This window comes from Providencia rustigianii DSM 4541 (genome assembly GCF_000156395.1).
Lineage (GTDB): Bacteria > Pseudomonadota > Gammaproteobacteria > Enterobacterales > Enterobacteriaceae > Providencia > Providencia rustigianii.
The window spans coordinates 406,560-464,230 of the sequence record NZ_GG703819.1 but is presented as its reverse complement, the minus strand read 5'-3'; the positions used below and the strand labels follow the sequence as shown (position 1 = coordinate 464,230).

The following is a 57,671-nucleotide window of genomic DNA, read 5'->3' as shown; positions in this document are numbered from 1 at the left end:
AATGCACTAAGGTATCTTGCAATAGCGGCAAACCTTGATCTGGAAGTTGCAGTAATAATTCTATCTGTGCCGCGGTGCCTTCTAGCTCAATAATCGGCTTTTGCTGTGATTGAACATTACGAATTAATTGATAATCAATACCGTAGTGACCGCGTAATCCTAACCCTTGAGCCTGTGTTGCCTGCATGACTAACGCTACTTGCCAAGATGGCAAGTGGTCAAATTGATCTGAGGATTGGCGAATTTCTTGGCAATACTGTAAAAACAGAGAATATTCACCGTCTGTCAGCCGTTGGCGTATTGGTGAAATCGGTGTAGTGGGCGCTGGAAACGAGGTTTGGGTATCCGTGATATCAGCCTCAACGATTAAACCATCTGCGTGATTAAGCTTATCCAATAAAATGGTGGAGAGAGGGAACATGGTTTCAGTTCCCATATGGATGCTACCCACAATGTGCAGTTTTAGTTGATTGGAAAGGCGGACATCAATTGCAGGGTAGGGATAAACAGGGGCAGTGCCAGTATACAGCCAGTTTTTGAGGTTTTTGAAAAACGTTCCCATATTCTAGTCATCCCTAGATTACGAATTAGAATAATAGGTTAAACAATCTTGCGGGGATTTGCGAATGGCTAGACAAAATAAAACACTTTTTACATAAACTATAAAAAACGCGCTGTACTGATAGCCAGTAAAGCGCGTTGTGAATCTCAATCTTAGGGATTATTCAGCTTTGCGTTTGAACAAGCTTAATAAAGAGAATAAACCGAAGGCACTAAAAATCATTTCAATACCGATTAAGGTTGTTAGAAGTGCAATTGAGGTAATAGGACCATTGCCAATTAATAAGTAAGCAATGAAGAAATCTAAGATACCAATAATCAATTGAACCCAACCAGCGGCAGATTTAATTTGTTGAAAACCTGAATATAGGCGAAGGATACCCCCGAAGATAAACAGGGCAGCAATGATAATCGCCATCGCAATTAAGCCTTGTAAAGGCTCTTTAATGAAAGCATAACCGACGATGCAGTAAATAATACCGATCACAAAACCAAATAAACGCGACCAGCCTGTATAGATGGCTGAGCTTAAAATACTAACAATAGCGCCCACGCCACTTAAAATTAATAATACGCCGACGATAGCACTGACGACAATTCCCGATGCCATTGGGTTGAGTAGGCAGACTATGCCTCCCAGTAGTAGCAGTACCGCTAGGACGATCAGCGTATTACGCTGTTTTTTCATATCGCCACTGGCTAAGCTCAATAGTTTTTCGCGATTAATATTTAACATGGAACCCTCAAACAGTAAAAATAATTAAATTCACTTAATTATAGACTACTTATATTAAATTAACTGAGGTATTCGAGCGATTAATTGAGATGAATCAAAGAGAAAAAAGTCACCCTGATGAACTCAAGGTGACTTGGCGGGATTATTTTTCAGGTTTAAAGCGCAGTAAGCGGTTGGCATTACTGACTACGGTAATTGAGGAGAGTGCCATTGCTGCCCCGGCAACGACCGGATTAAGTAATGTTCCGGTGAGTGGATATAAAATCCCTGCGGCAATCGGGATCCCCAATGAATTGTAGACAAAGGCGCCAAATAGGTTCTGTTTCATATTGCGCAATGTACCTTTTGAAATCGACACTGCATCGGCAACACCGTGTAAACTTTGACGCATTAAAGTAATGGATGCAGTTTCAATTGCGATATCACTACCGCCACCCATCGCAATCCCCACATCAGCACGAGCTAGGGCAGGCGCATCGTTGATCCCATCACCGACCATTGCTACTCGATGACCTTTTGCTTGCAGCGCTTCGATTGCGGCGGATTTGCCGTCTGGCATGACGCCTGCAATCACTTCGTCAATTCCGGCTTCCTTAGCGATGGCATTCGCAGTAACTGGGTTGTCGCCAGTTAACATGACCAAGCGGAAACCTTGCTTATGCAAACGGGTTAGGGCGCTAATACTGTCTTCACGTAGTGGATCACGGATCGATAACAGTGCCGCAATTTTTCCATCTACAGCCAGTAATACAGGAGTTACCCCCAAAGACGCTTGCTGATGCAAGATCTCTTCAATAGGGCGGGTATCAATCTGGCTCTGTGTTAACAGTTTTTGGTTACCCAGTAGCACCGTTTTCCCATCAACGAGGGCGGTGACGCCTAACCCCGCTAACGTTCTAAATTGCGCATTGGCTGGGATATCCAACGCTTTTGCACGGCTGAGGATGGCACGAGCTAATGGGTGATTTGAACCGCTTTCTAACGATGCCGCTAGCTGTAAAGCTTCTTGCTCACTGAATTCGTTGAATAGATGAATATCGGTGACTTGAGGCATACCTTCGGTCAGGGTACCGGTTTTATCGAACACAATGGTATCGAGGTTGCTAGCTTGTTGTAACGCATCGGCATCACGCACCAACACGCCAAACTCAGCGGCTCGACCTACACCAGAGATAATTGACATCGGAGTCGCAAGGCCAAGAGCACAAGGACAAGCGATGATTAACACGGTTGTCGTGATAACCAGTGCATAGGTGATTTGCGGTGCAGGACCAACAAAATACCAGATAGCCCCTGAAATCACTGCAATAGCCACAACAACGGGAACAAATACAGCTGAAATTCGGTCAGCCAATTGTCCAATTTGTGGTTTACTACTTTGTGCCTGACGAACCAGATAAATAATTCGAGCTAAGGTTGTTTGGCTACCCACCGCCGCCGCACGAAACAGAACTGTACCATCTTGTACGACAGTTCCTGCATGGACTTGATCACCTTTACTTTTTTGTTGAGGGATCGGTTCACCAGTCAGCATAGCTTCATCTAACCAGACTTCGCCTTCAATAATTTCACCATCCACGGGGACACGGTCGCCTGTTGCTAAGCGCAGGATCATGCCTTTTTTCACTTGCTCTAGAGGCATGTCTACTTCGCCTTGATCGGTGACAACTCTGGCGGTTGGCGGTGTTAAGTCTAATAATCGTTCAAGGGCTTTGGATGAGCGCTGACGTGCCCGTTGCTCTAAAGCGTGACCTAAGTTAATTAGACCGATGATCATGGCGCTTGCCTCATAATAGAGGTGACGCGCTTGGTCTGGGAACATATCTGGCCACAGGTTAACCACGATGGAATAGAGCCAAGCAGCGCCCGTACCCAAGGCAACTAAGGTATCCATCGTGGCACTACCATTTTTCAGGCTTTGCCATGCGTTCTTGTAGAAATGCCCACCAGCAAATACCATGACTAACAGGGTTAACACCCCGATAGTGAGCCAAATGTTGTTGTTTTCGGCAGTGAGCATCATGTTATCGCCGATCATGCCCCAAATCATCACAGGGACACCAAGGGCGAGAGCTAGAGCAGATTGCCAACGGAAGCGACGCATATTAGCTTGAGCCACTTCTTGCTGGCGCTCACGACGCTTAGCTTCATCTTGGATCATTTCTGCGCCGTAGCCAGCTTTGACCACCGCAGCAATCAAGTCATCAGGATTGGCTGTTCCTGTAATCAATGCGCTACGTTCTGCGAGGTTTACCCGAGCGTTTTCGACGCCGGGAACGCTACTTAATGCTTTTTGAACTTTATTTACACAGCTTGCACAGGTCATGCCATCTAATAACAATTGAATGCTATCATCAGCAGGATTGATTTCAGGTTGTTCACCTAAATCAGATTCTTGAGCCGGAATATCACAAATTGCCGCTGAATCCGTTTCCGGTTGTTCAACTGATGTCATCAGCGGCTCAGTTTTTGGGGAATTACCCTCTTCTTGGGCAAGTGTTGCGTGATAGCCCGCAGCCTCAACAGCAGCAATTAAATCTGCGGCTGGCGCAGAACCATACACTTTAGCCACTTTGGTATCGACATCAGCAACAGCAACACCGTCAACCGCTTCTAACGCTTGCTGAGTTTTTCCTGCGCATTTCATGCAGCTTAATCCTGATAGCTGAAGTTCAACATCAGGCGTCGTCGCAATAACGGCTTCATAGCCAGCATCGGTAATTGTGGCAATTAAATCTTCTGCTTTAGCATCACTTTCGATGACTGCGTATTCGATGGTTACTTTCAGATTAGTGACATCACCACGGGCCTCGAGTGCTTTTGTCACGGAGCCAACACAGTGCATGCAGCTTAAGCCTTGCAGGGCTAGTATAGTTTTCATTTTTGATTCTCCGAGCCCTTAAATAAAACGGGGCTATAATTTGTACATAAAATCAGTCTATAATCCGCTATGTTGTTAAGGTTAAACCCTCCCACAAGGGTAAGGTCAAGGGGAATTATGAATATCAGTGAAATTGCCAAAAAAACGGGTCTGACAGCAAAAGCGATTCGTTTTTATGAAGATAAAAGTTTGATTACGCCCCCTGAGCGTGGCGACAACGGGTATCGATATTATAAAGATAGGCATCTTGATGAGCTGATGCTATTAAAACAAGCTAAAGATGTTGGATTCACGCTGGAAGAGTGTGGTGAATTGCTTGGATTATTTCGTAACCCTAGCCGTCATAGTTCTGATGTGAAAAGTGCCACCATGGCTAAAATCGATGAGATTCAACAGACGATTACCAAGTTACTGTCGATTCGCAATACGTTGCAGGAGTTAGTGGATGCCTGCCCCGGTGATGATGGGGCAGACTGTCCGATTATTGACCACTTGGCGCGTGGCTGCTGTCATCAGAGTAAGGCTTAACTTTTAACGTAATTCCATCCACCGCAATCACTTCGACTTCAGTGTCTGCTTTCAGGGGAATTTCGCTATAAATACGCCAGCTACCATCGGCTAAACGTACTCGGCTAAATCCCTCTTCGGTATCCGTTAATAAGCGGGCTTTAATACCAATCAGCTGGTGGCTTATTTGGTTGACATCATCAGCTTTACTCTCTTTACGGTGACTTAGCCATTTCCGCCACAAGACCGCAGAAACCACGGTAAATACCGCAAACAAGATGCCTTGCCATTCCCAACCGAGGAATGGCATTGCCCATGCGATGATCCCAACGGCTACAGCTGCAATACCTGACCACAGCAAGTAGCCTCCAGTACCCAGAAGTTCACCAATCAGCAGTAAACCACCTAGACACAGCCAAAACCATGCGGGTTGAGTGCTGATAAGTTCTATCATGCTTTTTCCTGTTTCTTAATATCGCTGGCTTTTTTGCTTTCGCCAATAAGCTCAGTGATCCCGCCGATAGCGCCCATCAGATTGCTGGCTTCTAATGGCATCATGATAACCTTGCTGTTTGATGCAGAGCCAATGCTAGTGAGTGCATCAGTATATTTTTGTGCAACAAAGTAGTTAATTGCTTGCATATTACCTGCGGCAATAGCATCAGAAACCATTTGAGTTGCTTTGGCTTCAGCTTCCGCGGCTCTTTCACGGGCTTCAGCTTGTAAGAATGCAGACTGGCGTTCACCTTCAGCTTTTAAAATTTGTGATTGTTTTTCACCTTCGGCTTTTAAGATTGCCGCCTGGCGAATACCTTCAGCTTCTAGAATGTCAGCGCGTTTGGTTCGTTCTGCTTTCATCTGAGCATTCATCGCACTAACTAATTCTTTTGGTGGTCTAACATCACGAATTTCAATACGGGTAATTTTTACGCCCCATGGATTGGTTGCTTCATCCACAACGTGCAATAAACGACCATTGATGGAATCACGTTGAGATAACATTTCATCGAGTTCCATGGCACCAAGAACGGTACGAATGTTCGTCATGATCAGGTTTAGAATAGATAATTCTAAATTACTAACTTCATATGCAGCGCGTACGGGATCAATAACCTGAATAAAACACACCGCATCAATGGTGACGTTGGCGTTATCGCGTGAGATAACTTCTTGCGATGGAATATCAAGGACTTGTTCCATCATATTGATACGACGACCAATTCTGTCCATAAAAGGCACTAAAAGATGCAGCCCCGGCTGTAACGTACGGGTATAGCGGCCAAAACGTTCAACAGTCCATTGAAAGCCTTGAGGTACGGTTTTTACACAAGTAAAAACAATAACCAAGGCGACGAAGATAATAATCGGTATAGCACCAAACGCGAACAAATCCATAGGTAATCCTTAACTAGTAAAGTAATGAATAAACGTGGCGACGGTACTTGCTGGCAAGTGCATCCCCCGTTCCCATTGCTGACATGATATCCATCATGGTTTTTCTGACTGCACCTTCTCCGGCGTTAAGGTCTTTACGTAAAAAGGCCAGTAACATTTCTAAGGCTTCTTCATTGCGGTTAACTTCATGAAGTTTTAATGCCAGTTGAACGGCCAAAGTGGTGTTTTCAGGATTTTGGTTAAATTCTTGCTGCAATTGCTGAATTTCAGGAGTGTCTGCCGCTTTTTTCATGAGTTCGATTTGTGCAACCAAACCTTGGTAACGGCTATCTTTATCTTGCATTGGTACGGTGGCTAGCAGTGTTTCTGCATCATCCACTAAATTAAGTGCAATTTGTGTTTCGGCTAATAAAAAGGTGATATCGCTATTTTTAGGAGCCAGCTGGTTTGCTTCTTTAAGTAATGGCAGGGCTTCTTGAAGTTTGCCTTCTGCAATAAACTCAGCTGCTTGCGCCGCTTTTAACTCTTCAGGGCTTGGCAGTACACGAGATAGAATTTGCAATACGGCATCTTCGGGTTGTGGACCTTCAAATCCATCAACAGGGCGGCCGTCTTTCAGGACATACACTGTGGGGACACCTTTAAGACCAAACTGGCTCGCAACCATCTGTTCTTCATCACAGTTAACTTTAGCGAGGATAAACAACCCAGCATAATCATTGGCAATACGCTCGAGCATCCCAGTAAATTCTAAGCTTTGTGGGCTACGAGGTGACCAAAAATAGAACATCACTGGGATGTTCATGGACTGTTCGATGATTTGATGTAGATTGGTTTCGTTAATATCAATAATTTGTGCGTTATCAAACATAAAATATCTCTTTTAAATTCGTTATTAATGTCGTTTAAATGGGGGCTTTTTCTGGTTTTTCAATCTTTTTTGCCCGGATTTGCCAGTATTTTATCCATTAATTTGTCTGGCAATATGCGTTTTAGTATACGCACAAAAACGGTTAATAATGTGACGGAGTAACGGACACGAGGGCGTGGGCTTTCTAATGCTAGAATCAGCTTTTCAACCACATGCTCTGGATTTAACGTAAACCGCGCTGCAATTCCCGGATTTTTTATTGGCTTATCTTGTTGTGTTTGTGCCACATTCTGGGTAAATGCACTGTGAATAGGGCCGGGTTCAATCAAACTAACATGGATTCCAGAGCCCTTTAATTCTAAACGCAATGCGTCGGACCAAGCTTCTAACGCATATTTGCTGGCAGCGTAAGCACCGCGACCTGGTGTAGAAATAATTCCCATTACTGAACTGGTTTGCACTATCCTGCCTTCATGGTGGGGTAGCATGGCGGGGAGGAGTAAGAAGGTCAATTGGTGGACTCCGAAAAAATTCGTAGAGAATTGAGATTCTAACTGCTGACGGCTAACGGTATTTAGTGGCCCATAGACCCCAAATCCCGCATTGTTAAATAATCCGAAAAGTCGTCCTTGGCAAAGTGCTAAAATTTGCTGGGCCGCAGTTTCAACACTGTCTGAGTCATCTAAATCAAGCGCGACAGTATCAAATCCAAGCTCTTGTAAACGTTGGATATCCGTCTGTTTTCGGCAGGTGGTGATGACGTGATAACCTCGTTGACGTAGTGTTTGCGCTGCACATAAGCCTATTCCGCTGGAAGCCCCCGTCACTAATACTGTTTTTTGCATAACTTTACCTACTGTAGGCTTAATTTTCGCTATCATACTGGTTGAGCAATAAAGTCTCTCGATCTATTGGACTTTTATTGGTTAACCGGACTTTTATTTATTAAGTAAGTACGGTGTGAGCTGTTTTTCCATGAAATCAGCAATAGATGGCTGAGCCTCTGCGGTTGGATGAATGCCATCAGGTTGGATCCATTCTGGTTTGGTAATGACGCTCTCCATAAAAAAGGGTAGCAAAGGAATTTGATTTTTTTCAGCTAATGTTGGGTAAACTTTTTCAAAGCTGGAAGTATAGCGCCTGCCATAGTTGGGAGGGATACGAATTTGCATTAAGAGCGGTTTAGCACCATTTTGCTCTATTTGGTCGATAATCTGTTGTAATGTAATCTCTAATTGCTCTACAGATAATCCTTGTAAACCATCATTAGCACCTAATTCAATTAATACCCAATTAGGTTTGTGTTGTGCCAGTAAGGCGGGTAGGCGTTCTAAGCCTTGAGTAGCGGTATTCCCGCTAATGCTGCCATTAACTACAAGAATTGGCGGAGAATGTTTCTGCCAGCGTTCGGCAAGCAAAGTGGCCCAAGCCTGCTCTGCCGGTAAACGATAGCCTGCACTTAAGCTATCCCCCAGAATTAATAGTTTTGTGGCTGCTAGAGTTTGTCCGCTGGCGGTCAATAACAGGAGAAAAACCAATATATGTCGGCGCAAAATATTCTTGAAGTTCATCATCTCATTAAACGTGTTGGTCAAGGTGAACATGAACTGACTATATTGCAAGGAGTGGAGCTAATTGTCGAGTCCGGTCAGACAATTGCCCTAATTGGCGAGTCGGGTTCTGGAAAATCAACGTTACTGGGTATTATTGCCGGGTTAGATGATGGTTCGAGCGGCAGCGTGCATTTGTTAGGGCAAGACCTCACTAATATGGATGAAGAGCAACGTGCGCGCTTACGTGCGGAGAGTGTGGGATTTGTTTTTCAATCTTTTATGTTAATTCCAACCTTGAATGCCCTTGAAAATGTTCAACTTCCCTCCTTATTAAGAGGGGAATCAGAGGCTAAAAGTCATCAACAAGCCGTTAATTTACTGACGGATTTAGGGTTAGGTAATCGATTGAAGCATATGCCAGCACAACTTTCCGGTGGTGAACAGCAGCGTGTGGCATTGGCGAGAGCATTCAATGGTCAGCCAAAAATCTTATTTGCCGATGAGCCGACAGGAAACCTCGATCGTCAAACTGGGGATAAAATTGCTGATTTACTGTTTGCCATGAATAAAGAGCACGGAACGACGCTGATTCTGGTAACTCATGATAATGAACTAGCCTCACGTTGCCAACGCCGGTTGCGCTTGGTGGACGGGTTATTGAGGGAAGAGTCATGATTTGGCGCTGGTTTTGGCGTGAATGGAAAACGCCATCATTATTAATTGTTTGGTTAGCATTAACCTTGGCGGTGGCGTGTGTGCTCGCATTGGGGCGTATTAGCGATCGCATCGAAAATAGTATGAGTTACCAGAGCCAAGAACTCCTCGCAGGGGATTTAGTGCTGCGCTCCTCTCATCCCTCTGACCCTCAATGGTTAAATACGGCTCAACAAGCAGGTTTAAATCACAGCCAGCAAATTTCCTTTTCCACAATGGCGTATTCGACAGAGGATGAAAATGGTCGACCTCAATTGGTGTTAGTGAAAGCTGCGGATGCTAGCTACCCTTTATACGGTGGGTTAGTGACTGAGCCCGCAGGCTTAAAACCGACCAAAGGACAAATTTTAGTTGCGCCACGCCTATTGGAATTACTGAATTTAAAAATTGGCGAGCAAATTGACATTGGAGATGCCACATTAACGGTTTCTGGTGCATTAATTCAGGAACCTGATAGCGGGTTTAATCCATTCCAAATTGCCCCTCGTGCATTGATTTCTATTGAAGATGCCGCTCAAACGGGGGCTATCCAACTTGGTAGCCGTTTAACGTATCGGGATATGTTCGCTGGAGATCGACAAATAATCGATACTTTTAAGCAGCAATACGATTCACAGTTAAGAAGCGACCAACGATGGTATACCTTAGATGATGATAGTGGTGCAGTCGGTAAGACGTTTAAGCGTGCACAACAATTTTTATTACTTTCTGTATTACTAACCTTGCTACTGGCGATCGCTGCGGTGGTGGTATCGATGAACCATTATTGTCGTAGCCGCCATCAACTTATTGCAGTGATGAAAACGTTGGGAGCAGGGCGGAGCGCGCTACGTAAATGGATCATTGGTCAATGGCTGGTGATCTTAGTCGCCGCGGCATTATTGGGATCATTGCTAGGACTCGCATTTGAAGGGATCTTGATGCAGATATTGAGTGCGATGCTACCTAAAGCATTACCCAGTGCGAGTTTATGGCCGTGGGTTTGGTCTGTGGCAACGTTGTTTATTATCGCCATTATCGTCGGGATCCGACCTTACTATCAGATGATGGGAACGCAACCATCTCGGGTATTACGTGAAGATGCTCAGTCACCGATTTGGCCGCTGTATTATTATCTCCCGATAGTTACGTTAATTGTGGTGGGGGGATTATTCCTGTTTGCTGGAGTAAATCCGCTGCTGTGGTCAATTTTGCTAGGGATTGTCGTTGTGGCAGTTTTGCTCGCCCTGATTGGCTGGATAGGCTTATGGCTATTACGCAAAATACGTTTTCGCCAGCTCAGCTTACGTTTATCGGTGAGCCGATTACTACGTCAGCCTTTGCAAACAATCACTCAAATGAGCGCTTTTTCACTTTCATTTATGCTATTGGCGTTGTTGATTTTGGTTCGTGGTGATTTATTGGATCGCTGGCAGCAGCAGTTACCTGCGGATAGTCCCAACTATTTTCTGATCAATATGACTGAGTCGCAGCTAGTGCCTGTGACGCAGTTATTGAAGCAGTATCAGGTGACGCCGACAGAATTTAATCCAGTCGTTTTAGCGCGTTTATCGGAGATCAATGATCAATCCGCAATAGAATGGGCCGACGCACGGGATCCTAATAATAATACGGTAAGACGCGAACTGAGCTTAACGTGGCAATCGGTGCTTCCTCCAGCCAATGAATTGGAGCAAGGAAGCTGGCCACCAAAAGCGGGGGAGGTTTCCATTGAGCAAACCGTGGTGAAAGAGTTAGGGTTAAAAATTGGCGATAAGCTGACATTTAATGCAGGATCGCAACTATTTACAGCAAAGGTGAGCAGCATTCGTAAGGTCGATTGGGAGAGTTTACGACCTAATTTTTACTTTATCTTTGCTGAAGAAACGTTATCTCCAATGCCTGCAACGTGGTTGAGTAGCTTCCATTATGAAGGAGATGGTCAACTGTTAACCCAATTGAGCCATCAATATCCAACGATTAATGTTTTGGATACAGGAGCGATAATTACCCAAATTCAACAGATTTTACAGCAGGTTAGTCAAGCTTTAGAGGTCATGGTGGTGTTAGTGATTTTCTGTGGTTTGTTACTGTTACTGGCGCAAATTCAAGTGGGTATGAGTCAACGTGAGCGTGAATTAGTTGTTTACCGAACGTTGGGGGCGAGCAAAAAATTGATGCGCCGCACACTATGGAGTGAGTTTGCACTTCTCGGTTTGATGGCAGGATTAGCAGCAGCATTTGGCGCAGAGGTCGCATTGTGGTTATTACAAACTCAAGTGTTTGATTTCCCATGGCAACCGGAATGGCGTATTTGGGTATTATTGCCATTATGTGCTGCGCTATTACTTTCTATTTGCGGTAGTTGGTTGGGGCTAAGGTTACTTGGCACCGGAAACCAACATCGTAGATTGCCAAATAGTTAAAAATATGATGGACCTTGATAGCTATTATGATGGCTATCAAGGTCAAAAATGAAAATCGGAAGCTTGGGCTTCACTGTATAAATTTTTCAAATTGATGTATCCGGCATCAAACTCAGAAACAGCAAAGTAAAAAACACGCCCATCAGACTGAGCTATCTGTATTTTATAGACGCCGACCTCTTGATTAAAATCAAACTCATAACCCACATTAACTTTCATTTCTTTATAATTTAAATTGACTTCATCACTATCTGAAATATATTTCCAGTTAATTATTTTAGTTCTTGTTTCATTAATAAGCTGTTCAACAAAATGAGTGATTGCAGCAGGTAACATAATTATTCCTCAATTTTTCTATAGGTATATTTGGATTCAATAAGTTGCTTTGCATATAATAACGACTCTAAAATATCCTGAAACTACAAGTTACCCAGAGGAGATTTCGATGTTATGTTTCTTGTAGAATTGATCTTTTTTTCTAATTCATTGAGATTTTCAATTTCATTATCAAAGGTTTTTTTATCTATAAGTGTCATGAAATTATTGGCAATATTTAAATGTAATTTAAATGCGATAGTGAAATTTGTTACTAATAGTGCGTAATTTTTACTCGATAGATTATCTAATGATTGATTGTAATAGAAAATACACTCATGAGATAGGCTTAATCCTGTCGAGCCTTTAAATTTATTCAATGAAAAAAGTGATTTTTCTTTTATGCTCTTAGATATGTTGATGTTATGAATGATTTCCATAATGGTAATAAGTAAGGCAATAATGGTAGCAATGGATGCATAATATGAAAATAGTATGAAATTATCATTACTTCTAATTATCATATCTATATTAATAATTGATATCCATATTAATAAAAAGCTTACTATCATATAAATTAATCGTAATTTATTTTCTAAAGCTAATTTCAGAAACATTTATTTTACTCAATTTTTATGGGGTGGAAATTTTATCATGATATTTCTCCATGCTTATATTTAGGACTATTTTTCGGAGTGAATTTATCGTTAAATTAAAAAATTAATTGCAATCATCAATTTATTTCATCTTCATTAAACGAACAGATCTTCAATCTTTCATAAAATTGTCATTTGCCATGGTTATTATTCAGCTATCAATTATTGATAGCCCTAAATAGGAATATAACAATGGCTTACCTCAATACTACACACTTTAAGCTTAGCTCATTCTCTTTAGTGATTGGTTTGCTTTCATTTAGCTCCAGCGGATTTGCTCAACAAGCTGTGCCTGCGACATTAGCTGGGCATTCAATATTATCTGTTGATGCAACAGTCTCTACACCTTCAGATGCGCCTACGGATATGCAGCATAGTGGTAAATATACAACCGGAAGTCGTGTTGATTCGCTAGGTAAAATCGAAGGAAAATCAGACGGTCGTCCAACGGGTAAATATGTACCAATTAAAGGTCAACCACGGCAGGGGCATTCAGGTATTAAACGGATGACAGATGGAACCTATTGGGTACTTACCGATAATGGTTTCGGTAATAAAATGAACTCTCCAGACTCGATGCTCTATTTGACCCAGTATGATATTGATTTTAAAAGTGGCAATACGACGCCATTGAAAACAGTCTTCTTCCATGACCCAGACAAAATTATCCCCTTCCATATTATTAATGAAAGTAGCCAGCAACGTTATCTAACGGGGAGTGATTTTGACCCTGAAAGTTTTCAATTTGCCGATGGGGCTTTATGGGTTGGTGATGAATTTGGACCTTACCTGATAAAAATGGATTTAAACGGCAAGGTACTTGCACTATTTGAAACCCAAGTGAATGGCAAAAAGGTGGTGTCACCAGACCATTACACACTCACTACACCGGGTAAACCCGCGGATAAAGTGAATTTCCAAGTTAATCGCTCGAAAGGTTTTGAAGGCATGGCATCATCGCCAGATGGTTCAAAACTTTATCCAATGCTTGAGGGTGCTTTGTGGCTAGAAGATAAGCAAGATTATGAGAATGTAAACGGCAAAAAAGCGGCGCGTATTCTTGAGTTTGATGTGAAGAAACAGGATTGGACAGGGCGTAGTTGGCTATATGTATTTGAAGATAACCAGAATGCCATTGGTGATTTTAACCTGATTGATGATTCCCATGGTTTGATTATCGAACGTGATAATGGGGAAGGTACGGTGGATAAAGCCTGTGTTGAAGGGGCGACAAACAAAGAAAACTGCTTCAGCAATTTGGCGAAGTTTAAACGTGTTTATCGGATTGCATTCTCTGATAATAACGAGGGTGGTGCCGTGGATAAACAAGCCTATGTTGATCTGATGAATATCCAAGATCCTGACAATTTAGCGAAAAAACCGTTGAATAATGGCGTGTTTACCTTTCCGTTTTTTACAATTGAAAACGTGGATGTGGTGGATAGCGAGCACATTATTGTTGGCAATGATAATAACTATCCATTCTCCTCCAGCCGCGACCCGAACAAAGCGGATGATAATGAATTTATTTTACTGAAAGTACCTGAATTACTGAAGCCGTAAATCGATAAAGTAATAGACGTACGATGATAGCTGGATCCTTGTTTTTCCCTTGGTTTGATAATTTGCTCGGGTATTTTCCCGAGCTTTTTTATTGGTGTTGGATTAGCGTTTTTTAACCGCGAGAACAGGCGGTTTCATCATCAAGGTAAAAAATAAGATGACCACAACCGGTGCGGCGATAGTCAAAAGTGCGGGAGTAAAACTTCCCGTAAGATCTTTGATGGCTCCAGCAATAAATGGTGCTAAGCATGCAATGGTAGAAATCAGATTTACCACAGAGAATAGTTCTAAATAAGGGCCGCGACCAAAATAGTTAGACAATAAAACACTGGATGCTAAGAAGGTCATTCCATAGCCGACCCCCACACAAATCACGAACATAATTAGCCAGAACCAAGAAGTTGAAATACTTAACGCAACAACCCCGAGAACCATAATAATCAGGCTACCAATCAGTAATCGCTTCGGTTCGAGCCATTCCCCTGCGGCACCGCCCAAGAAGCGAGAGAAAGCATTCACAAAGGCCATGGTGCTGAGTAAAGAAACCGCGACAGTCATGCCAAAACCACGTTCTTCAATATGCGCGACTGCAAAGCTGTTTACGGTAATGCCGCACCATAGGAATGAGGTATAGGTTGCCGAAATTAAATAGAATTGCCATGTTCTGAGCGCGCCTCTAACAGTCCAAACTTCAGCAGTACGGTAAATGGGTTTGTTGGGATCACTAACGTACTTTTGGGTCACGCTCTTAGCGTGGGACTGCTCTTTTTTACCTTCACGTAGTGCCAGAATAGTGATTAGCGTAACAATACTCAGGTAAACCGCACAGAGTACCCAGTGCATACGCCAAGAACCGAGCTGGTTAGAGGCGTAGAAATAGATCCAAGGACCTGCAACCCCGCCTAATCCTCCTATGGTGAAGTAAACCCCAAAGGCGATAGACTGTTTCTCAAATAAACGTGAAATGACATAGGTGCCCGGTACGGTAGCCAGTAAGGTAAAGCCGACTCCAATTAATGCAGTACCTAGGAAATAGGTGCTAATCGTTTGTGTCGCATATAGGTTATAAAACCCTGAAACAAAGACCAGCATTCCCAGTAATAAGGTTAAACGAACACCAATTTTACGAATTAATACGGAGGGGAGAAAACTTGCTAGACCACAAGTTAATCCGAGTAAGGTAAAGCCGAAACCTGCTTCAGTCCAATTCCATTTTAGTTCATTGATCATACCCGGTAATACCACACCTAAAGAGGTAAAGGTGGTTGCCGTTGCAAGAAAATAGACCATTCCCAGAAGAATAAGAATTGACCATTGATACAATGGGCTAAAGGATGGGGATTGTGTTTCTGGCATGTTGACTCCAGTAAATCCCTGCATTTTCAATGATAAAATTGGGGAGTAAATTGCAGGGTAAAAATAGCACAATGCCCGAAAAATGACTTTCGGGCACGAATGGCGCTATTTTCCCTATTTATTGGCGAGAGTACCAGTCTAATTTTGTTTTTGCCCACTCAATGCCACTTTTATACTCATTTGGCAGCATTGGGATCAGGCTATCAAGGCTATCTTTCAATTTTAGGCAATCAGTATGGGTAAGATTTAAGTGACCCACTTTACGGACAGGGCGGACTTCTTTGTCATACCAATGGAGATGCACTAACGGTAAATTTAGCCAGTCATTATTAACCTCGGTACCAATCAAATTGACCATCACTGCGGGGCTAAAGACTTCAGGAGCTGGCATTGGTAAATTCAAAATGGCACGTAAGTGCAATTCAAATTGGCTGATTGAGGCACCGTTTTGCGTCCAGTGACCACTATTATGCACGCGAGGAGCGATTTCGTTGATCAGCAGCTTGTCACCGACTACGAAACACTCCATTGCCATCACGCCGACATAACCTAATTCATTCATCACTGCGCTTAGCATGGATTGGGCTTGTTGCTGTTGAACAGGGTTAGCATCAGGGAAAGCTACACTGGTTCGTAGAATACCATCTTGATGTAGGTTATGAGTGATCGGGTAGAAAACGGATTCACCGGATTGGCTTCTGGCGCCAATCACTGAGACTTCTGAGTCAAAGGGAATACCTTGTTCAACAATACATTCGCCATAAATCTCAGTGGGTAAGTCTTTTTCGTCACCGGGACGCACACGCCATTGACCGCGCCCATCGTAACCGCCAGTTCTACGTTTAACGATTAGAAAATCCCCAAGCGTAGCGAACAGTTCGGGCCATTGGTCAGGGGAGTCTAATAATGCCCATGGGGCGGTTGATAAATTTAACGAATCAAATAGGCTTTTTTGTGGAAATCTATCGGCTAATCGAGGAAAAATATCTCGGTTAATAAATGCATTGTGACGTGCTAACTCTTTAGTTAACGGAGTTTCCGGCCAGCGTTCTATTTCTGCGGTGATCACACTTTGTTGATAGGGAACGGCTTCTGGTTCTGCATCTAAACCGACGGGGAAAACAGAAATACCGAGAGGCTCACCAGCTTGGCGGAGCATTCGACCTAATTGACCATTACCGAGGACACAAACCGGTTTCATTACGCTTCCCTCGGATCTGGATTACTTAATACGTCATTAGTTTGCGCTTCACGCCATGCCGATAGGCGATTAAACAGTTCAGCATCATGAGTTGCTAAAATTTGAGCCGCGAGTAATGCGGCGTTTGCGGAACCTGCTTTACCAATTGCTAGCGTACCCACAGGGATTCCTTTTGGCATTTGTACGATGGAATACAGGCTATCTACGCCACTTAATGCAGCACTTTGAACTGGAACGCCCAGTACAGGAACTAACGTTTTAGCCGCTAACATACCCGGTAAATGTGCCGCGCCGCCAGCGCCAGCAATGATCACTTCAATCCCATTTGATTTTGCATTTTCAGCAAACGAAAATAGTTTGTCCGGAGTGCGGTGCGCAGAAACAATTTCTACATGAAAAGGCAGTTGAAGTTCAGTCAACACATCAGCAGCATGCTGCATCGTTGTCCAATCACTTTTAGAACCCATAACAATGGCGATTTTTGCCGCAGATTGAGAAGGAACTTGGGCAGTCATTTGGTGTGATCCCTGTATTGATATAATGTCACCCGAAGGCGGGAAGATGAATTGCCCTGATCATATCATGGTACTAGGGTAAGGAAAACGTTTGCGTGTTTATAAAATAGGCAAACGAGAGGGTTTTAATCTTGATAATTCACAATTGATTCATTAAAAAGGAAAGAAAATTAATTCAATTCCTTGTTCACTGATGACAAATGCAGAGCCTTCATGGTGCCATGCACCTAAAACGCCACGAAAATGCAGCTGACCAGCGATGTTGATTTCATGAATAGCCGGTCGGTGAGTATGCCCGTGGATCATCCACTGAGCTTGGTGCCTTTTCAACGCATTAATCACGGCATCGGGATTGACGTCCATAATCGATTCCGATTTCATGCTGCTGGCATATTGACTATTACGACGCATTTTTTGTGCGATACGGCGGCGAATAAACAGCGGTAAAGCCAGAAATAGACGCTGTATCCAAGGGGTATGAACTTTTTTACGGTAATTTTGATAGGCCGCATCGTCGCTACATAATGTATCACCATGCATAATCAAAATACGTTTGCCATAAAGTTCAAGTAGAGTTTCTTGGGGTAAGATGGTCATTCCACACTGTTTGGCATAGCGTTTACCAATTAAGAAATCACGGTTTCCATGAATAAAATAGCAGGGAATACCGCGTTCGCTAAGTTGTTTCAGTGCGTTGGCAACTTGCTGGTGCAGCGGGTTATTGTCATCATCCCCGATCCAGTAGTTAAAAAAATCGCCAAGAATATACAGGCTGTCCGCATGGATAGCTTGTTGTTCAATAAAATGTAGAAAACCGGCAGTAATTGCCGGTTCATCTTCACTTAAATGCAAATCTGCAATGATATAAGTGGACATAAATCAGGGATTACTCGCTGACTGTCACTTTTTCAATCACAACATCTTCGCGAGGTACGTCTTGGTGGTGTCCACTGCGACCAGTAGAAACGCCTTTGATTTTGTCAACGACGTCCATGCCTTCAACCACTTCAGCAAATACGCAGTAACCCCAACCATCTGGGCGCTCTGAACGGAAGTTTAAGAAGTCATTATCAGCGACGTTGATGAAGAATTGTGCTGTTGCTGAGTGTGGATCGTTAGTACGAGCCATTGCTAATGTACCGCGGCTATTTTTCAGACCGTTATTAGCTTCGTTTTTGATAGTCGCTTTAGTGTCTTTTTGGACCATGCCAGGCTCAAAACCGCCGCCTTGGATCATGAAGCCATTAATAACACGATGGAAAATGGTATTATTGTAGAAACCTTCACGGCAGTAGGTTAAAAAGTTTTCGACAGTAATTGGTGCTTTATCAGCGAAAGTTTTAATAACGATGTCACCGTGATTGGTATGAAATGTAACCATAATAGCTATCCTGAATAATTGTTTTTTATGCGCTCACTTGCGAAAGCGTTGAGATCAGCAAGTTTATATCATAGATAAAACTCAACTTGAAGTAACAGCGCATTTTGTAAATATTTATAGCATAACAGAGATATAACAAACTGAATGCCAAAGTGGGGAGTTTACCTTGCTTTCTAGTGCAGTTCGCGATTCAATATTAGGCTATTTTCGTCAGTTTTTTCTGGATATTATATCCGCAATCATACGATAATCTGATGTATGATAGGTATACACGTACTAATAAAATGGAAATAAATAGATGCTACAAATTTTCAATACACTGACTCGCCAAAAAGAAGAATTTAAACCCATCCATGCTGGAAAAATTGGGATGTACGTGTGTGGCATCACCATTTACGATTTGTGTCATATTGGTCACGGTCGTACCTTTGTGGCTTTCGACGCCATTAGCCGTTACTTACGTTATTTGGGATATGATCTTAATTATGTGCGTAACGTGACCGACATTGATGACAAAATCATCAAACGTGCGGCTGAAAACAATGAAAGCGTGGAAGAATTAACGACGCGTATGCTGGCTGAAATGCACAAAGATTTTGATGCGTTAAATATTTTACGCCCAGACAGTGAGCCTCGCGCGACTCGCCATATTCATGAAATTATTGAACTAACTGAAAGCTTAATTGAACGTGGGCATGCGTATGTTGCAGATAATGGCGACGTCATGTTTGAGGTTAAAACTGACCCTAATTACGGTTTACTGTCTCGTCAAGATTTAGACCAACTGCAAGCGGGAGCTCGCGTTGAAGTCGCGGATGTTAAACGTAACCCAATGGATTTTGTGTTATGGAAAATGTCAAAAGAAGGTGAACCAAGTTGGGAATCTCCATGGGGCTTAGGCCGTCCCGGCTGGCATATTGAATGTTCGGCGATGAATAGTAAAACGCTGGGAAGCCATTTTGATATTCACGGTGGGGGTTCCGATTTGATGTTCCCACATCATGAAAACGAAATTGCGCAATCAACTTGTGCTCATGAAGGACCTTACGTTAACTATTGGATGCACTCGGGGATGGTCATGGTTGATAGAGAGAAAATGTCTAAATCTCTCAATAACTTCTTCACTATCCGTGATGTTTTGCAATATTACGATGCAGAAACCGTACGCTACTTCCTGTTGTCAGGTCACTATCGTAGCCAACTGAACTATACCGAAGAAAATTTAAAGCAGGCACGTACTGCATTAGAGCGTCTGTATACATCATTACGTGGCACTGATAAATCAGTGGCGCCAGCGGGTGGCGAAGCTTTCAAAGCCCGTTTCTGTGAAGCCATGAATGATGATTTTAATACGCCAGAAGCTTATTCCGTACTGTTTGATATTGCGCGTGAAATTAACCGTCTGAAAACAGAAGATATGGCGGCGGCAAATGGTATGGCTGCACAGCTGCGTGAACTGGCAAAAGTTCTGGGACTGTTAGAACAAGAGCCAGAAGCTTTCCTGCAAGGTGGAGCACAAGGCGAAGATGATGCCGAAGTGGCGAAAATTGAAGCGCTGATTAAACAACGTAATGATGCGCGTCAAAGTAAAGATTGGGCATTGGCGGATCAGGCGCGTGATGCATTGACGGCGATGGGGGTTGTGTTGGAGGACTCTTCTGCTGGCACGACGTGGCGTCGCAAGTAATATTCGTTATATTTCGCGCTGTGGCGTTGTTGGCGTCGCTCGGCTACTCGGGTCACATACTTATGTATGCTCCCCGAGATATCCTTGCTAGCCGCCTAGCCACCGCACAAACTATTTAGAATATTGCTCTTTGTCATATTTCGCGCTGTGGCGTTGTTGGCGTTACTCGGCTACTCGGGTCACGTACTTATTTCTCTCCATTCTTCGAACTGTAGCTGTGTTGCCTACACTCGCTAACCCTAGTCACATACTTGTGTATGCTTCTAGGGATTAGCTCCTTTGGCACCTTGCTACAATTCGAATAATTTAGAGAATTTAAGCGGATATAAACGCGTAAATAAAATCTACTAGAAATGTTCTATTTTTAGTGATTGATATTTAAGTTTATGTAAACTAACAAATAATAAGACCCACTAAAAAATAACTATTTTTGGTGGGCTTTTTTATTGGTTTTTTGGCTAAAAATGCAAGCGAGGTTATGACGGAAATGAATACTGTTAAGTGAATCGAGTTTTAATTCACTGACTAACATAAATAAGGATGAATATGTTTCCAATAAATCTAACTCGCCCATCTGTATCTCAAGCAATTGTCACTCCCGCAGTAGCTAGCTCGGAGCACTCTAATTTATCTGAGAGTCTCCAATGCATCAAAAACATATCTCAAACGGAAAATGTGTCTGCAAAAGTAAAACCAACATTGAAAAAAAGGTTGGGGCTAAAACTTAATTTTGCTGTACTTGCACAGCAATCCGCATTTGATAAATTACAGGTACAAACGACAAAAATTATCAATGAAAAAGGCATTGAATATGATACTCAAAAACGAGGGCAACTCTATCCTGAGATCGGTGCTGCGAAACAGACGCAAGTCTCTATTCTGAATAAAAATTGGGAAAGGGTCTTATTGTCAGCGAATCGATTAGCAGTTAATGATATGGGGCTTGCTATTCGCTGCCAGTATCCAAGGAATAATACGCAAGCGATTGAAAATCATTTAACTATGTTGGTTGATAATCGAGTGCCATTGCTGGTGGTATTATCATCAAATAATGAAATTAAGCCTTTTTTTGGTAGAGAAAAAAGTTTGCCTAGCTATTTTATTAGCTCAAAAAAATATGGTGAGATTAAAGTTAAATCCTTAAGAATAAGAGCAGATTATCAGGTTGATAGAAATCATCATTCAAAAAGTCAGCCTCCGTTAAAATTTAATCAATATAATTTAGAGATAAATGACCGGGGAAGAAAGCATCATTTGCCAGTGATTCACATTACTAATTGGGGGGATGGAAATACGATATCTACAGGGGAATTAAAAAAATTAAGTCGTATGGTGAATGTGTTGACCCATGGGAGTCTGATTAAACTAAAAAAATATCATAATGTGGAAATTGATGGAAAAAATAAACCGTTACCAGTTATCCATTGTAAAGCGGGCATAGGACGAACGGGAGTTTTAGCTGCGGCAATGCAATTAACTAAGAAAGATAATACACTCACAGTGGATGATGTTGTGACGGCGTTACGTACATCAGGGAATGCAAATATGGTACAGACGGAGGCTCAATACAATACATTGCTCGAGTTACAGCAATTTATTCAAGCCGCGCGGAAAATGTCTTCTTAAAAATAAAGCAGGTAAGCTGATACTCCTCAGCTTACCTCGATTGACTATTCTTGAACCTGAATTTGCTCGCTTCCCATAGAAACGACTTTTCCAGCTACAATCTTGCAGCGTTTGCGGGTCTCTACAACACCATCGACTTGCACAAGTCCATCAGCAATCATTGCTTTTGCCATCGCACCACTTTCAGCCCAACCTTCAGTTTTTAGTAGGTCGCATAGCTCAATATGAGGATGTCCATCAAGACGAAAAATTTCCATTGTTACTCCAAATTACATTAAATATCGTGGTACTCTTCGCACGCTTGTAGCGTATTTTGAATAAGAGTAGCCACTGTCATTGGTCCAACACCACCGGGCACTGGTGTGATCCAAGAGGCACGTTTTGACGCTTCATCAAAATCGACATCGCCAGTTACTTTGCCATTTTCTAAACGGTTAATACCGACATCAATAACAATAGCGCCTGGTTTAATCCATTCGCCCGGAATAAAATTCGGTTTACCAACCGCGACAACTAATAAATCAGCGCTGCGAACATGTTGTTCGAGATCTTTGGTAAAGCGATGAGTGACGGTCGTTGTGCAGCCTGCTAATAATAATTCAAGGCTCATTGGACGACCAACAATATTTGATGCGCCAATGATCACAGCATTTAAGCCGTAAGTATTAATATCATAACGTTCTAGTAGGGTAACAATCCCTCTAGGAGTACATGGGCGTAAGCGAGGAGCACGTTGGCATAAGCGACCCACGTTGTAAGGATGGAAACCATCAACGTCTTTATCTGGATGAATTCTTTCAATCACTTTGACATTATCAATGCCAGCTGGTAACGGCAATTGAACTAAAATGCCATCAATTTCTGGATCTTGATTGAGGTCATCGATAAGTTTCAGAAGCTCAGCTTCTGTTGTCGTGTCTGGCAAATCATAAGAACGAGATAAGAAACCGACTTCTTCACATGCGCGGCGTTTGCTGCCCACATAGATTTGAGAGGCTGGGTTTGCACCCACTAAAATCACGGCGAGTCCAGGAGCACGTTTGCCGTTGGCAACGCGAGTTTGTACTTTTTGAGCAACTTCCTGTCTAATTGCTTGCGCAATCGTTTTCCCATCAATAATTTTTGCTAACATCTGTAACTTAATCCATATATGAGACACGGGGGATGCCCCTATTTTGTCAGAACTTGCACCCCTTGTCAGTTCAAACTGTTATATAAAATGACCACATAGCTATTTTAGTAGCGAAAAGCCATTGACTCAGCGCTCAGCAACCGTATAATTCAACGCCATCAGCCAGATAGGCTGCCCGCATGTACAATGCGCCCTTAGCTCAGTTGGATAGAGCAACGGCCTTCTAAGCCGTAGGTCACAGGTTCGAATCCTGTAGGGCGTACCATTCTCAAGTATTCCAAAGTCTACAATAGTCTATAAAATCCTTATAAAACCAGCACTCACAAGAATCTATAGCATTTCAAGGTCTAGCCACGTCTATTGAAACCTACATATATGTGGGGGCATAATTGGGGGCATTATCCCGTTCAATGAGAATTGATGCCCCCTCAAATAAAGCTAACAGCCAGACAAGTAGGGCTTCCAAGCCAAAAGATAAAGCTTATAAACTTTTTGACGGTGGTGGCATGTATTTAGAAGTTGCTCCGAATGGCTCCAAGTATTGGCGCATGAAATACAGATATGCTGGCAAAGAGAAAAGGCTAGCTTTAGGTGTGTATCCATCAATATCACTCGCACAAGCTAGGGCTAAAAGAGAAGAGGCCAAGCGCATATTGGCGTTAGGTGATGATCCATCTTTGGTAAAGAAAGCCGAAAAGCGAGAAAAAGAGTCTCAGATTAATAATAGCTTTGAGAAAATCACGCTTGAATGGCATGACTATAAAAAGCCTAATTGGTCAGAAGGCTATGCTGATGATTTATTGGAAGCCTTCCAGAAAGATATCTTTCCTTATATCGGTAAAGTTAGTATTACGGAAATTAAGCCACTGGATATGCTAGAAGTGTTTCGGAAATTCCAAAAGAACGTATGAATATACCAATAGATAGTGTAAGTGCAAATAAACTCAATTGATAAAACGTGTACGGGTTACCCTTCATTAAAATAAGTGTTAACTTTCTAAGTATTGGGTCGTTGATATATTTGGCTTTTTTACGAAAATAAAAATATAGCGAATCATATAAATAGGCCAAAGTGCAATAGCATACCTAGCTAAAGGTTTACCACCAATAATTGCAAATGGGATAGGTATGAAAAAATATCGTCATAGCAATATTATCAATTTTTTGAAGATATTTTCTCGTTGCATAATCTTGTTTGTTTAAGGTGTAACGGCTTAGTTTTTTCCATGATATAAACCTATACGATTTAACTGCGGGATTGTATCATCAAATACTTAGATAAGATGATGAAAATAATTTTTTACAGTGTTCACTATCGATTAGGATTGTGATTGAAAAAATGAAACGACCATATTTATGGATTCGAATTATTCTTTTTGCCGAGGAAGTAAACAGACTGATAATAAACCCAAGGAAATAAAATGGGCATCTATATTTTGAAGGTTATCCCTAAAGAAATTGATTATATTCCCACGACAGAACAACAAAATAAAATTGTTGATTTTTTAGCTGGTTACGGCGTTGAAGCAGGGCATATTGACCATGAGGTGAGTCATGGCATTCAATGCCATGCGAATCCTTGTGGTCTCGATGTCGTTGCTTGTCCTCATTGCCAAAAACCAATAACACTCGAATGGATATGCGATATTTTGAGTGAAATTTATGATGAGAATGACATGGAATTTCATCTCAATGACCTCTCTTCGCTTCGAGAGGCGCCATGCTGCCAAACATTCATTTCACTGGATAACCTTAATTTCACTAAAACAATAGCCTATTCTATTTATAATGCGGACTTTTGGGGAAAAGACACATGGAATAAAATGGCCGCAGAATTCCCAGAAAAGCTGGATAATAAATTAAGTGAATACATTGGTTTTCCAGCAGAAGTCCTGATGATCCGGATGTGAAAACGCCACACAGATCATCAGTGCTCAGTTTATAAACTGCGCTCTAAATCTTTGCGATATGGCAGTGCAGTCATGGCACCTTTGGCGGTTGTCGCTAATGCGCCACAAGCTTGAGCTTGCTTAATGATCACGCCAAGAGTTTGTTCATCACTCGGTAATCCATGAACGGCTAATCCTGCGAGTAAACCTGCGACAAAAGCATCTCCTGCGCCTGTGGTATCAACGACCATAACAGGTCTTGCTGAAAAATGACGAACTTTACCGTTCCAATACACCATGACGCCATCTTTACCTAAAGTGACCAGTAAAAGTTTTAAATTATAGCGATTAGCTAGTATTTCAATACCTTGATGTAGGTCGAGTTCACCACTAATAAACAATAATTCTTCTTCTGATAATTTAGCGACGGAAGCGAGTTCTAAGGCGCGATGTAAACATTCTCGAAGTAAATTACTATCTTGCCATAAATCCGTACGGATATTAGGGTCAAAACTTACCATGCCGCCAGCATTGTGGATTTGTTCCATGGCTAAAAATGTTGTACTGCGGCTTGGTTCTGCACTCAGAGCAATCGAACAAACATGTAGCCATTCATTGGCTTTAAACACGGGTAAATCGGTTGGTTCGATAAATAAATCTGCGCTCGGACGAACCATAAATGTAAAGGTGCGTTCACCGTCCTCATCCAATTCGACAACCACGGTTGAAGTTCGGTGCTTGGGATCCCGTTTCATATAGGTAGTATCAACGTTCTCTTGCTGTAGTGTACGTTGCATAAATTTACCGAAGGGGTCATCGCCGACTCGTCCAATAAAGCCACTACGACCTTCTAGACGAGAAATTCCTACGGCCACATTTGCAGGAGCACCACCCGGTAATTGTAATAGAACACCGGGTTTTTCAGGTATTAAATCAATAACGGCATCCCCAAGAACCCATACTTTTGCTGTCATGTGTATTTTTCCTAAATCAGTTTTTATGGCATGGTGCCAACGTGTGTTACTTGCGAGTATAACAACCAATTATCAGTGAAGGGATTCGGAACCTAAGGCTTACGTGATAATCATCACAAACCCATTATGTTAACGTTAACAATTGTGATTAACATCGCATAATTGGGTCAGTAACACTTTCAATCTACTGCCATTACGCCTAACAATGAGTGCAATTTCATCAATGAGAATTTAGGTATGGGAAAGATAATAGGAGCAACTCGGCACGCTTATTTTATCCTTAGCGGCTTGCTATTCACCTTTTTTTGGACATGGTCATCTGCGTTTTCGCTGGTCTCTCTTTGGCTCAGTCAGAAGGTGGGCTTAAAGGGGACGGATACGGGAATTATCTTCTCGGTGATCAGTTTAACCGCATTCTGTGCCCAGCCACTTTATGGATTTATCCAAGATAAGCTTGGATTACGCAAAAACTTACTTTGGTACATTGGTGTGATGCTGGTGATCAGTGGTCCATGGTTTATTTTTGTTTGTACTCCATTGTTACGTTGGAATATTTTCCTCGGATCAATCAGTTTAGGCGTGTATGTCGGGGCAACGTTTTTCGCTGGGATAGGGGCTTTAGAATCTTACACTGAGCGTGTAAGTCGAATTGCGGGATTCGAATATGGTCGAGCGCGCATGTGGGGATCATTGGGATGGGCTGGAGCGACATTCTTCGCCGGTATCTTATTCAATATTAATCCAAATTATAATTTCGCGATGGGATCGGTATCCGCATTAATTTTCATCATTTTATTATGGAGATTAAGTGATGTTCGTCCTCAAGCGATGAATGAGCTGGAATTTGGTAAAAGTAATGCACTAAAACTGTCAGATGCCTTGGGGTTACTCAAAATGCGTTCATTTTGGTCTCTGGTCGTTTTTGTGTGTGGCGTCAGCGTTTATAACGTATATGACCAACAATTCCCAATCTATTTTGCCTCACTATTTAGTGAACAAAGTCATGGTAATGAAATGTTTGGTTACCTGAATTCACTGCAAGTTTTTCTAGAAGCAGGCGGCATGTTTTTAGCCCCATTCTTAGTCAACCGAATTGGCGCCAAGAATGGATTACTCCTCAGTGGATTTGTAATGGCGCTACGTATCTTAGGTTCGGGTTTGGCAGATGACACCATTACGATTTCTTTCATGAAATTACTTCATGCCGTTGAACTTCCTATCCTACTGATATCTTTATTTAAATATATCACTACAGTTTTCGATAAGCGTTTATCTGCCACGATTTATCTCGTGGGCTTCCAGTTTATTGCCTCACTGTGCGCCACGGTGCTATCCCCATTAGCTGGGATCAGTTATGACCGGATTGGCTTTGCGGATACCTATATGATTTTGGCGGGTATTGTCTTTACGTTAACCATTATTTCTTGTGTGCTGCTGAAATCTGAAAACAGCTCAAAAGTTCACAATGTCAGTATTCAGAAAAAAACGGTAGAACTATGAAACAGAAACTTCAAACTGCGCAATTAGCGCTCGAACAACTCCAAGCTCATCGCGGCGATGAATTTTATCCCTCTTTTCATTTAGCGCCACCGGCAGGGTGGATGAACGATCCCAATGGCTTAACTTGGTTTGCTGGGCACTATCATGCTTTTTATCAACACCATCCTATGAGTGAAGATTGGGGTCCGATGCATTGGGGGCATGCAACAAGTTCCGATATGGTGCATTGGCAGCATCAACCCATCGCTTTAGCTCCCGGTGATGAATATGATCGCGATGGCTGTTTTTCTGGCAGCGCAGTTGATGATAATGGCGTGCTTTCCCTGTTGTACACCGGACATGTTTGGTTGAAAGAGCCCGGAGATGATAGTGGTATTCGTGAAGTTCAGTGCCTTGCAACCAGTGAAGATGGAATCCATTTTGAAAAGCAAGGTGTTGTTCTGACACCGCCAGAGGGCATCATGCATTTTCGTGACCCTAAAGTGTGGCAACAAGATGGATATTGGTGGATGGTTATTGGTGCTCGAGATGCTGCCGATGTAGGGCAAGTTTTATTGTACCGTGGTACATCCCTACGTGATTGGCAACTTGAGCGAGTACTTGCTCACTCCGAATTTGGCGATAGCTACATGTGGGAATGCCCTGATTTCTTCCCTTGCGGAGACCATCATTATTTAATGTTTTCTCCGCAGGGTAAAAAAAGTGAAGGTTATCAATATCGTAATCGTTTTCAATGCGGTGTGTTGCAAGGTCACTGGCAGCCAAATAGCGCATTTGCACTGACATCGACATTCCATGAGTTGGATCATGGGCATGATTTCTATGCACCACAATCTTTTACAACGGAAGATGGTCGTCGAGTGATTATGGCGTGGATGGATATGTGGGAATCGCCTATGCCTTCTAAGCAAGAAAAATGGGCGGGTTGTTTAACATTACCCCGTGAATTATTCGAACGTGATGGCAAACTTTGCCAGCGTCCGGTGCGTGAGATTGAATTATTGCGCCAACAAAGTACGCCTATTGTTGCTCAATCAATCACTGGAACGGAGGTTTTATTTAAAGATGCCCGTAGTGTTGAGCTAGAAATCACGTGGAATATCCAAGATAGTCAGGCTGAGCGCTATGGAATGTGCTTAGGAAATGGGCTTGAATTATATGTTGATAACCAAGCTGAACGGTTGGTTCTGTGGCGTCATTATCCTGAATATGGTTTGGATGGTTATCGTAGTATTCCTTTGCCAAAAACTGAGCTTCTCAAGTTAAGAATATTTATCGACTATTCTTCTATTGAAGTCTTTGTGAATGAGGGAGACACGACGATGAGTAGCCGAATTTACCCGCAGAGAGACCAGCGCCAGTTAGCGCTATTTTCATTCCATGGAAAAGCCATTCTAATGGAAGGGGCATTAAGGCTACTGGGATTATCCGATACCGAGCTAGATGTATAAAAATATCTAATTTTATTGATTTTAAAGGACATCTCAGGGTGTCCTTTTTTAATTTTTAACCTTATTCAAATAATAAAATCAATTATTCTGCATTAATTAATTTTAATTATTATTAATCTTGATTATTTACGAATGGAAATAATTTGCAAACGAGATTCGTTATCATATATACTTTTTTCGACTTACCAAAAATACTCAATAAATAAATTTAAGCATCACTTCACCTTGGAGAAGATCGCAATATGTTGAAAAAAATGTATTTTTTACGTAATAAGACTCGTTTAATTACATTGGCCTCATCGCTTATTGTTACCTGCGCATTGCCAGCGATGGCAAAAGATTCCCTGACTTTGTACACCACTCGCGAACCTGGATTAATCCAGCCGCTTCTGGATGCTTTTACGAAAGAAACCGCCATTGACGTGAATACTGTCTACATTAAAGATGGCATGTTAGAGCGTGTTAAAGCGGAAGGTAAAAATTCTCCAGCGGACTTATTAATGACAGTTGATGCTGGGAACTTAATTGATTTAGTTGATGCGGGTGTGACGCAACCGGTTCAATCTGAAGTATTAACTGAAGTGATCCCTGCTTCCTTACGTGATAAAGATAACCAATGGTTTGGCTTATCGATGCGTGCCCGCGTCTTGTATGCAGAAAAATCCATGCCATTAAGCAGCATTACTTATGAAAACTTAGCCGACCCACAATGGAAAGGTAAAATCTGTATTCGTGCAGGTCAACATCCATACAACACAGCGTTAGTTGCAGCGATGATCGCCCATGATGGTGAAGCGAAAACTGAAGCTTGGTTACGCGACGTGAAAAATAATTTAGCTCGTAAAGCAGCTGGTGGTGACCGTGATGTTGCTCGCGACATTCTGGGTGGTATCTGTGATGTGGGTTTAGCGAACTCCTATTATGTTGGTCACATGAAAAATGCCAAAGAGGGCACTGATGCCCGTCAATGGGGTGATGCAATTAAAGTGGTTCAGCCAACCTTCACCAATGGTGGCACTCACGTCAATATCACTGGCGCAGCGGTTGCTCGTAATGCACCACATAAAGAGCAAGCTGTGAAATTGATGGAATATCTGGTTTCAGTTCCGGCTCAACAGCTGTATGCACAAGCAAACTATGAATATCCAATCCGTAAAGGGGTTCCTTTGGATGCCACGATTAATAGTGCGATTGGTGAAATCAAAGTTGATAACATCCCACTGACTGAGATCGTTAAATACCGTAAACAAGCTAGCCAGTTGGTAGATAAAGTTGGATTCGATCAATAAAACAGGCTTATCCAATCAGCGTGGCGCCTTCGGGTTGCCACGTTTTGGTTTTTCGCCGTTAAGTATTTGTGTTGTGGTCATTACGCTTGGCGTGATGACCCCTTTATTATTTCTATTATGGCTTGCCGCAAGTTCGGGTGTCAGTCATTGGGAACACTTGCTGAAGTACGTATTACCGGACGCGACATTCAATACCCTGATGTTATTACTTGGTGTTGGCGTGTTGGTCATGGTTATCGGGGCAGGCTGCGCTTGGTTAGTCACGGCATTTGATTTCCCGGGAAAACGGCTATTCAGTTGGGCATTATTGCTTCCCCTTGCCATGCCTACCTATATTGTGGCATTTGCGTGGCTTGATTTACTGCATCCCATCGGCCCGATTCAAGAAGTTATTCGCAATTTATTAGGCTATAGCGGCCCTCGAGAGTTTAGGCTTCCTGACTTGCGCTCCATGACGGGGGCTATTTTATTATTGGGGCTGGTGCTATATCCCTACGTTTACCTCACCATGCGAGCCATGTTTATGAGCCAGCCAGCGCATTTATTGGAGGCCGCTCGTACTCTCGGATTGAGCTCGACAGGAACATTTTTCCGTGTTGCTCTACCCATGGCTCGTCCTGCGCTGGTGGTTGGAACGAGCTTAGCGCTACTCGAAACCCTCAATGATATCGGTGCTTCAGAATTCCTAGGTATCAACACCCTGACAGTCACGGTGTATACCACTTGGGTAACTCGTTCAGACCTAGCGGCAGCAGCGCAAATTGCGTGTTCGATGTTAACAGTGATTATTTTGCTGCTGGCCTTGGAATATTATGGACGCAAGAATCAACGTTATAGTACCGGTCGGCAAATGCGAGGAATTTTACCGACTCGGTTAACGGGCGTTCACGCGTGGTTGGCGACCTTATGTACTTTACTGCCCGTATTATTAGGCTTTGTTGCGCCGGCGCTATTTTTAGGCTGGGAAAGTATCAAGCGACTCAGCGATAGCATGGAAATCTCTACCAGCCTCCTACAATCATTACAAAATTCATTATTATTAGCGATGGGCGTGACCGTCGTGGTGACGTTGGTGAGTTTGATTGTGGCATGGTATGCGAGATCAAGTGCAATTTCTGGAGGCTCTCCAGAAACTCGACGTACATTAATGAAAGTGGCTTCACTGGGGTATGCCGTTCCGGGAACGGTGCTGGCTATTGGATTATTAACGCCGGGGATGGCATTGGATAATGTGTTGGCTGAATTATTCAATTATCGGGGCTTACCGTTGCTTTCGTCGGGAATTTTGTTAGTTATCTGCTGTTCTATCCGCTTTATGGCGATTTCGATAGGGGCGATTGATGCGGGATTAACCCGAATTCCACCGAGCATGGAACAAGCGTCAAGATTACTCGGAGAAAGTGAATCCAGAACCTTTTTCCGCGTACATTTGCCCTTGCTGCGCCCAGCATTAGTGACCAGTGCTTTATTGGTGTTTGCTGATGCGATGAAAGAGCTGCCAACCACATTGCTACTCCGTCCTGTTAACTTTGAAACATTGGCAACCTCATTGTATGCCGAAGCAGCACGAGGCACCTACGAAGAAGGAGCTATTGCTGCATTATTGATTGTATTGGCAGGAACGCTTCCCGTGATATTACTGGCGCGTAGTCAATTATCTTCATCCAAGTCAAAACAACAATAACTATAAGGAAGTCTCAAGGTGTCAGACACAATGTTAGTTCTTGATAATGTGCATGTCTCTTATGGGAGTAAACATCAACGTAATCATGTCTTGAATGGCTTTTCTTTGCACATAGGGGCAGGGGAAATTGGCTGTTTACTTGGTTCTTCTGGATGTGGTAAAACGACGGCATTACGTGCTATTGCTGGCTTTGAACATGTAGAGCAGGGCACGATTTATGTGGGCGGACGCTGTGTGGCAGGGGATGGAATTCATCTTCCCCCAGAACAACGTAATGTGGGCATGGTGTTTCAGGATTATGCGCTATTTCCTCATTTAACCGCGGCGCAGAATATTGCTTTTGGTTTGAGAAAACAGCCGAAAGAATATCAACATGCTCGGGTACATGAATTACTAGATTTAGTGGAGTTGAAAGAGCTGGCGGGTCGTTATCCTCATGAAATGTCTGGTGGACAGCAGCAACGTATTGCTTTAGCACGTGCCTTAGCGCCTCAACCTGCAGTCTTGCTTCTTGATGAACCATTATCGAGTTTAGACCCAGATAGCCGAAAACGTTTAGGGCAAGAAGTCAGAGATATTTTACGTGAAGCGGGACAAACTGCGTTGTTAGTGACCCACAGTGAAGATGAAGCGCAATTGATGGCAAGTAAAATCAGTTATCTGAAAGACGGACGATTGATATCTGAATCGTAAAATAACCATGCCGCTCAACGCGGCATAGTTATTGTTCAATTAGTTAAAACAAGTTTGTGCCCAGCGTGCTAAACCGGCGGTCACAGAACCGAAATCATCCCCACGAACAATCGGAATATTTGGCAACTGCTGTTGGATTGCCTGATGTAGGATTGGTGATCGCGCGCTTCCCCCAGTGACAAAAATCGCATCTGGCTGTACACCCCCCTGAATTACCGCTTCTTTGACTAATTCAATCATTTTGCTTTTTGGTGATTCAATGGACTCCACCATTTTTTCTCGACTGATATTCGTCTCCAGCAGCTCTTTGGCTAAAGGGATTTGGGCTAAATAGTTGAGATCATCGGATAAGGCAATTTTAGCTTCTTCTGCTTTACGTACAATGCGATATCCCAAGGTTTGGTGGTAAACCTCAAGTAATCGAGCGATAAGTGCTGGCTCTGCGGCATCTTGCTGTAAACGGGTTAAAGCTGTCAGGTTTGGTCGAGAATAAAACTCTTTTTGGGCTTCGACATTATTAATTGCAATAGGATTCCAAAATTGTAGCAGCGGCATTTTAATTCCAGATTGGTATTGGCTTTCCATACCAAACAGCTGCATGAGTTGTTTTAGTGCAATAAAGATATCGAGGTCATTACCACCCACACGTTGACCACTGTGGGCTAATAATGATTGAGTGCGGTCGTGGCTACCACGATAGCTTGGTCCCATCTGAATCAATGAGCAGTCGGTAGTACCGCCACCAATATCGACCACCAGAATGACTTGGTCTTGTGATAATGTTGCTTCATATTCCAATCCGGCTGCTACGGGTTCAAATTGAAATTCGATATTTTTAAATCCAGCCCGCTTAGCTGCCTTCATTAGAATGGCTTCTGCCTGCTGGTTAGCTAGCTCTCCACCGCGACCATGAAAGTTAATTGGGCGACCGATAACCGTATCGAGGATCTCTTGCTGGGTTGTCGCTTCTGCGGTGCGCTTAATATTCGCCATCATGGCACAAACGAGGTCTTCAAAGAAACTGACTTGTGTTTCATGAAGACCAGAGGCACCAAGGAATGATTTTGGGGATTTAACGTAATAAACATCCCGAGGGTCGCGTAGGTAAAGTTCCAATGCTGCCTGGCCAAAGACGATATCTTCAGGAACTAACTCAATGCCTTCCTCTTGGTTAAAGGCGATAGAGCGGCGTAAAATTTGCTGACCAATTTGGTCACTTGGAGAGATATTCAGATGACGAAATAAATGTTCAGAGACAGACTCTCTTGTCGGCGCACAAAGGGTTGATGGGATGTAAAAGTGATTTCCTTCTAACGGTAATAGTTGAGGATTTCCCTCTTTCATCATTGCGACAGAACAGTTAGATGTGCCGTAGTCAAAACCAATAAACATTTCGCCTCCAAAATTTAGGGTGCCAAGAAAAAAGTGGAAAACTGTATATCAAGCACAGCTGAATTGCTATCTGAACCGCATGTTTATTTTTGAGATTAAGCAAACTAGAAAGAATGAGGGCATGAATAATGGCAAGATTAGCTAATCAACCCAGTAATCACTTACTGGGGGAACTAATCATATTCTGTTAAGTATTAATTTTTATTTCTGACAATTTTTATTCCAGATAGAATTAAATTCATCAAGAGGAAATTCTATTCCCTCTCTCTCTAATAATGGAATAGAGACAATATTTCGGCCATCTTGGTGTTGATAGGTTTTTACGATAAAGCGGTGGTAATTATAGGTGTTTCTAGCGTCAAAAACGAGAACCTGACCGCAGACATACCCCAAGATACCATGATCGAGAGTTTCTCTTATTTCATGGTATTTAACGTCTTTAAATTCCACAGTTTTGGGATAATCTAAAAGATCCTCAACAGCAGCCTGTGATTTTTTGACAATATCTAAGTCCGGTGTGTAGTTAACCATCACCCCCGCTAAAAAAGCGCTACCCGCAATAAGCGTATAGACTAAGAGTGAAAACATCTTATTTTTCATAATATTGATTGTTCTAAATTAGAATATTTAACAATTAAATTTATTATTATTTTTTATCAATGTGAGTTATTGAGAAGAAAATAAAAGAGAAAGAAATTTTATTATTTGGCATTATTTTCCATTAATTTTGCCATTTGAATTGCTTCAATAATTTGTGCTCGATTAATTCGGCTACTATTGTTGTCGAGTAATGTTTGCCAGATATTAATCGCGGTAGCGTAGTTTGCATTCATAAATGCATCTGACGCTAATAACATGAGAGCGGTGACTTCATTTTCATCTAGACTCAGTGCTTTGTCTATCATTTTTTGCACATCATCCGTAAGCTGCTGTCCAGCTTGATAATATAATACGGCAGCAATAGCTGAATATAACTGTGCATTTTCGCCTGAATATTGTAAGGCATAACGGTAGGCTATTAAGGAATTTTGATAGCTATTTTGATATAAATAATATTCACCTAGCGTAGCCCATAGCTCGCTATTGTCAGGCGTCTGGCGAATATCGTCTTGCAAGCGTTGTAAGTCACGGGTCTCTTGTTGAAGAGGCGTAAAAGATTGCATGGGATCGGTCATCACTTGGTAGGACTCAAGTACTAATTGAAAACGAGGTAATGCAAAATAGCCTACCATGACAACGACTAAAATAAAGCTCATAAAAATATAATGATATTTAAACCATACAGATTTACTTAGTTCAGTATTTTTAATATCTAAAGGTAATAACTGACTTTCACTATAATCAGGATTATCAATCAATATTAATGAAGTTTCGGACTGATTATTTTTTTTCTTAAATAATCCGAATCGCCATAAAATAAATATTATAGTAATAATAGAGAGTAACGGTAGTAGCCATAATAATGATGTACCGAGAGAAAAGGGGGGATTGTATAATACAAAATTCCCATAGCGTTCGGTCATATAAGCGATAATCTGTGATTCTGTTTTCCCCTCAGCAACCATTTTAAAAACTTGATGGCGCATACTGACAGCGGTAGGGGCGTTTGATTCCAATAAATTTTGGTTTTGGCATTGTGGGCAACGTAGCTGAGAAGCAATCTGTAATGAGATTTCTTGTTCTTCAGAAGAGCTAAATTGCCATGTATCGACAATTTGAGCATGGACACTAAAAGTACAGATTAACAATAAAAGGCTAACAATGAACTTAACCATTTTTGCGTCCTCTACCCCAGCTAATCAATGCCCCAAAACACATAACGAAGCCACCTAGCCAAATCCATTGGATCCCATCTTGAACATAAAAACGCATAGCGTAACGATCAGAACCTGTTTTTTCCCCTAAAACCACATACCAGTTACGCAGCCAACCCCAATGGATCCCTGGCTCAATCATGAGTTGTTGTCGGGCTGAATATAAACGGCGCTCTGTAATGATATTAAACAGAGATTGATGATTTTGTTTAACCTGAATTAGCGCTTTTTCTGTGGTGTAATTCGATTCTGCGGCAAGTTGCAGCTGCTCAAATTTAAATTGATAACCCGCTAACGAGATAGATTGTCCAACGGAAATATTCAGGCTAACTTCATGTCGATTTGTGGTTGAAAGTAAAATACCTACAGCGAAGAGCAAAACCCCTGAGTGAGCCACTAAAGCAGGAAGTTTAGCCTTTAGGATGGTGCCAAATTGGCGATAGAGTGATGCCTTGCTGTTGGTATTAATCGTTCGATAATGAATAGTGCTTGCGAGAATAACCAGCAACATAATCAAACCAAACGGCAATAAGGCTTGATTGAAATAGGGCGCGCCTACCGATATTTTTCCTAACCCGAATAGCCCATAAATCATTGGGTAGAGTGTACCAATCAGCACAATCAATAGAACAATAGAAAATAGAATTAAGGCGAGTAATAAATAAATTTCTCGGGGTGCTTTTCTTTCTAAATGAGAGGGGGGAAATTTGGCTTTCCAGCCATAAATAAAGAGTGTGCCAAGGCTTAATACACTGAATAATAAAAACAGTGGAACCGCTCTGACATTATCTAAAGCAAACGCGTGAACCGAAACCAAGATCCCTGAGCGAACAATCAACGTACCGAGCAAGGCTAGAATGAGGGTCAATAGCGCTAATAACATTGACCAGTGGCGGTATAATCCGACTCTGCGGGTGATGGCTAAGCTATGTAATAGTGCGGTCGCCGAGAGCCATGGGAGCAACGATGCATTTTCGACGGGATCCCAAAACCACCATCCTCCCCAGCCTAATTCACTGTATGCCCACCAAGAACCCAGGATAATACCGCAAGTGAGTATGCACCAACTTGGAACTGCAAAGCGCCAACATAGGCGTCCAATCGCGGGGCTAGCATCATCGGATAAAATTGAAGGGTAAGCGAGTAACCAAGCTAATACTAATGCCGCGACTAACATTAAGCCACTGTAGCCGAGATACAGTAAAGGGGGATGCAGGATTAATCCCCAATGTTGCAACATCGGATTGAGATCTCGTCCCTCAATCGCAGGTGGAAAGATCCGTTCAAAGGGGTCGGAATAAAAGACGATAAACAGCAATAATGCCACGCTCATGGCGGCTAATATGGCGAGTGTTAGTGGGAAAAATGAACTATTTTGCTGGCGATAACGCCAAGCGAATAACGTACTCCAACCGGAAAAAAAGAGTACCCACAGAAGTAAAGAGCCTTCATGACCACCCCAAACAGCGGCAATTTTAATCACTAAAGGAGATAAGCGATGGCTATGTTGTGCTACATAAACTACCGAGAAATCACTGTTAATAAAACTAAGTGTTAGGCAAATAAAGGCAATGAGAAGAAAAATAAATTGTAGAGACGTGCAAAGCACGCCCCGAGACATTTGACTCTGAGCGTGTTTGAATGCTCCCACAATCCCACAGAAGGCGTGGAAACTGGTGATACACAGTGCCAGTAGTAGGCTGATAAAACCTATTTCTGGAAGAAAAATTTCCAAATATCACCTTTACTTATTAACGGGTTAGGCAACGGTTAATTGACCTGCATATAACACAAAGAAGCGCAGGAAAAACACCCCGATTAAGCTAGCACCACTGACGATTAACACTCGAAAAGCTTGGCTACTGTTTTGTTGCCATTTTTTCAATGCCAGTGGGATCACGAAGCCAACACCTATAACGCCAATCCAGAACCACCAAGTCCAGAAGCCGCCACCAAGAGCTGCAACTAATGAACGTAGTTTTCCATCATCCCCTAGCGCTAGGCCAATAAAAAATGCGGCCAGTAAAAACAGTTCTAACCAGACGACGAAACCTTCAACTTTATGTAAAAAAGTGGTTTCTTGGTTATGAATATTTTTACGATAGCGTAGGGCGATAGTCATTAAACAGACCGCTAACCCCGATGAAATTCCAGAGAATAAGAATAAAGCGGGCAGTATTGGGTTGTTTAAGAAAGGATAGGACTTTAACGCGGATAATAAAAATCCAGTGTAGGCGCCAAGTAATACCCCAAGTACCAGCATTGCGATATCTAGCGTACGAATTGCTCGATTTAACATGGCGAGTAGACGAGGGATCAGGGTGAGTTTAGGTAACCATTTTTGTTGTAGCGCTATCACCTCTTTTTCATAAATTTTAGCCAGCCAGACCACTAAAACAGCCATATATACCTGAAATAGCATAACCCCCATCGACATCACGGAGGTTGGACTATAGTGGAACATTAACTTCCAGAATGTCCATGGACGGGTCAAATGGAGGATCAGGATCAATAGACCGAGAATAATGGTGCTTGGTGCTAAAACTAAAGTGACTCGCATAATAGTGCTGTCACTGCCAGCGGCGTTAGGATAATAACGGCGCATTAGAACTGCGAGTACGACTAAGCCTGCGGAGATACCGATCAAAAATAGATATACCGCAATTGGCCAGTCCCAAACTAAGGATTCAAAATGGAAAGCTGAAGCAGTTGTCATTGGCTAACCTCTCCATATTTAAAGGGAACTCGGTACATTTTAGGTTTTGTACCAAGAGCGATTTTGAATCGATAAGTCGGTTTTTGGCTTAGCATCAAGGAGACGGCACTGTTTGGGTCGTCTAAATTACCAAAAACCAATGCCTTAGTTGGGCAAGCTTCAACACAAGCGGGTTGCTTACCTTTTTTAAGATTGGTTTTACGGCAAAAGTCGCACTTATCTGCAGTTTTGTTTATAGGATGGATAAATCTGACACGGTAAGGGCAAGCCGCAATACAGTATTGGCAGCCTACACACAAGTCAGGGTTAACATCGACGATCCCCGTTGCTTTATCGATGAATGACGCGCCAGTAGGGCACACATCGACACACGGGGCATGTTCACAATGCTGGCAAGAATGGCGGAAGAAACGATATTTGATATCAGGAAATTGACCAATCGGCTCACTACGAATAATGGTGAGCCTCGACACCCCTTCAGGCACTTGATTAACTTCACGACATGCATCCATACATGCGGTACAGCCAATACACAGATTTTCATCGTGGATCATGCCGTAGCGTACCCCATCAATCTTCATGGTATTGGCGAGGGATTGCCCCGCAATACCGCCTACCGCCGCCAGTGCTCCGGAATAAATAATGAATTGACGACGAGAACAACTCATGGCTGCTCCTTAAGCACATTGACCGCAGCAGGATTAAAATTCGGGTTATCCCGTTGGTCAGAGTGGCAATCAACACAAATTTTTACCCGACCTTTATCCGTCAACACTTTCATTGTGTCTTGCTGCGGATGAAGGTCATGACAGCTGGCACAAGCCACTTTCGTGACGTGGACGTCGTGTGGCCAGAATGCTTTTTGCAGTTGTTCCGGTAAGTGACAGGATAAGCAGACGCTATTTTGTTGCTCTACCGTGTACATTGGATTATTAAACCGCATCACATCCTTGACACCTTCGCGGTGATCAGGCCCCGGTTTACCATGACAGTTAGTGCAGGTCACGGGTAAATTGTTATTCGGGTTAATGACCTCAGCATGCGTACCGTGCATGCCTTCTTTATCGGGTTTATGGCAATCAAGGCAAGCTGCATCAGGGCTACGCTGCTGCGTCACCAACCAACGTCCATCTTTGGCAGCATCTTCCGCCATTTTCGGTGTCGCAGATGTAGCCATTGCCCATAACAAGCCTGATGCCAGCACCCCAGCAGTTAATAACGAACGTAGTACGCTCATATTCACTCCATTGGTTATCTCACCCCAGAATAACTGGGGTGATGTCGGTTATTTGGCTAACAGGTCGTTTTTACGTGCCTGTGCATCCCACTGTGGAACCACGGTTTTCAAAAACTCTTGTTTTTCGGCATTGATTTTTTGCATATCTAGGCCGATAGCTTGTTGAGCTTTTTCTTTCGTGGAGATATCTGGAATTGCAATTTCATGGGTAATTCCTTTAGAACCCAGTAAGCGCGCTAGTTTGGTACGGGCATCAGCGGCTTTATCCATCGCACCACCTAACATTCGTAAGCCTTCATCAGGAGCATGCATATGGATACCGTGCGAAGCGATAGCGAGATCCCAACGCCATTGAGCGTGGCGGATATCGGTTAAAATATCTTTCATCTCAGCATCCGTAGCGCCAGCATCCCAAGCGGCTTTGGCTTCAAAGTGAGCGCGCACTAACTGATCTTCCACTTTAAGCTTCATCTCTTGGATAGCTTTTTTACGTTCAGCAACGACCCCTTGTAGTTGTTCTTTACTTTGGGTATGGCAGCTACTGCAAGTTTGCTCAAAGTTATCGAATGGATTACCAATTTTATGGCTGGTGTATAGCTCGCCTTTTTCGTTTTGTAACTTAGGCATGTGGCAGTCAATACAAGTGACATTATTTTTACCGTGGATCCCTGCACTCCATGTTTCATATTCTGGATGCTGGGCTTTTATCATTGGTGCTTTTGATAGGGTGTTAGTCCAATCAGAAAAGGCGATATTGTCGTAGTACACTTCCATATCTTCGACTTTCGTACCGTTATCCCAAGGGAATTTTACGGATTTATTTTCACCAGAAAAATAGTATTCAACGTGGCATTGACCGCAAACCATCGATTGTTGGTCAAATCGACTGGCTTTATCGAAAGGTTTTCCGATGGTTTCCATAGCGCGTTCAGCGTAAGGACGTGACAGGGTTAATTCGGGTTTGCCTTTCGCAAACTCCGGAGAGTCTGTTTTATGGCAGTCAGCACAACCTAATACGTTAACAACTTCTGGACCACCTTTTGCCCATTTACCTTTAAAGTAGCCATCTTCGCCATGTTCCTGAATGAGTCTTGCGACATCAGGGCTTTTACAGCTCCAACATGCCATAGGAAGAGGCCCATCTTCAGCAGTCTTTGGTGCGCCTGTTCGTAATGTTTCTCGTACGTCAATAATCGCGTAAGCGTGACCTCGAGGTTTACTGTAGTCGCGGGAGAATGGATACCCTGCCCATAACACGACTAGGCGAGGATCTTCAGCAAGTGCATCTTCCCGTTGCGATTGTTCAGAAGTCGCTCTCCATGAATGATATTGATCTGGATGAGAAGCCTCGAAGGTTTCATTTCGAGCGTTAATTGTTGATGTAGTATCCTTAGTCGGAGTTTGTGCCTGAACAGAAGTAAATAGAAATATTCCTGCAAGCAAACTAAGTAAGTACAGTGCATTATTTCTTATCTTTGCCATAAGGGCCTCGAGTGAAGTAAGCCAGCCATCCCATTAGCTGTATTTATTTTTATATTTGATAACAATCGCACTATTGCTATCAGACAATAGCCAACTTATATAATTAACAAAAAACCACACTAAAAATATTGTTTTTGATCAATAGTTAATTTGAGTTTATTTTTTCGTGTCAAAAATTAATTAAAAATAAGTAAGATTAGTTATTTAAAAAATTATCTATTTTTGATTGTTAATTTTTATATTAAATAACTAGATAAGAATGGTTATTATTTTCTTTAACGGTTTTTTATGTCGTAATGGATTGATATTACATTGTATTTAATCTTAATTACTTAGTGGTGTAATTTTCATTGGTTAATTTTTGACTCAAAACATGCGTAATATCAAAAAAAGTAAATATAAATTTTCACAAAAATGCTCTTCATATACTACTTTAGTAGTATTAAATCAGATGAATTAAAAATAGTAATCTTAAAATTCAAGGTTAAATGCAAAAAACATATTTGCTAAATGTTAATGAATGATTATCAAACGACCTTAATTTGTTGTTTAAGAATATTTTTAGAATTTATTCATCAATAAAGTGGGGGACATCCCTTTTTTCCTAATAATAACGCCATCAAATTCATTACCTACTTGGTAGTATGTATTTTTGATAATTAGCTATTTAATATTCACGCTGAATATACATATAAAAATTACGGTTTATTAGTCTCTTTTAGCAGTTTTTGGTTGGGCAATGTAAAGGAAATAAACATGGTTGATATCACCCGTCGAGGAGTATTGACTGGCGCTTGGCGTAGTGCAGCCCCAGTAATTCGACCGCCATGGAGTGGTAGTGAGGCACGTTTTATTGAACTGTGTACTCGTTGTAACCAGTGTATCAAAAGTTGTGAAACGTCTATTTTACAACCGGGCCCTGGTGGCTATCCCATGGTTGATTTTCAGCGTGGTGAATGCACATTCTGTTATGCCTGTGCAGACGCTTGTCCTGAGCCTATTTTCCTTCCTCAAAATACCCAGCCTTGGAACATTACGGTTTCTATCGGGCAAAATTGTCTTGCCTATAAATACATAGAGTGTCGGCGTTGTGAAGACAGTTGCGAGCCGCAAGTGATCTCTTTCCCGCCGTCGCTGTCAGGTATTTATCAGCCAAAAATCGAAATGCAGGGCTGTACAGGTTGTGGCGCCTGTGTAGCAGGATGCCCCGTATCAGCCATTACCGTGGAGCATGAAGATGCACAATAATTGGCAAGTTTGCAGCTTGATTGTTCAAGTAAAAAGTGAACGAATCCCCGCTGTAACTAAAGAATTAAATCAATTTCCTAACTGCGAAGTCGCTATTTCCTCTCCAGAAAATGGCAAATTAATTGTGGTCGTGGAAGGGGAAGATAGCAAAACGTTATTAGATACCATTGATTTAGCACGTAATATCGATGGTGTATTGGATGTTTCACTGGTTTATCACCAGCAGGATGAGCAATGTGAGGAAAAAGTATGAAACTCAGTCGTCGTAGCTTTATGAAAGCCAATGCGATAGCGGCCGCTGCTGCGGCGGCAGGCATTGGTGTACCAAGTATTGCGAAAGCAGTGGTTGGTCAACAAGAAAGTATCAAATGGGATAAAGCACCTTGCCGTTTCTGTGGAACCGGTTGTGGCGTTTTAGTGGGAACACAAAATGGACGCATCGTAGCGAGCCAAGGTGACCCTGAAGCGCCAGTAAACCGTGGTCTCAACTGTATTAAAGGGTATTTCCTGCCAAAAATTATGTATGGAAAAGACCGTTTAACTCAGCCGCTGCTGCGTATGAAAGATGGCGAATATGATAAAAATGGTGAATTTACCCCAATTACTTGGGATAAAGCCTTTGATATCATGGAAGAAAAAGTAAAAACCACCCTAAAAGAGAAAGGTCCTGAAGGTATCGGGATGTTTGGCTCAGGTCAATGGACTGTATGGGAAGGTTATGCGGCTTCTAAGTTATTCAAAGGGGGCTTCCGCTCGAATAACCTCGATCCGAACGCTCGCCATTGTATGGCTTCCGCAGTGGTTGGTTTTATGCGTACTTTTGGTATGGATGAACCGATGGGTTGTTATGATGATATTGAACACGCAGACGCTTTTGTGCTGTGGGGTTCAAACATGGCAGAAATGCACCCAATCTTATGGTCGCGTATTACTAACCGCCGTTTATCTAACCCTGATGTGCGGGTTGCTGTTCTTTCTACTTATAAGCATCGTAGTTTTGAATTAGCAGATAACGGTATTGTCTTTACGCCACAATCAGACTTAGTGATCCTTAACTATATTGCAAACTACATTATTCAAAATAATGCAGTGAATCAGGAATTCCTTGATAAGCACGTTAATTTACGTCGCGGTGCAACGGATATTGGTTATGGCTTACGCCCAACACATCCTTTAGAACAGAAAGCTAAAAACCCAGGTTCTGATGCGTCTGAACCGATGACGTGGGATGAATATAAAGCGTTTGTCGCAGAATATACTCTCGACAAAACCGCCGAAATGACTGGCGTACCAAAAGATCAATTAGAAGATTTAGCGAAGTTATATGCTGACCCGAATGTGAAAGTAGTTTCTTACTGGACCATGGGCTTTAACCAGCATACACGTGGGGTTTGGGCAAATAACCTAGCGTATAACTTGCATCTTTTGACCGGAAAAATCTCTCAGCCGGGTTGTGGTCCATTCTCATTGACGGGTCAGCCATCTGCGTGTGGTACTGCCCGTGAAGTGGGAACTTTCTCACACCGTTTACCGGCAGACATGGTAGTGACTAACGAAAAACACCGTGAAAAAGTCGAAAATGTGTGGAAACTGCCTGCTGGAACTATTCCTGAAAAAGTCGGCTTACATGCTGTTGCCCAAGACCGTGCATTGAAAGATGGCAAACTCAATTTCTATTGGGTGATGTGTAACAACAATATGCAAGCAGGCCCGAACATTAATGAAGAACGGATGCCTGGCTGGCGTGACCCTCGTAACTTTATTGTGGTCTCTGATCCCTATCCAACGGTCAGTGCATTAGCTGCCGACTTGATTTTACCAACCGCAATGTGGGTAGAAAAAGAGGGGGCTTATGGTAACGCAGAACGCCGCACTCAATTCTGGCGTCAACAAGTACCGGCACCGGGTGAAGCAAAATCTGACTTAATGCAGATGGTGTTATTCTCTCGCCGTTTTAAAGCGGAAGAGGTTTGGCCTGAAGAGTTATTAGCGAAAAAACCAGAATATCGAGGCAAAACCTTGTACGACATTCTGTTTGCTAATGAATCTGTAACTAAATTCCCAATTACTGAATTGGCTCCAGACCAACTGAATGATGAATCTCGCGAACTGGGCTTCTATCTGCAAAAAGGTTTGTTTGAAGAGTACGCAAGTTTTGGTCGTGGGCATGGTCACGATCTAGCTGATTTCGATGCTTATCATAAAGCTCGCGGTATTCGCTGGCCAGTGGTGGATGGTAAAGAGACTCAGTGGCGTTACAGCGAAGGTAATGACCCATATGTGAAAGCGGGGCAAGGTTATCAGTTCTACGGTAAGCCAGACGGAAAAGCGGTTATTTTTGCATTACCGTTTGAGCCTGCGGCTGAAGTACCTGATGACGAATATGACTTATGGTTATCCACTGGGCGTGTTCTTGAGCATTGGCATACCGGTAGTATGACTCGCCGTGTGCCTGAACTACACCGTGCATTCCCTGAGTCTGTTGTTTTCATGAATCCACTGGATGCAAAAGCGAAAGATTTGCGTCGTGGTGACAAAGTGAAAGTGCTTTCTCGTCGTGGTGAAGTGCTGTCCACCGTCGAAACACGTGGACGAAATAGACCACCGAAAGGTTTGATTTATATGGCATTCTTCGATGCTTCTCAGCTAGTGAATAACCTCACGCTAGATGCAACGGATCCGCTATCTAAAGAAACGGATTACAAAAAATGTGCCGTTAAACTGGAAAAGGTGTAATTGCGTATGTCCCAGAAACCGGGTTCCCAGAATAGTCGCCGCCGTTTTTTGCGTGATGTTGCTCGCGCAGCGGGTGGATTGGCGGCTGTTGGTGTGGTACTGGGGCTACAGCAACAAACTTCCCGAGCGAGCGGAGTGCATCTTCGCCCGCCGGGAGCCTTAGATGAGCGTGCATTTGCTAATGCTTGTGTCCGCTGTGGCCAATGTGTACAGGCGTGTCCGTATGACATGCTGAAGTTGGCGACCTTAGCATCAGGTATGGCAGCCGGTACTCCGTATTTTATCGCCCGTGAAAACCCTTGCGAAATGTGTGAAGACATTCCTTGTGCCAAAGTGTGCCCAAGTGGTGCTCTGGATAAAGAAATTGCTTCTATCAATGATGCACGAATGGGATTGGCAGTGTTACTCGATCATGAAAATTGCTTAAATTTTCAAGGGCTAAGATGTGATGTATGTTACCGCGTTTGCCCATTGATTGATGAAGCGATCACATTGGAACTTGAGCAAAACCATCGAACCGGTAAACACGCGCGTTTCTTACCCACGGTGAACAGCGAATACTGCACAGGCTGCGGTAAATGCGAACAGGCCTGTGTGTTAGAAGAATCGGCAATCAAAGTCTTGCCAAGATCGTTAGCGAAAGGTGAGTTAGGGCATCATTACCGCTTTGGTTGGCTGGAGGGAAACAATGGCAAATCGTAAACACGATGCCGGACGTGAGGCTCTGGCAAAAAAAGGGTGGTGGAGAAGCCATAAATGGTTGGTATTAAGGCGCACCAGTCAGTTGCTTGTGCTCGCTATGTTTCTAAGTGGTCCATGGTTTGGTGTGTGGATCTTACATGGAAACTACAGCAGCAGCTTATTGCTTGATACTGTGCCATTAACTGATCCACTGATTACGTTAGAAAGCTTAGCAAGTGGTTACTTACCGGGAATCTCTGCGTTAATCGGTGCTGGGATTGTCTTCGGGGTATATGCCCTGTTAGGAAAGCGTATTTTCTGTAGTTGGGTATGCCCAGTGAATCCGATCACGGATGCGGCAGCTTGGTTGCGTCGAAAATTCGAATTTAATCAATCTGCGACGATCCCGCGTTATATCCGTTACGTTTTGCTGGTCATTATTTTAGTCGGTTCAGCGATTAGCGGTACATTATTGTGGGAGTGGATTAACCCAGTTTCACTGATGGGGCGTAGCCTAATTTTTGGTTTTGGTAGCGGCGCTTTAGTTTTAATTGCACTTTTTTTATTTGATTTACTGGTTGTGGAACATGGTTGGTGCGGTCATCTTTGCCCGCTCGGCGCACTGTATGGTGTGGCGGGATGTAAAGGCGCACTGGTAGTGACAGCACATAAAAAAGAGCAGTGTAACCGCTGTATGGACTGTTTCCACGTTTGTCCGGAACCGCAAGTTTTGCGGACGCCGGTTCTTGATAAACAAGCCCCTGCACAGATCCTCGCAAAAGATTGCACCACTTGCGGTCGTTGCGTCGATGTCTGTGCTGAGGACGTTTTTAAAATAACACTAAAATGGAGTTCGGGAGCTAAATCATGAAAAACCCTGTCCTGAAAAAAACGTTAAGCCGTTGGATAGCGGGTATGGCCGTTGTTGTGAGCAGTTTTGCTTGGGCGGCTAATGGTGTCGATCTGACCCAATCACCCGAAGTGTCTGGCACTCCAGAGGGCGGCATTCATATTCCTAAAGAACAGGAAAAAATGGCGCTGAATTATGTTAACCAACCACCAATGATCCCTCATAGCGTGGAAGGCTATCAAATTACTACCAATACCAACCGCTGTTTACAGTGCCACGGTGTTGAAAACTACCGAACTACTGGCGCACCAAGAATCAGTCCAACTCACTTTATGGATGCGACGGGTAAAGTCTTAGGTGAAGTGTCGCCAAATCGTTATTTCTGTTTACAGTGTCACGTACCACAATCTGATACTGCGCCGATTGTGGATAATACATTCACCCCATCCAAAGGCTTTGGGAAATAAGGGGCAGATATGACGAATAAAAGTGATAAGCCGGGTATCATTCGCCGCGTCTGGCAGTGGTGGCGACGTCCTAGTCATCTAGCTCTAGGAACCTTGCTATTGATTGGTTTCGTGGGTGGTGTGATTTTCTGGGGTGGATTTAATACCGGAATGGAAAAGGCCAATACGGAAGAATTCTGTATTAGCTGCCATGAGATGCGTGAAAATGTCTATGAAGAGTATATGGATACTATCCACTATACTAACCGTAGCGGTGTGAGAGCGACTTGCCCAGATTGCCACGTCCCTCATGAGTTTGTGCCGAAGATGGTGAGAAAAATCAAAGCGAGTAAAGAGCTTTATGGAAAGATTTTTGGGGTCATTGATACACCGCAAAAATTCGAAGCTCATCGACTTGAAATGGCTCAAAATGAGTGGCGGCGTATGAAGGATAATAATTCTCAAGAATGTCGTAATTGCCATAACTTTGAGTATATGGATTTCACCGCGCAAAAAAGTGTGGCAGCCAAAATGCATGACCAAGCACTCAAAGACGGTAAAACCTGTATTGATTGTCATAAAGGTATCGCACATAAGCTACCTGATATGCGAGAAGTTGAACCGGGCTTTTAATTGAGTAGGCTAGTTGGCTTGAAAGGGGCAGCTAGCCTAAGTTATATTTGTGTTAAATCAATAAAGTTACGCTAGTTTTGTGTATTGTAGGTAGCATAAGCAAACCGCGTTATAGCGGGATAAATCGGGGCTATTAAACTATGTGGAAAAAGCTTCACCAACTTGCCATTCCAATGAACCTGTATCGATTATGCGGGCAATTAGCGCCGTGGTTTATTGTGTTAAGTGTGGTCTTTCTTGCGGTAGGTTGGATCTGGGGTTTTGGTTTTGCGCCCACGGATAAAACACAAAGTGATAGTTACCGGATCATATATATTCACGTCCCTGCCGCTATGTGGTCGATGGGGATTTATGCCACGATGGCAATTACCGCTTTTGTTGGCTTAGTCTGGCAAATGAAGGTATCCGAAGTCGCTATAGCAGCAATGGCACCTGTTGGCGCAGTGTTTACGTTTATTGCGTTAGTCACTGGCGCAACATGGGGTAAACCGATGTGGGGTGCTTGGTGGGTATGGGATGCACGATTAACCTCTGAATTAATTCTCTTTTTCCTGTATGTTGGGGTTATTGCCTTATGGCATGCTTTTGATGACCGCCGGACCGCAGGGAAAGCCGCCGCCATTTTAGTGCTTATTGGTGTGATTAACTTACCGATCATTCACTATTCTGTTGAATGGTGGCAAACTTTGCATCAGCCATCAACCCGTATGCAAGAAAGTATTAATCCTGCGATGCGTACGCCATTGCGTTTCGCGATTTTGGGATATCTCTTTTTGTTTATCTCCTTAACACTCATTCGTTTGCGTAATCAACTTTTATTGCTGGAGCGTAATCGTCCATGGGTTCTAGATATCGTGAATAAGAGAGGAAAAAAATAATGAATAGCGCCTTTGCCTCTTGGTCCGATTTTTTTGCCATGGGGGGATACGGATTTTATGTCTGGCTTGCAGTGGTTTTGACCATATTGCCTATTTTAGGCTTGTGTTTTCATACCTTTATCCAACGAAAAATGATTATCAACTCAATCATTCAGCAGCAAACGCGGGAAGCGAGACAAAAAGCTGCAAGAGTGCGTAGGGAGTCTCTATGAATATTCGTCGTCGTAATCGATTGTGGCTTATTTCATCGATAGTTCTTGGTGTAGGGCTAACCTTCTCTTTGGTGCTGTACGCCTTAAGTTCGAACATTGACCTATTTTATACTCCTGGCGAAATTATTTACGGTAAACGGGAAACTCAAAAAGTCCCTGAAGTTGGTCAGCGGTTGCGTGTCGGTGGCATGGTGATGCCGGGTTCTGTTGTCCGTGATCCCGATTCATTGAAAGTGACGTTTACCGTTTATGATGCTGAGGCTGAAATTGATGTGACCTATAGCGGCACATTGCCAGACTTATTTAAAGAAGGGCAAGGGGTCGTGGTTCAAGGGGAGTTAGAACCGAATAATCATGTATTAGCAAAAGAAGTGTTAGCCAAACATGATGAAAATTATACACCTCCAGAAGTCGAACACGCGATGCAAGAGAATCATAAACGACCAGAGGCAGTGTATAAGGACAATGCATCATGATCCCAGAGATTGGTAATATCCTGCTGTGTTTAGCACTTGGGATCGCCGTATTACTCTCTTTTTATCCGTTATGGGGGGTTGCCCGTAATGATGCTCGCTTGATGGGATCGTCCCGAGTGCTTGCATGGCTACTGTTTCTTTGTGTCACCGGGGCCTTTTTAGTTCTCATCAATGCCTTTGTGGTGAATGATTTCTCTGTCACTTATGTGGCGAATAACTCAAATACTCAACTCCCTATCTGGTACCGTGTTGCAGCAACATGGGGTGCTCATGAAGGCTCATTACTTTTATGGGTTTTATTGATGAGCGGCTGGACATTTGCTGTTGCCCTCTGTAGCCATCGCATGCCATTAGATATTGTGGCTCGCGTATTAGCGATTATGGGAATGGTGAGTGTTGGGTTTTTACTGTTTATTATTTTCACCTCAAATCCATTTTCGCGGACGTTACCGTCATTCCCGATTGAAGGGCGAGACTTAAACCCTCTGCTGCAAGATCCCGGACTAATTTTCCATCCACCATTATTGTATATGGGATATGTGGGCTTCTCTGTAGCATTCGCGTTTGCTATCGCTGCACTGTTAAGTGGACGATTAGATAGCTCCTTTACTCGCTTTGCTCGTCCTTGGACATTAGCCGCTTGGTTCTTTTTAACCCTCGGGATCATGCTAGGTTCCGCGTGGGCGTATTATGAATTAGGTTGGGGAGGCTGGTGGTTCTGGGATCCGGTAGAAAATGCTTCCTTTATGCCATGGTTGGTGGGGACGGCACTGATCCACTCATTATCCGTGACTGAGCAGCGCGCTACGTTCAAAGCATGGTCGCTGTTATTGTCTATTTTTGCTTTCTCATTGTGTTTATTAGGAACGTTCTTGGTGCGTTCCGGTGTCTTGGTTTCTGTGCATGCCTTTGCTTCTGACCCAGCTCGTGGGCTATTTATCTTAGCCTTTATGATACTGGTGATTGGCGGCTCACTGTTGGTCTTTGCTGTCCGTGGGCATAAGGTTCGTTCCAAAGTTAATAATGCACTTTGGTCGCGTGAATCTCTGCTATTGGGGAACAACGTGATCCTTACCGCCGCGATGCTGGTGGTGCTGCTAGGCACATTATTACCCTTGATTCACAAACAAATTGGTTTGGGAACCATTTCGATTGGCGAGCCATTTTTCAATACCATGTTTATCGCCTTGATGGTGCCATTTGCCCTGCTCTTAGGAATTGGACCGCTGGTTCGCTGGGGAAGAGATCGCCCAGCTGCGATTAAAAAGTTGTTAATCATGGCGCTCGTGCTGACATTGATCCTCTCTTTTGTGCTGCCTTGGTTAATGCAAGATCGCGTAGAAGCGTTGACGGTGCTGGGATTGATGATGGCGTGCTGGATTGTCATTTTGGCCTTTGCTGAAATGAAAGTTCGCATTAGCAAAAAAATAAAACTCACACCAAGCTACTGGGGAATGGTTTGTGCTCACCTTGGTTTGGCGGTGACTATTGTCGGGATTGCTTTTAGCCAGAATTACAGTATTGAGCGAGATGTCAAAATGAAGGCCGATGATAGTGTGACTATCCGCGCTTATACTTTTGTATTTAATGGGGTGCATGAAGCCGATGGTCCAAATTACCAAGGGGTAATTGGAACACTGACCGTGAAAGAGAATGACAAGGTTATTGCAACATTACACCCAGAAAAACGATTTTACAGTACCAGCCGTGCGGTGATGACTGAAGCCGCAATCGATGGTGGTTTTGCCCGAGACCTGTATGCCGCATTAGGTGAGGAAATATCACCCAATGTTTGGACGTTACGCTTATATTACAAACCGTTTGTTCGCTGGATTTGGTCAGGTGGTGTGTTGATGTCGATTGGTGCGCTCTTTTGTTTGTTTGATCCGCGCTATCGTCGTCGTAAATCACAGGGGGAAACAGTATGAATCGCAAAATCTTTTTAATTCCTTTGGCTATTTTTGCGGTCATTGCAGCTGTCCTGCTGTGGCAGTTAGTCCGTAATGCCGAAGGGGATGATCCTCGTTTATTAGAGTCGGCATTGATTGGTAAACCGGTACCCGTTTTCCGTTTGGAATCCTTAGAAAATCCGGGGCAAGAATATGACTCCAAGGTGCTTATTCAAGGTCAGCCTATACTGTTAAATGTTTGGGCAACGTGGTGCCCAACCTGCCGTGCAGAACATCAATATTTGAACCAATTAGCCGCTCAAGGTATCCGTGTTGTCGGCCTTAATTATAAAGATGATCGCCAAAAAGCGATTGTTTGGCTGCGTGAACTGGGGAATCCCTATGCGTTGAGCCTATTTGATGGGCAAGGGATGCTTGGATTAGATCTTGGGGTGTATGGCGCGCCTGAAACGTTTTTAATCGATGGGCAAGGGATTATTCGTTATCGCCATGCCGGTGCTGTTGATGAACGTGTTTGGCAAAATGAACTTAAGCCTCTGTGGGATAAATACAGCAAGGAGAGTACGCAATGAGATATGTAATTGCCTTGCTGATGTGGGGATTGAGTGCGGGGATGAGTTTTGCAGCGACGGAGGTATTTACCTTCGACAATGAGCAGAAAGAGCAGCAATTCCGTAAATTAACAGAAGAGTTACGTTGCCCAAAATGCCAAAATAACAGTATCGCTGATTCTAACTCGATGATCGCCTTAGACTTGCGCCAGAAAGTGTATGAATTGATGCAGGAAGGGAAAAATCGAGATGAAATTGTCGATTATATGGTGGCGCGTTACGGTTATTTCGTCACGTATAACCCGCCATTAACCCCGCTGACTGTAGCCTTATGGGGAATGCCATTTATCGCTATCGCCATTGGCGGCTGGATTATTTTTGCGCGCTCGAAAAAACGCGTAAGAGTGAGTAAAAATAGTCAGCAAGATGATACCGAAACATTGCCGGAAGCGACACGAGCAAGTTTTTGGGTGTATGTTCCCGGGATCGTTATTGCGCTGGGTATTACGGGTGCAGCCTATTATCAAGTCGGTAACTATAAAAAAGTGGCTGACTGGAATGTGGCTTATCAGCAAGCCCCTGAATTATTGGATAGAGCGTTAAATGCCAATGAACTTCCTCTGAATAATGAAGAGATGGAGAACTTGGCGTTAGGGCTGAGAACACGCTTACAGGAAGATCCGCAGAATATTGATGGATGGGTGATGTTAGGGCGCATCGGTATGGTTCTCGGTAATGCGACAATGGCAACCGATGCCTATGGTCGAGCGTATCGCTTATCTCCAGAAGATGATGCTGTCGCATTGGGGTATGCTGAGGTATTAACGCGTTCATCAGATCCCAGTGACAATCAGGAGGGTAATGAGTTACTCAAAAAATTGATCGCTAAAAACCGGACGAATGTTAAAGCACTGAGTTTATTTGCGTTCAATGCTTTTGAACAAGAACGTTACCCTGAAGCCATTTCGGCATGGCAGATGATGTTAAAATTGCTTCCTGAGAATGACCAGCGCCGAGCTATAATCGAGCGCAGTGTCGAGCAAGCTTTAATGATGCTGCATGAGAAAAAAGGTGTCGCGGCAGAGAAATAATATTTCTACATTAACGATGATTGTTGACCATAACGGGAGCTTAGGCTCCCGTTATCCGTTGTAGCTAACCTCTTATGGTTAAGTGCAATCAGCATAAATATGACTCACTAGGTTTAAGTGCATAACAGTTAACGTTTTTGGCAAAAAACAATAACAACAAACATCCAATTAAGATACAATCCGCCCCTATCTATTCGTCGTGAAATCACGGGAAAACGTTGCACTTACGCCCCTTAATCAGACAATCTGCTGCTTATCTTGCATTGCTGGCTGTTGCGATGCTGTTTATCGCGCCATTGATTTCTAAATCAATGGAACAGATGAACAGCTGTGCAGAGAGCCATGGCGCAATGGCAGAGCATTCGATGTCTCAGCATCATGATATGCCATTGTCTGAGCATTGTGAGCAAGGCGGTGCTATGAACCACATGCTGATGGTCAGTGTTGGGCAATCCCCAATGGAAGATATCGCGTGTGGCTATTGCCAATTGTTGGTTAATTTCCCATTCCTGATTTTATTTGTTGCCGCAATTATTCGACAACTGGCGACACTAACCCTGTTTATTCCTTATGAACGCTGTATCCAATTGTGGGTATTTCGTCCTTGGTCGCTGCGTTTAGCGCGAGCGCCTCCGATTTCCTGTTTTATCTAATCGATTATTAAACAAAATAATATTCTGCTTTTGCTCTCAATGCGCAAAACAATTCCACTTATCTTGAATATCCGTTTTATGTTCAGGAGGCTCTGTTATAGGCATCTTTATGTGGATTGTAAACCAAGCTTCATTGAGAAGGCAGCGACAATAAATAGATAAATACAGGTTAAAAATGAACTCAAATACCTTTAATTTTGCGCCTATCGCAGCGCTTGTTATCACTGCAATCACCTCCATTTCAGCGGTGGCAGACAATGAGAAAAACCAAACGCCAATCACTAATAACTCAGTCATGATTGTGACTGCGCCGGTGGATTCTCCACTAACAATTTCAACGTCACCGAAAACACCAAGGCAGCCAGTGCCTGCCAGTGACGGCTCTGATTATTTAAAAACTATTCCTGGTTTTTCTCAAATTCGTAATGGAGGAACAAATGGCGATCCTGTGTTTCGCGGTATGTTTGGTTCGCGCCTGCGGATCATGACTAATGACAGCGAAATGCTAGGTGCATGTCCCTCGCGTATGGATGCGCCGACTTCTTATATATCACCGGAAAACTTTGATTTGCTTACCATGGTTAAAGGCCCTCAGACTGTTTTATGGGGGCCGGGAAACTCAGCAGGAACGGTACGTTTTGAGCGTGAGAAACCGATTTTTACCGAAGCCGGAATTCAAGGAAATGCCAGTGCGTTAACAGCGTCAAATCAACGTTGGGATGCTAATGCAGATGTCAGTGCTGGGAATGAAAAAGGCTACATTCGTATTATTGGGAATAAATCACGTTCTAACGACTATAAAGATGGTAACGGGGATAAAGTGCCATCGAAATGGGATAAATGGAATGCGGACGTGGCGGTCGGCTGGACTCCGGATGAATATACATTAGTGGAATTAAGTGCCGGTAAAGGGGATGGAGAGGCTCGTTATGCTGGTCGTGGCATGGATGGCTCTCAATTTAAACGCGAAAGCTTAGGTTTGCGCTTTGAAAAGAGCAATATTGGTGAGGTATTCGACAAACTAGAAGGCAATGTGTATTACAACTATGCCGACCATATCATGGATAACTATTCATTACGTAGCCCAACCAGCAACATGGGATCCGGTGGGCATATGAGTGGCGGCCATGGAAGCCATGGCATGATGAATATGCCAATGAAAATGCGAGTTGACCGTGAAACAATTGGTGGGCGAGTGATGGGTACTTGGCTATGGAATGATTATGAATTGCGCTCCGGTGCGGATATGCAAACCAATAAACATCGCAAAAATAGTAATAATATCTGGAAAAAAGATGCAGAATTTCAGGATTATGGCGTGTTCAGTGAGTTAACGTGGGCAACGAATGACCAAGGAAAAGTGATTGGTGGCGGGCGTGTGGATCGGGTTATTGTAGATAACTATACTGGAGTGGGATCTTCTGGGCGCAATACGGTGATGCCAGCTGGTTTTGTACGTTATGAGCATGCATTACCTAAGATGCCCGTTATGTTATATGCGGGGGTAGGGTATACCGAGCGATTCCCTGATTATTGGGAACTTTTTTCACCTAAAATGGGGCCGGATGGCAGTAAAAACGTCTTTGATAATTTGAAAACAGAGAAAACCACCCAACTAGATATTGGCGCAAAATACAGTGATGAGAAAACCAATGCTTGGGTATCTGCATACATTGGACGTGTCGATGACTTTATTCTATTCCGCTACAGTGCCACCAACGCCAAAATGAGCCAAGTGGAGAATGTGAATGCCATGATTATGGGAGGGGAGATGGGGGTAGGCTACCAACTTAGTGATGCATGGAAAGCGGATGCTAGCCTCGCATATTCATGGGGAAAAAATAGGACTGATGGTCAAGCGTTACCACAGATGCCTCCGTTGGAAAGCCGTTTAGGTTTGACATGGGAAAAAGGGGACTGGACGGCAACAGGACTGGTTCGTATGGTTAGCCGTCAAGATCGTGTGGCAATTAATGAAGGTAACGTTGTCGGTAAAGATTTCAGTGAAAGTGCTGGATTCACCATTTTTTCACTCAATACCGCGTATCGAATTAATGAAAGCATTAAATTAAGTGCAGGTGTTGATAACTTGTTTGATAAAACCTATAGCGAGCACTTAAATTTAGCTGGAAATAGTGGATTTGGATATTCATCAAATAGCCCTGTTAACGAACCGGGAAGAAATTTCTGGGCTAAGTTAAACCTAACATTCTAAGTCGCTATTATCGCAACCTAACAACCAGTTTTCTGGCTGGTTGTTAGCAATTATCCTGTAAGTACTGGAATATAATAATTGAGTTCTTGAATATACTCATGAGGATAATTGACGAATTCCTCATAAGACGGGGTTGATTTCAAAACATAGTGTTCAATATCACAGCCAGTGCTGCGAACAATATCCATTTCTGCTAAAACTTTGCCGTATGCGGTATAAATAATATCGTTGTAGTCAGTACCTTGTAAATTTCCGAGAAATTTAATTTCTAGATAATTACCCGCCGGAACTTTTAGTGATTTAGAAAAGGGGGGAACAGTCGCCATGTCTTGTTCATTGAATGCGGTTGAATAGAGAAAACGACCTTCTTCCTCGGAGGCGGTATCTACACCATGGATGGCGTAAAGATTCTGGGCGACCAATTTATTTTTATCTAAAAAGGTTCTCCAATACTGTTTTCTGAGTTCTTCTGTCTTTAAATTCCACTCATTAATTCCTTGGGTATAGCGGTGGGTCATTCCCAGTAAATTAATTTCAGGTAATTCGACGAGTTGAACTTGAGCTTGTAGTTCTTTGCTTTCACGTAATGGTAAGCAGAAACCTTCAATATGCCAACCTGTACGTTTTCTATACTCTGATGGTGTGACGCCAAATTGTTTTTTAAATGCACGACAAAAAGTTTGTTGCGAATCAAATCGGTAGCGTAGGGAGATATCCATAATACTGTCGTTAGTTAAACGTAGTGCTACGGCAGAACAAGACAAGCGTCGAGCTCGAATGTAAGAGCCTAGAGCTAAACCTGTTTGGTTTTTAAAAAGGCGTTGGAAGTGCCATTTAGTATACCCAGATTTATCTGCGACAGTATCGAGAGAGAGTCGCGACTCTAAATTTTGTTCGATCCAGAGAATAATTTCTCTGATAACACTTTCTTGTAGCATGGTTACGTTTCCAGTCACTTTCGCATTAGACGAAAATTAAGACCCCAAATCTGAGTATTAAAATAAGATACATAGGAACTAATCCTAGTTGATCATAGGATAACATGTCTACGGGCAATTTTTTTTAAAGCAATGTGAAGTTAAGTAAGTTTCATTCGTATTTTTGCGTTCAAATATATTGAGCCCTAGCCTTTTCAACTGCGGTTTTGAGTAAGAATAGGCTGAATTTTCGATTGAAATAAAAGCACTTTTTGTGCATTAAGTTGTTGTGCAAACAAAAGAATATTCATACAAATAGAATAGAAAACTTTACCTATCGAATGAAATTTAGACAAACATTCAGTGAGTTACTCGAGGGGATCTAATTTGCTGTAATTCAATTATCAATCATGAATATTCAAATTTGTCATTATAAATTGTTACTATTGAAATGTTTTTTATAAATGATAAAAAACGATTCTGATAGTGATAGAGGGGGGAGTCAGTTATTATTAATATACCTAGAATTGTTTAAGTGAATATGTCATTAATTGATAATTTAGAATATAAGAATAAATTTAAGTATATGAACGTAATCTATCATTTATTGTAAAATTTTCAGATAATCCTTGATCAATGTTTTCGTGATTTTGTAATATAGAAAGCGGAGAATAGATCGTCAATAAATGATAGTTCTTAGTAGTATTCCTTCATATGATATGAAGGGGATTAAGATATACACCTTTGATATGTTGTTTATCATTGTGATTAATATCACGTTTTTATTTTTATATTACATGGAATTTTGATTGAAAAAGTGAATTGAATCAATCAACTGAATTTTTCGTTGAAAATTATCTTTATATGAGTACTACTAAAAATGTGATGTATGTCATGTTTTTTTAACTTAAATCAATTAATTGATCTAAGCGCGGTGATAATTTAGCCGCCTCATAATTAATATTCAGCTAAAGAGTAAAAGGAGTATTTATGAATAA

General features: G+C 42.7%; 56 protein-coding genes and 1 tRNA gene (2 of these 57 cut by a window edge). 30 read left to right on the top strand and 27 right to left on the bottom strand.

The features are described from left to right. The 3 genes from PROVRUST_RS12070 to copA form a co-directional block, all read right to left on the bottom strand. A protein-coding gene (locus tag PROVRUST_RS12070; RefSeq protein ID WP_006815112.1) for a TraB/GumN family protein crosses the window boundary here: on the bottom strand, positions 1–562 show its 5' portion. Its footprint begins 245 nt before the window's first position; 562 of the gene's 807 nt are visible here — the first part of the coding sequence; its start codon is at positions 560–562; its stop codon lies beyond the left edge, outside the window. A 159-nt stretch (positions 563–721) separates the two neighbouring features. Further along, complete coding sequence (locus PROVRUST_RS12065) at positions 722–1,297, bottom strand: HdeD family acid-resistance protein (protein WP_006815111.1); 576 nt, start codon at positions 1,295–1,297, stop codon at positions 722–724. 142 nt (positions 1,298–1,439) lie between these two features. Next, a complete protein-coding gene (gene copA, locus PROVRUST_RS12060; protein WP_006815110.1) occupies positions 1,440–4,178 on the bottom strand; it encodes a copper-exporting P-type ATPase CopA in 2,739 nt (912 codons plus the stop codon). 117 nt (positions 4,179–4,295) lie between these two features. Between copA and cueR the strand changes: the two genes are divergently transcribed. Continuing rightward, on the top strand, positions 4,296–4,706 hold the full coding sequence (gene cueR / locus PROVRUST_RS12055; RefSeq protein WP_039855171.1) for a Cu(I)-responsive transcriptional regulator: 411 nt from the start codon (positions 4,296–4,298) through the stop codon (positions 4,704–4,706). On the opposite strand, the gene PROVRUST_RS12050 is transcribed toward cueR, so the two are convergent. The 5 genes from PROVRUST_RS12050 to tesA all read right to left on the bottom strand — a co-directional run bounded on the left by PROVRUST_RS12050 (position 4,660) and on the right by tesA (position 8,525). Next, positions 4,660–5,139, bottom strand: coding sequence for an NfeD family protein (locus PROVRUST_RS12050; protein ID WP_006815109.1), 480 nt, complete (start codon positions 5,137–5,139; stop codon positions 4,660–4,662). The two genes, cueR and PROVRUST_RS12050, sit on opposite strands and share 47 nt — an antisense overlap. Beyond that, positions 5,136–6,080, bottom strand: a complete 945-nt coding sequence (locus tag PROVRUST_RS12045; protein ID WP_006815108.1) for an SPFH domain-containing protein — start codon at positions 6,078–6,080, stop codon at positions 5,136–5,138. Before PROVRUST_RS12045 ends, PROVRUST_RS12050 begins: the two co-directional genes overlap by 4 nt. 13 nt (positions 6,081–6,093) lie before the next feature. Then, a complete protein-coding gene (locus tag PROVRUST_RS12040; RefSeq protein ID WP_006815107.1) occupies positions 6,094–6,951 on the bottom strand; it encodes a co-chaperone YbbN in 858 nt (285 codons plus the stop codon). Positions 6,952–7,010: 59 nt separating this feature from the next. After that, positions 7,011–7,796: an SDR family oxidoreductase gene (locus tag PROVRUST_RS12035; protein WP_039855170.1), complete on the bottom strand. Its 786-nt coding sequence runs from the start codon at positions 7,794–7,796 to the stop codon at positions 7,011–7,013. Positions 7,797–7,889: 93 nt separating this feature from the next. Further along, positions 7,890–8,525 carry a multifunctional acyl-CoA thioesterase I/protease I/lysophospholipase L1 gene (gene tesA / locus PROVRUST_RS12030; RefSeq protein ID WP_039855169.1) on the bottom strand — a complete coding sequence of 212 codons (636 nt, stop codon included), beginning with the start codon at positions 8,523–8,525 and terminating at the stop codon, positions 7,890–7,892. Here tesA and ybbA point away from each other — a divergent pair. Both ybbA and ybbP read left to right on the top strand, forming a co-directional pair. Beyond that, a complete protein-coding gene (ybbA, locus tag PROVRUST_RS12025; protein WP_006815104.1) occupies positions 8,493–9,179 on the top strand; it encodes a putative ABC transporter ATP-binding protein YbbA in 687 nt (228 codons plus the stop codon). The genes tesA and ybbA overlap by 33 nt on opposite strands. Continuing rightward, positions 9,176–11,623 carry a putative ABC transporter permease subunit YbbP gene (gene ybbP / locus PROVRUST_RS12020; protein WP_006815103.1) on the top strand — a complete coding sequence of 816 codons (2,448 nt, stop codon included), beginning with the start codon at positions 9,176–9,178 and terminating at the stop codon, positions 11,621–11,623. Before ybbA ends, ybbP begins: the two co-directional genes overlap by 4 nt. A 42-nt stretch (positions 11,624–11,665) precedes the next feature. Here ybbP and PROVRUST_RS12015 read toward each other — a convergent pair whose 3' ends face one another. Together PROVRUST_RS12015 and PROVRUST_RS12010 are read right to left on the bottom strand one after the other, a co-directional pair. After that, positions 11,666–11,959, bottom strand: coding sequence for a hypothetical protein (locus tag PROVRUST_RS12015; protein WP_006815102.1), 294 nt, complete (start codon positions 11,957–11,959; stop codon positions 11,666–11,668). Positions 11,960–12,042: 83 nt separating this feature from the next. Continuing rightward, positions 12,043–12,555, bottom strand: coding sequence for a hypothetical protein (locus PROVRUST_RS12010; RefSeq protein ID WP_006815101.1), 513 nt, complete (start codon positions 12,553–12,555; stop codon positions 12,043–12,045). 231 nt (positions 12,556–12,786) lie between these two features. Here PROVRUST_RS12010 and PROVRUST_RS12005 point away from each other — a divergent pair, with 231 nt between their 5' ends. Beyond that, a complete protein-coding gene (locus PROVRUST_RS12005) occupies positions 12,787–14,157 on the top strand; it encodes an esterase-like activity of phytase family protein (protein ID WP_006815100.1) in 1,371 nt (456 codons plus the stop codon). A gap of 102 nt (positions 14,158–14,259) precedes the next feature. On the opposite strand, the gene PROVRUST_RS12000 is transcribed toward PROVRUST_RS12005, so the two are convergent. The 5 genes from PROVRUST_RS12000 to ppiB all read right to left on the bottom strand — a co-directional run bounded on the left by PROVRUST_RS12000 (position 14,260) and on the right by ppiB (position 18,610). Beyond that, positions 14,260–15,513, bottom strand: coding sequence for an MFS transporter (locus tag PROVRUST_RS12000; RefSeq protein WP_039855167.1), 1,254 nt, complete (start codon positions 15,511–15,513; stop codon positions 14,260–14,262). A 118-nt stretch (positions 15,514–15,631) separates the two neighbouring features. Next, positions 15,632–16,714, bottom strand: a complete 1,083-nt coding sequence (purK, locus tag PROVRUST_RS11995) for a 5-(carboxyamino)imidazole ribonucleotide synthase (protein ID WP_006815098.1) — start codon at positions 16,712–16,714, stop codon at positions 15,632–15,634. Further along, entirely contained in the window at positions 16,714–17,229 is a 516-nt protein-coding gene (purE, locus tag PROVRUST_RS11990) for a 5-(carboxyamino)imidazole ribonucleotide mutase (RefSeq protein ID WP_006815097.1), read from the bottom strand. The genes purK and purE overlap by 1 nt, the downstream gene beginning before the upstream one ends. A 153-nt stretch (positions 17,230–17,382) precedes the next feature. Continuing rightward, positions 17,383–18,105, bottom strand: a complete 723-nt coding sequence (gene lpxH / locus PROVRUST_RS11985; protein WP_006815096.1) for a UDP-2,3-diacylglucosamine diphosphatase — start codon at positions 18,103–18,105, stop codon at positions 17,383–17,385. Positions 18,106–18,115: 10 nt separating this feature from the next. After that, the gene (ppiB, locus tag PROVRUST_RS11980; protein WP_006815095.1) at positions 18,116–18,610 is read right to left on the bottom strand and encodes a peptidylprolyl isomerase B; all 495 of its coding nucleotides are present in this window, start codon (positions 18,608–18,610) and stop codon (positions 18,116–18,118) included. Positions 18,611–18,908: 298 nt separating this feature from the next. Here ppiB and cysS point away from each other — a divergent pair, with 298 nt between their 5' ends. Continuing rightward, the gene (cysS, locus tag PROVRUST_RS11975; RefSeq protein WP_006815094.1) at positions 18,909–20,297 is read left to right on the top strand and encodes a cysteine--tRNA ligase; all 1,389 of its coding nucleotides are present in this window, start codon (positions 18,909–18,911) and stop codon (positions 20,295–20,297) included. 546 nt (positions 20,298–20,843) lie between these two features. Beyond that, entirely contained in the window at positions 20,844–21,923 is a 1,080-nt protein-coding gene (locus PROVRUST_RS11970; protein WP_112837259.1) for a protein-tyrosine phosphatase family protein, read from the top strand. A 44-nt stretch (positions 21,924–21,967) separates the two neighbouring features. Here the strand turns inward: PROVRUST_RS11970 and ybcJ are convergent, their stop codons facing one another. Both ybcJ and folD read right to left on the bottom strand, forming a co-directional pair. Further along, on the bottom strand, positions 21,968–22,180 hold the full coding sequence (gene ybcJ, locus PROVRUST_RS11965) for a ribosome-associated protein YbcJ (RefSeq protein ID WP_006815091.1): 213 nt from the start codon (positions 22,178–22,180) through the stop codon (positions 21,968–21,970). A gap of 17 nt (positions 22,181–22,197) precedes the next feature. Then, complete coding sequence (gene folD, locus PROVRUST_RS11960) at positions 22,198–23,055, bottom strand: bifunctional methylenetetrahydrofolate dehydrogenase/methenyltetrahydrofolate cyclohydrolase FolD (protein WP_006815090.1); 858 nt, start codon at positions 23,053–23,055, stop codon at positions 22,198–22,200. Positions 23,056–23,243: 188 nt separating this feature from the next. Here folD and PROVRUST_RS11955 point away from each other — a divergent pair. The 3 genes from PROVRUST_RS11955 to PROVRUST_RS20545 all read left to right on the top strand — a co-directional run bounded on the left by PROVRUST_RS11955 (position 23,244) and on the right by PROVRUST_RS20545 (position 24,965). After that, positions 23,244–23,320: transfer RNA gene (locus PROVRUST_RS11955), tRNA-Arg, on the top strand. A 124-nt stretch (positions 23,321–23,444) separates the two neighbouring features. After that, entirely contained in the window at positions 23,445–23,966 is a 522-nt protein-coding gene (locus PROVRUST_RS11950; protein ID WP_316245571.1) for a tyrosine-type recombinase/integrase, read from the top strand. Between the two features lie 510 nt (positions 23,967–24,476). Then, positions 24,477–24,965 (top strand): hypothetical protein, encoded by a 489-nt coding sequence (locus tag PROVRUST_RS20545; protein ID WP_006815088.1) that lies wholly within the window; start codon positions 24,477–24,479, stop codon positions 24,963–24,965. Between the two features lie 29 nt (positions 24,966–24,994). Here PROVRUST_RS20545 and PROVRUST_RS11940 read toward each other — a convergent pair whose 3' ends face one another. Beyond that, a complete protein-coding gene (locus PROVRUST_RS11940) occupies positions 24,995–25,918 on the bottom strand; it encodes an aminoimidazole riboside kinase (protein ID WP_006815087.1) in 924 nt (307 codons plus the stop codon). 237 nt (positions 25,919–26,155) lie between these two features. On the opposite strand from PROVRUST_RS11940, the gene PROVRUST_RS11935 reads away from it, so the two are divergent. The 5 genes from PROVRUST_RS11935 to PROVRUST_RS11915 all read left to right on the top strand — a co-directional run bounded on the left by PROVRUST_RS11935 (position 26,156) and on the right by PROVRUST_RS11915 (position 32,535). Beyond that, a complete protein-coding gene (locus PROVRUST_RS11935) occupies positions 26,156–27,418 on the top strand; it encodes an MFS transporter (protein WP_006815086.1) in 1,263 nt (420 codons plus the stop codon). Further along, positions 27,415–28,869 (top strand): glycoside hydrolase family 32 protein, encoded by a 1,455-nt coding sequence (locus PROVRUST_RS11930; protein WP_006815085.1) that lies wholly within the window; start codon positions 27,415–27,417, stop codon positions 28,867–28,869. The genes PROVRUST_RS11935 and PROVRUST_RS11930 overlap by 4 nt, the downstream gene beginning before the upstream one ends. A 254-nt stretch (positions 28,870–29,123) precedes the next feature. After that, a complete protein-coding gene (locus PROVRUST_RS11925) occupies positions 29,124–30,158 on the top strand; it encodes a Fe(3+) ABC transporter substrate-binding protein (protein ID WP_039855440.1) in 1,035 nt (344 codons plus the stop codon). Then, positions 30,142–31,842 (top strand): ABC transporter permease, encoded by a 1,701-nt coding sequence (locus PROVRUST_RS11920; protein WP_006815083.1) that lies wholly within the window; start codon positions 30,142–30,144, stop codon positions 31,840–31,842. Before PROVRUST_RS11925 ends, PROVRUST_RS11920 begins: the two co-directional genes overlap by 17 nt. Before the next feature lie 18 nt (positions 31,843–31,860). Then, on the top strand, positions 31,861–32,535 hold the full coding sequence (locus PROVRUST_RS11915; protein ID WP_039855165.1) for an ABC transporter ATP-binding protein: 675 nt from the start codon (positions 31,861–31,863) through the stop codon (positions 32,533–32,535). A 39-nt stretch (positions 32,536–32,574) separates the two neighbouring features. On the opposite strand, the gene yegD is transcribed toward PROVRUST_RS11915, so the two are convergent. The 8 genes from yegD to nrfA all read right to left on the bottom strand — a co-directional run bounded on the left by yegD (position 32,575) and on the right by nrfA (position 41,176). Next, entirely contained in the window at positions 32,575–33,927 is a 1,353-nt protein-coding gene (gene yegD / locus PROVRUST_RS11910; RefSeq protein WP_006815081.1) for a molecular chaperone, read from the bottom strand. Between the two features lie 201 nt (positions 33,928–34,128). Beyond that, entirely contained in the window at positions 34,129–34,527 is a 399-nt protein-coding gene (locus PROVRUST_RS11905) for a hypothetical protein (RefSeq protein ID WP_006815079.1), read from the bottom strand. A gap of 101 nt (positions 34,528–34,628) precedes the next feature. Further along, positions 34,629–35,702, bottom strand: a complete 1,074-nt coding sequence (gene nrfF / locus PROVRUST_RS20355; RefSeq protein WP_006815078.1) for a heme lyase NrfEFG subunit NrfF — start codon at positions 35,700–35,702, stop codon at positions 34,629–34,631. Beyond that, positions 35,695–37,476 (bottom strand): heme lyase CcmF/NrfE family subunit, encoded by a 1,782-nt coding sequence (locus PROVRUST_RS11895; protein WP_006815077.1) that lies wholly within the window; start codon positions 37,474–37,476, stop codon positions 35,695–35,697. Before PROVRUST_RS11895 ends, nrfF begins: the two co-directional genes overlap by 8 nt. A 24-nt stretch (positions 37,477–37,500) precedes the next feature. Next, positions 37,501–38,457 carry a cytochrome c nitrite reductase subunit NrfD gene (gene nrfD, locus PROVRUST_RS11890; protein WP_006815076.1) on the bottom strand — a complete coding sequence of 319 codons (957 nt, stop codon included), beginning with the start codon at positions 38,455–38,457 and terminating at the stop codon, positions 37,501–37,503. Then, the gene (gene nrfC, locus PROVRUST_RS11885; RefSeq protein ID WP_006815075.1) at positions 38,454–39,125 is read right to left on the bottom strand and encodes a cytochrome c nitrite reductase Fe-S protein; all 672 of its coding nucleotides are present in this window, start codon (positions 39,123–39,125) and stop codon (positions 38,454–38,456) included. The genes nrfD and nrfC overlap by 4 nt, the downstream gene beginning before the upstream one ends. After that, complete coding sequence (nrfB, locus tag PROVRUST_RS11880) at positions 39,122–39,694, bottom strand: cytochrome c nitrite reductase pentaheme subunit (RefSeq protein ID WP_006815074.1); 573 nt, start codon at positions 39,692–39,694, stop codon at positions 39,122–39,124. Before nrfB ends, nrfC begins: the two co-directional genes overlap by 4 nt. Before the next feature lie 48 nt (positions 39,695–39,742). Continuing rightward, positions 39,743–41,176, bottom strand: coding sequence for an ammonia-forming nitrite reductase cytochrome c552 subunit (nrfA, locus tag PROVRUST_RS11875; RefSeq protein ID WP_006815073.1), 1,434 nt, complete (start codon positions 41,174–41,176; stop codon positions 39,743–39,745). A gap of 756 nt (positions 41,177–41,932) precedes the next feature. Here nrfA and napF point away from each other — a divergent pair. The 15 genes from napF (at position 41,933) to PROVRUST_RS11800 (ending at position 55,756) form a co-directional block, all read left to right on the top strand. Further along, on the top strand, positions 41,933–42,424 hold the full coding sequence (napF, locus tag PROVRUST_RS11870) for a ferredoxin-type protein NapF (RefSeq protein WP_006815072.1): 492 nt from the start codon (positions 41,933–41,935) through the stop codon (positions 42,422–42,424). Then, complete coding sequence (gene napD, locus PROVRUST_RS11865; RefSeq protein ID WP_039855161.1) at positions 42,414–42,677, top strand: chaperone NapD; 264 nt, start codon at positions 42,414–42,416, stop codon at positions 42,675–42,677. The genes napF and napD overlap by 11 nt, the downstream gene beginning before the upstream one ends. Continuing rightward, positions 42,674–45,160, top strand: a complete 2,487-nt coding sequence (gene napA / locus PROVRUST_RS11860; RefSeq protein WP_006815070.1) for a nitrate reductase catalytic subunit NapA — start codon at positions 42,674–42,676, stop codon at positions 45,158–45,160. Before napD ends, napA begins: the two co-directional genes overlap by 4 nt. Positions 45,161–45,166: 6 nt before the next feature. After that, positions 45,167–45,862: a ferredoxin-type protein NapG gene (gene napG, locus PROVRUST_RS11855; protein ID WP_006815069.1), complete on the top strand. Its 696-nt coding sequence runs from the start codon at positions 45,167–45,169 to the stop codon at positions 45,860–45,862. Further along, entirely contained in the window at positions 45,849–46,712 is an 864-nt protein-coding gene (gene napH / locus PROVRUST_RS11850; protein ID WP_006815068.1) for a quinol dehydrogenase ferredoxin subunit NapH, read from the top strand. Before napG ends, napH begins: the two co-directional genes overlap by 14 nt. After that, a complete protein-coding gene (gene napB / locus PROVRUST_RS11845; protein WP_006815067.1) occupies positions 46,709–47,158 on the top strand; it encodes a nitrate reductase cytochrome c-type subunit in 450 nt (149 codons plus the stop codon). Before napH ends, napB begins: the two co-directional genes overlap by 4 nt. Positions 47,159–47,167: 9 nt before the next feature. After that, positions 47,168–47,770: a cytochrome c-type protein NapC gene (gene napC, locus PROVRUST_RS11840; RefSeq protein WP_006815066.1), complete on the top strand. Its 603-nt coding sequence runs from the start codon at positions 47,168–47,170 to the stop codon at positions 47,768–47,770. A gap of 140 nt (positions 47,771–47,910) precedes the next feature. After that, complete coding sequence (locus PROVRUST_RS11835) at positions 47,911–48,648, top strand: heme ABC transporter permease (RefSeq protein ID WP_006815065.1); 738 nt, start codon at positions 47,911–47,913, stop codon at positions 48,646–48,648. Next, positions 48,648–48,860, top strand: a complete 213-nt coding sequence (gene ccmD, locus PROVRUST_RS11830; RefSeq protein ID WP_006815064.1) for a heme exporter protein CcmD — start codon at positions 48,648–48,650, stop codon at positions 48,858–48,860. The genes PROVRUST_RS11835 and ccmD overlap by 1 nt, the downstream gene beginning before the upstream one ends. Beyond that, positions 48,857–49,336 carry a cytochrome c maturation protein CcmE gene (gene ccmE, locus PROVRUST_RS11825; protein ID WP_006815063.1) on the top strand — a complete coding sequence of 160 codons (480 nt, stop codon included), beginning with the start codon at positions 48,857–48,859 and terminating at the stop codon, positions 49,334–49,336. The genes ccmD and ccmE overlap by 4 nt, the downstream gene beginning before the upstream one ends. Beyond that, positions 49,333–51,264, top strand: coding sequence for a heme lyase CcmF/NrfE family subunit (locus tag PROVRUST_RS11820; protein ID WP_006815062.1), 1,932 nt, complete (start codon positions 49,333–49,335; stop codon positions 51,262–51,264). The genes ccmE and PROVRUST_RS11820 overlap by 4 nt, the downstream gene beginning before the upstream one ends. Beyond that, positions 51,261–51,818 (top strand): thiol:disulfide interchange protein DsbE, encoded by a 558-nt coding sequence (dsbE, locus tag PROVRUST_RS11815; RefSeq protein WP_006815061.1) that lies wholly within the window; start codon positions 51,261–51,263, stop codon positions 51,816–51,818. Before PROVRUST_RS11820 ends, dsbE begins: the two co-directional genes overlap by 4 nt. Then, on the top strand, positions 51,815–52,888 hold the full coding sequence (locus PROVRUST_RS11810; protein WP_006815060.1) for a cytochrome c-type biogenesis protein CcmH: 1,074 nt from the start codon (positions 51,815–51,817) through the stop codon (positions 52,886–52,888). Before dsbE ends, PROVRUST_RS11810 begins: the two co-directional genes overlap by 4 nt. 218 nt (positions 52,889–53,106) lie before the next feature. Beyond that, positions 53,107–53,541 carry a DUF2946 domain-containing protein gene (locus PROVRUST_RS11805; RefSeq protein WP_039855158.1) on the top strand — a complete coding sequence of 145 codons (435 nt, stop codon included), beginning with the start codon at positions 53,107–53,109 and terminating at the stop codon, positions 53,539–53,541. A 175-nt stretch (positions 53,542–53,716) separates the two neighbouring features. Beyond that, complete coding sequence (locus PROVRUST_RS11800; RefSeq protein ID WP_039855157.1) at positions 53,717–55,756, top strand: TonB-dependent copper receptor; 2,040 nt, start codon at positions 53,717–53,719, stop codon at positions 55,754–55,756. A gap of 50 nt (positions 55,757–55,806) precedes the next feature. Here PROVRUST_RS11800 and PROVRUST_RS11795 read toward each other — a convergent pair whose 3' ends face one another. Beyond that, the gene (locus PROVRUST_RS11795; protein ID WP_006815056.1) at positions 55,807–56,694 is read right to left on the bottom strand and encodes a helix-turn-helix domain-containing protein; all 888 of its coding nucleotides are present in this window, start codon (positions 56,692–56,694) and stop codon (positions 55,807–55,809) included. A gap of 969 nt (positions 56,695–57,663) precedes the next feature. Here PROVRUST_RS11795 and PROVRUST_RS11790 point away from each other — a divergent pair. Continuing rightward, positions 57,664–57,671 carry the 5' portion of a helix-turn-helix domain-containing protein gene (locus PROVRUST_RS11790; protein WP_006815055.1) on the top strand. Its footprint extends 247 nt past the window's final position, so only the first 8 of its 255 coding nucleotides appear in the window; it begins with the start codon at positions 57,664–57,666; the stop codon falls past the right edge of the window.

What these genes read in the sequence shown, in the direction of transcription:
- PROVRUST_RS12065 (WP_006815111.1), bottom strand. Translation starts at nt 1,297, where the DNA reads ATGTTAAATATTAATCGCGAAAAACTATTGAGCTTAGCCAGTGGCGAT.
- copA (WP_006815110.1), bottom strand. Translation starts at nt 4,178, where the DNA reads ATGAAAACTATACTAGCCCTGCAAGGCTTAAGCTGCATGCACTGTGTT.
- cueR (WP_039855171.1), top strand. Translation starts at nt 4,296, where the DNA reads ATGAATATCAGTGAAATTGCCAAAAAAACGGGTCTGACAGCAAAAGCG.
- PROVRUST_RS12050 (WP_006815109.1), bottom strand. Translation starts at nt 5,139, where the DNA reads ATGATAGAACTTATCAGCACTCAACCCGCATGGTTTTGGCTGTGTCTA.
- PROVRUST_RS12045 (WP_006815108.1), bottom strand. Translation starts at nt 6,080, where the DNA reads ATGGATTTGTTCGCGTTTGGTGCTATACCGATTATTATCTTCGTCGCC.
- PROVRUST_RS12040 (WP_006815107.1), bottom strand. Translation starts at nt 6,951, where the DNA reads ATGTTTGATAACGCACAAATTATTGATATTAACGAAACCAATCTACAT.
- PROVRUST_RS12035 (WP_039855170.1), bottom strand. Translation starts at nt 7,796, where the DNA reads ATGCAAAAAACAGTATTAGTGACGGGGGCTTCCAGCGGAATAGGCTTA.
- ybbA (WP_006815104.1), top strand. Translation starts at nt 8,493, where the DNA reads ATGTCGGCGCAAAATATTCTTGAAGTTCATCATCTCATTAAACGTGTT.
- tesA (WP_039855169.1), bottom strand. Translation starts at nt 8,525, where the DNA reads ATGATGAACTTCAAGAATATTTTGCGCCGACATATATTGGTTTTTCTC.
- ybbP (WP_006815103.1), top strand. Translation starts at nt 9,176, where the DNA reads ATGATTTGGCGCTGGTTTTGGCGTGAATGGAAAACGCCATCATTATTA.
- PROVRUST_RS12015 (WP_006815102.1), bottom strand. Translation starts at nt 11,959, where the DNA reads ATGTTACCTGCTGCAATCACTCATTTTGTTGAACAGCTTATTAATGAA.
- PROVRUST_RS12010 (WP_006815101.1), bottom strand. Translation starts at nt 12,555, where the DNA reads ATGTTTCTGAAATTAGCTTTAGAAAATAAATTACGATTAATTTATATG.
- PROVRUST_RS12005 (WP_006815100.1), top strand. Translation starts at nt 12,787, where the DNA reads ATGGCTTACCTCAATACTACACACTTTAAGCTTAGCTCATTCTCTTTA.
- PROVRUST_RS12000 (WP_039855167.1), bottom strand. Translation starts at nt 15,513, where the DNA reads ATGCCAGAAACACAATCCCCATCCTTTAGCCCATTGTATCAATGGTCA.
- purK (WP_006815098.1), bottom strand. Translation starts at nt 16,714, where the DNA reads ATGAAACCGGTTTGTGTCCTCGGTAATGGTCAATTAGGTCGAATGCTC.
- purE (WP_006815097.1), bottom strand. Translation starts at nt 17,229, where the DNA reads ATGACTGCCCAAGTTCCTTCTCAATCTGCGGCAAAAATCGCCATTGTT.
- lpxH (WP_006815096.1), bottom strand. Translation starts at nt 18,105, where the DNA reads ATGTCCACTTATATCATTGCAGATTTGCATTTAAGTGAAGATGAACCG.
- ppiB (WP_006815095.1), bottom strand. Translation starts at nt 18,610, where the DNA reads ATGGTTACATTTCATACCAATCACGGTGACATCGTTATTAAAACTTTC.
- cysS (WP_006815094.1), top strand. Translation starts at nt 18,909, where the DNA reads ATGCTACAAATTTTCAATACACTGACTCGCCAAAAAGAAGAATTTAAA.
- PROVRUST_RS11970 (WP_112837259.1), top strand. Translation starts at nt 20,844, where the DNA reads ATGTTTCCAATAAATCTAACTCGCCCATCTGTATCTCAAGCAATTGTC.
- ybcJ (WP_006815091.1), bottom strand. Translation starts at nt 22,180, where the DNA reads ATGGAAATTTTTCGTCTTGATGGACATCCTCATATTGAGCTATGCGAC.
- folD (WP_006815090.1), bottom strand. Translation starts at nt 23,055, where the DNA reads ATGTTAGCAAAAATTATTGATGGGAAAACGATTGCGCAAGCAATTAGA.
- PROVRUST_RS20545 (WP_006815088.1), top strand. Translation starts at nt 24,477, where the DNA reads ATGGGCATCTATATTTTGAAGGTTATCCCTAAAGAAATTGATTATATT.
- PROVRUST_RS11940 (WP_006815087.1), bottom strand. Translation starts at nt 25,918, where the DNA reads ATGACAGCAAAAGTATGGGTTCTTGGGGATGCCGTTATTGATTTAATA.
- PROVRUST_RS11935 (WP_006815086.1), top strand. Translation starts at nt 26,156, where the DNA reads ATGGGAAAGATAATAGGAGCAACTCGGCACGCTTATTTTATCCTTAGC.
- PROVRUST_RS11930 (WP_006815085.1), top strand. Translation starts at nt 27,415, where the DNA reads ATGAAACAGAAACTTCAAACTGCGCAATTAGCGCTCGAACAACTCCAA.
- PROVRUST_RS11925 (WP_039855440.1), top strand. Translation starts at nt 29,124, where the DNA reads ATGTATTTTTTACGTAATAAGACTCGTTTAATTACATTGGCCTCATCG.
- yegD (WP_006815081.1), bottom strand. Translation starts at nt 33,927, where the DNA reads ATGTTTATTGGTTTTGACTACGGCACATCTAACTGTTCTGTCGCAATG.
- PROVRUST_RS11905 (WP_006815079.1), bottom strand. Translation starts at nt 34,527, where the DNA reads ATGAAAAATAAGATGTTTTCACTCTTAGTCTATACGCTTATTGCGGGT.
- nrfF (WP_006815078.1), bottom strand. Translation starts at nt 35,702, where the DNA reads ATGGTTAAGTTCATTGTTAGCCTTTTATTGTTAATCTGTACTTTTAGT.
- nrfD (WP_006815076.1), bottom strand. Translation starts at nt 38,457, where the DNA reads ATGACAACTGCTTCAGCTTTCCATTTTGAATCCTTAGTTTGGGACTGG.
- nrfC (WP_006815075.1), bottom strand. Translation starts at nt 39,125, where the DNA reads ATGAGTTGTTCTCGTCGTCAATTCATTATTTATTCCGGAGCACTGGCG.
- nrfB (WP_006815074.1), bottom strand. Translation starts at nt 39,694, where the DNA reads ATGAGCGTACTACGTTCGTTATTAACTGCTGGGGTGCTGGCATCAGGC.
- nrfA (WP_006815073.1), bottom strand. Translation starts at nt 41,176, where the DNA reads ATGGCAAAGATAAGAAATAATGCACTGTACTTACTTAGTTTGCTTGCA.
- napF (WP_006815072.1), top strand. Translation starts at nt 41,933, where the DNA reads ATGGTTGATATCACCCGTCGAGGAGTATTGACTGGCGCTTGGCGTAGT.
- napD (WP_039855161.1), top strand. Translation starts at nt 42,414, where the DNA reads ATGCACAATAATTGGCAAGTTTGCAGCTTGATTGTTCAAGTAAAAAGT.
- napA (WP_006815070.1), top strand. Translation starts at nt 42,674, where the DNA reads ATGAAACTCAGTCGTCGTAGCTTTATGAAAGCCAATGCGATAGCGGCC.
- napG (WP_006815069.1), top strand. Translation starts at nt 45,167, where the DNA reads ATGTCCCAGAAACCGGGTTCCCAGAATAGTCGCCGCCGTTTTTTGCGT.
- napH (WP_006815068.1), top strand. Translation starts at nt 45,849, where the DNA reads ATGGCAAATCGTAAACACGATGCCGGACGTGAGGCTCTGGCAAAAAAA.
- napB (WP_006815067.1), top strand. Translation starts at nt 46,709, where the DNA reads ATGAAAAACCCTGTCCTGAAAAAAACGTTAAGCCGTTGGATAGCGGGT.
- napC (WP_006815066.1), top strand. Translation starts at nt 47,168, where the DNA reads ATGACGAATAAAAGTGATAAGCCGGGTATCATTCGCCGCGTCTGGCAG.
- PROVRUST_RS11835 (WP_006815065.1), top strand. Translation starts at nt 47,911, where the DNA reads ATGTGGAAAAAGCTTCACCAACTTGCCATTCCAATGAACCTGTATCGA.
- ccmD (WP_006815064.1), top strand. Translation starts at nt 48,648, where the DNA reads ATGAATAGCGCCTTTGCCTCTTGGTCCGATTTTTTTGCCATGGGGGGA.
- ccmE (WP_006815063.1), top strand. Translation starts at nt 48,857, where the DNA reads ATGAATATTCGTCGTCGTAATCGATTGTGGCTTATTTCATCGATAGTT.
- PROVRUST_RS11820 (WP_006815062.1), top strand. Translation starts at nt 49,333, where the DNA reads ATGATCCCAGAGATTGGTAATATCCTGCTGTGTTTAGCACTTGGGATC.
- dsbE (WP_006815061.1), top strand. Translation starts at nt 51,261, where the DNA reads ATGAATCGCAAAATCTTTTTAATTCCTTTGGCTATTTTTGCGGTCATT.
- PROVRUST_RS11810 (WP_006815060.1), top strand. Translation starts at nt 51,815, where the DNA reads ATGAGATATGTAATTGCCTTGCTGATGTGGGGATTGAGTGCGGGGATG.
- PROVRUST_RS11800 (WP_039855157.1), top strand. Translation starts at nt 53,717, where the DNA reads ATGAACTCAAATACCTTTAATTTTGCGCCTATCGCAGCGCTTGTTATC.
- PROVRUST_RS11795 (WP_006815056.1), bottom strand. Translation starts at nt 56,694, where the DNA reads ATGCTACAAGAAAGTGTTATCAGAGAAATTATTCTCTGGATCGAACAA.